Here is a 57,671-nt window from a genome sequence, read left to right as displayed (position 1 = left end):
GGCCTCTTCCAGATCCGAAACCTTATCTATCAACTGGATGTCTTCACCTACACCAAGCAGATATACACATCCACCAATTTCCATAATTTGCAATGACTTGTTTTGCCCCAGTCCAACTCCGCCCAGGGTACGAATTGTGCCGTGCCGGAACATTTGCTGATTCCTTTTGTTTAGAAAACGGATCAGATAAACAATAAGGGCCAGGATGACGGCCAGGACAACAATCACCCATACAAGCTGTAAATAATAATTACTTCCCACGCCAGCTCCTCCTGGAATATCACCCTGAGCCATCATCATGTCTCTTAAACGCCCAGTGTCTTGCTGATCGCTTCGATAACCCGGTCAGATTGGAACGGTTTAACGATAAAGTCTTTAGCACCTGCTTGAATAGCGTCGATTACCATCGCTTGTTGACCCATCGCGGAGCACATAATTACTTTAGCGTTAGCATCAATCTTCTTGATTTCTTTCAAAGCTGCAATGCCGTCCATCTCAGGCATCGTAATATCCATTGTGATTAGATCCGGACGAAGCTCTTTAAATTTCTCAATTGCTTGTGAGCCATCCTGTGCCTCACCAACAACCTCATATCCATTTTTGGACAAAATGTCCCGGATCATCATTCTCATAAATGCAGCGTCGTCTACGACTAAAATTCGGTTTGCCATCTTGATTCAAGTCCTCCCTAAATTGTGCTTATTGTAATTTCTGAATTCGGTCCCATTGGCTAACGATATCTATAACACGAACACCAAAGTTTTCGTCAATAACGACAACTTCTCCCTTGGCGATCAGTTTGTTATTCACCAAAATATCGACAGGTTCCCCGGCTAACTTATCCAGTTCGACAATCGAACCCTGTGACAGTTCCAAAATATCTTTAATTTGCTTCTGGGTCCTTCCTAATTCTACGGTGACCTTAAGGGGAATGTCCATCAATAAATTCAAATTGTTTTCGTCTACCTGACCATACGCCCCATTTTGCAAATTGGCGAATTGAACTGGTTGTACGTTAACATTCCTATTTGGCATTCCACCGTAATGTTGAGGTGCACCATAAGGTTGCTGCGGTGGCATGCCATACGGCTGCTGTGGCGGCATTCCTTGAGGCATACCCATCGGGGCCTGTCCATATCCGTTATAGTCCTGAGCAGGCTGTTGTGGAGCCTGTGGAGCCTGTTGGTGCTGAACGGGCGGCTGCTCCGCAACCGGTGGTGGCGTTGCTGGTACAGCTGCTGGCGCAGGTTCAGGTGTTGATGCCACTGGTGCGCTGGCAGTTGACTCCTGAGCGCCTCCAATCAGCATATCTACCATGCTTTTGGCAAAATGTACTGGAAGCAACTGCATCAGATTGGAATCGATCAGATCCCCGATTAACAAACGAAATGAAACTTGGATAAGTGTCTCATCTGCTGGAAGATTACTTACACCCTCTCCACTCTCCAGATTGAGAATATCGATTCCCGGAGGGGAAATATTCACAAAACGATTAAAAATCGTGGACATTGAGGTTGCAGAGGAACCCATCATCTGGTTCATCGCTTCCTGTACTGCACTAATATGGATTTCATTCAGTTCTTCATCGACCGGATTTCCTTCTCCACCCAACATCAAATCAGCGATGACTTGGGCATCTCTCTTCTTGATAACAAGTGAGTTAATGCCTTCGAATCCATCCACGTAATTCACATGAACGGCAACATGTGGCTTAGGAAAAGCTTCTTCAAACTGCGTTCGACTAATGATAGAAACTTTAGGTGTTGTAATATCTACTTTGAGGCCTAATAGCGTGGATAAGGCTGTTGCCGCGCTACCAAATGTAATGTTACCAATCTCCCCCAAGGCATCCTGCTCCAGCTCGGTCAAAAAATCATCAACCGTCTTTTCAGCGGGTTCCGAGCTGTTTATCGATTCCGATTGCCTGAGCAAAGCATCGATTTCTTCTTGGGATAAATAATCCTTACTCGTCAAATTCTTCAACTCCTTCGGTGACAATCTTGTCTATTTGCACAGCCACACGGTCTTTGATTGTCCCCGGACTGCCCATGTATTTCAGTTTGTCACCCACTTTTATGGAAAGTCCCTCATCAACTGGTTTGTTCAACGTAATGACATCGCCAACGGACAGACCCAGAAATTCTGCAATTGAAATTCTCGATTCTCCCAATTCCGCAACGATTGGTAACTTGGCTTTGTTTACACGCTCTTTTAGAGCATCATACTCCTCCGGAGCTCTCGTTTTCTTCTCCGAAACAAACCACTGATGAGTTGACAACCGTGACATAATAGGTTCAAGAACGACATGCGGTATACATAGATTGATCATGCCTGTCGTGTCACCAATTTTGGTACTGAGCGAGATCAGAGCAATGGTCTCATTGGGAGATACAATCTGCATAAATTGCGGATTGGTCTCGAGCGCTTCCATCCTTGGGGAAATATCCAACACAGTCTTCCATGCTTCCTGCAAACTTTCAAATGCTCGGCTGAATATCCGCTCCATGATGGTCGTCTCAATCTCCGTCATGGATGCGATCTTGGTTGGAGCAATTCCGGTTCCACCAAGCAGGCGATCCAACATCGCATATCCCACGTTTGGATGGACTTCCATCACCATTCGTCCCTGTAGTGGCTCCGCTTCAAAAATGTTCAATATCGTCATCTTAGGAATAGAACGGATAAACTCATCATAAGGCAACTGTTCGACCTGAACGACATTGATTTGAACGAACGTCCGCAGTTGGGCTGAAAAATAAGTGGTGAGAAAGCGTGCAAAGTTTTCGTGAATACGAGTCAAGCTTCTGATATGGTCTTTGGAAAAACGCACTGCCCGCTTAAAATCGTACGATCTAATTTTCTTCTGAGTTTCTTCCTTCTTCAATTCTTCTGCGTCCATTTCACCAGAAGAAAGGGCTGCTAATAGGGCGTCAATCTCATTTTGTGATAATACATCCACCATGTTCTCACCCCCTTACAGGTCTACAGCGTGTTCTGTTCATTTACATTGGCGCCATTACAAAAGCTGAAAAACTGGTGCTGCTCAACTTACCTTCAGGTAAAGCTTCATTAATTAGCCCCGTCAATCTCTCATTAAATTGTACGCGGCCCTTCGCTGTAGCCAGCTCCTCAGACTTTGTATCCGCAAACGTCTGAATGATAATAGGCTTCACTGTAATTTCTTTGATTTTCTCGAAATCTTCTTTGGCTGTTTTGTCTGACAACTTGAATGAAAAGCTGACAACTACAACATGATCCGTATCAGCCAAATTGGTTTTAATTTCTCCAAGCTCAGAGGAAACCTCTACAATCTCATCCGCAGTCATCTTCTTGGCTTCTGAAGCCGCCGCCGTATGTGTGTCGTCCTTATTCCCGTTCTGTCCTTGCATAAATACAAACACAACCACCACAATGAGTGTTATTGCCAGCAACATCGTTGCAAGCCAGGGCATCATTTTTTTCATCAGGATTCCTCCGTTTGCTGCACTTTAATAGTGGCTGCCTGAACCCCGATTTCACGGTTGTAATCTTTAATCTTGGAAATAACGTCAGCGGCTTTTTCAAGCACAATCAGTCTCTTTCCAGTTACCAGAGTAATATACGTATCCGGCGTCTCTTCCACAATTTCAACCATCAGCGCATTTAACCACATGGGAGAACCATTTAACCGCGTAACCGAAATCATGCTAAGCCCCCTTAATCAGAGTGGGAGGAGCAAGCTCCTCCACGTTTTAAAAATTCATTAATCAGTTATTAACGTTTCAGGTTAACAACTTCCTGAAGTATTTCATCCGACGTTGTAATGATCCGGGAGTTTGCCTGGAATCCACGTTGAGCTACAATCATCTCAGTAAACTCTCCTGTCAGATCCACGTTAGACATCTCGAGCTGTCCAGCAATGATTGCTCCTGTTCCGTCCTCAGCACTGTTCGCTGTTAATGGTTCCAGCGCCCCATCCGGATTCGCGTTTGCTGTCATACGGTACAAGTTGCCCCCAATTTTCTCAAGGCCTTCTGGATTGACAACTTTACCTATTCCAAGCTGTGGACCCGCTTCGATGGTTCCGTCTGCCATGGTTTGGTTAATTGTTCCATCCTGACCTATCGTGAAGGAAACAACATCATCCGGTATCGTTATATTTCCACCACCGTTATCCAGAACAAACAATCCATCCGAAGTCAAAAGGTTACGTGCAGCATCCACATGGAAATCCCCTGCACGAGTCAGGTAAGGTATTTCCTGATCTTCACTCAAACGTACCAAGAAGAATCCATCTCCATTAATCCGAAGATCTGTTGGATTATTCGTTGTCATTGGGCTACCTGCCAGATGCAGCGTATCAATTGAACCTACCGTTACACCAAGACCGATTTGTTTCGCATTGACACCACCACTTGCATCGCCAGGAGCAGTTACCCCTGCCGTTGTTTGGCTCATAATATCTTTGAACATAACCCGACTGCCTTTAAAGCCAACCGTGTTTACGTTCGCAATATTGTTACCAATTACGTCGAGTTTTGTTTGGAAACCCCGCATCCCGGAAACGCCTGAGTACATTGATTTTATCATTTTTAAAAATCCTCCCAGTCTTCATTTGGTTACCGCATCAGTCGGTCAGCGGCATTCCGGCTCCCGAGAAGGGCCAGCCGGTCAAGAAATGATTACGGCACTATCAATTTGAGTGAACACATTATCCTTCATGCTCTCACTATCCATAGCTGTAACCACAGTACGATTTTTGACATTGACGATAAAAGCCATATCCTGCATTAAAATCAATGACTCTTTGGCTCCTTTGGCAGCAGCTTTGTCCAAAGCAGAACCAATCTGTTCCATTTGCTCAGTCTTGAGTTCAATACCGCGCTGCTCCAATCGTTTGGCAGCATGATTGCTCAATTTCAGAAGATTATCTTCCAGTACTTTTGCAAAAGGTTTTTCGGGTATAGCCGAAGCTTCTCCCGTTTTGGGTCTTTGAAGCATATTCGGTGTAATCGGGCCTGCGTATAATTGTCCAACCGTTATGCGATCACTCATATCGTTTTCCCGCTATCTTCCGTATCACCCGTTTCAGCGGATGATTCAACTTCCTGGCTCTCGTTCGTTTCAGGGGTTACATCCTGAACGTTCTGTACCGGAGTTTGACTCTCTTCTGCCTGTTTTGGATAATTCACCTGAATGATCTCATCCAGCTTAATCTCGTCGTTGCCTACTTTTGCGTATTGAACGCTATCTCTTACAATGATGGAATCTACAATACCCTGACGAAGAGTTCCGTTATCATCTTTATTAGAAGAAAGCCAACTTACCTCCATGCCAATCATGCCGGATACAGCACCAAGTGACTGGTTCAATGTTTTAAGCTGCGTAGAAATATTGACCAGTTGCTCCACTGAGCTGAATTGTGCCATTTGAGCGATAAATTCCTTATCCTCCATCGGCTGCATCGGGTCTTGATTTTGCAGCTGGGTAATCAGGATTTTTAGAAACTGATCTTTGCCCAATTCTTTTGTTGCAGCACTTGTGGTTGCTTTATTGGCTGCCGAATAGTTCGGCCAGGTATTATTCGTTGAAACAATTTCATTAGCCATATGCTCACCTCATTTCTATTTAAGCCTTAGCACTAAACGTATCTCTCTGTAATTCATTTCCTTCGACTTGCTCGCTACGCCAGTTACGCAATTCTTCTTGAATCCCTGCTGTAGCTATAGCATCATCCGATTGTTCCTCACGCTCACGCGAACGGCGTTGTTGTTGAGAGTTACTTCCCGGCTGACGGCCTCCGTCCTGATACATCTGTGATCCGATTGAACTGTTCTGGGTAACCTCAAGTCGTTCCACTTGAATTCCCTGGGCTTGAAGTGAAGAACGCAGCTGCGTCATTTGTTGTTCAAGCATGTCTTTAGCCATCGTATGTTCAGTCATAAACCGTGCAACCAACTGCCCGTTCTGCAAGGTAATTTGAACATCCAATTTACCTAGATGCTCAGGCCGAAGTGAGATGGTCGCCTCGGAAAATCCTTTTTGCTGGACAATATCCAGCTTGTTAACAACAAACTGTGTCATTTCCTTGGCAAACTGTGATGTTTGCATTACAGGTTCAGCCGGTTTTCCTGCTGTTGTACCTGATGAACGCAAGGACAGCTCTCCTGCAGTAATGATGGTTGAGTGTTCCACTTCTCCACCTGCATTTGAAGCAGATGTGGTAACAGCCTCATCTTTTACCTGGGTTCCAGAATTCGCCACTGCTGCAACAAGAACTTGTGGTATGACCGAATCCTGTTTGGATGTTTGAAGCGTAGTACTTGGAGCGACCTGTGCAGTCTGATCCTTAACTGCAGTCAATGTATCCAGTATGGATTTCAGTTCAGTCCATCCTTTGTTACTAGTGGTATCCACTCCAGCCTCTTGAAGCTGACTCTGCAGAGATTGTAACAAATGTTTGAATTCAGGAGCGTTCTTCGCAACGTTACTCTCAGGATCATTCATTCCAGCTACTAATTGTGTAAGCATATCTTGCAGAACAAAACGTACTGCTGCCGGATGCTGCGACAGTTCAATTGCGGGTACTGTTTTTACGCTTTCCGCTCCGTTCGAAGACTCGTCGGAACCTTCTGTGTTAGTACCTGAAGGATTACTTAATTGTGTATACAGCTGTTGAATCAGAGTTTGCAAACCTGCAAGTAGAGCTGGGTCATTTTCCAAAGCTTCGTCAAGTGAATCCAAGTCAGTGAACAACGAATTCAGTATATCTGTGATTGATGCCGCTTCTCCTTCTTCACTTGTAGCAAAGGAAAACAACAACGGATTGGCAGTTAAACTTCCAGTAGCGCTTGAACTATCACCTTCTGTGTTTCCTCCAGATAGCGATTGTGCAAGAGTTTGGAGAAATTCACCGCTAGCACCTGCAGCTGAACCTTTCGATTGTGCTCCGGTTGTCTGACCTGTCCCCGTTGCTTTTGCAGATGCTGTGGATGCCATTTGATATACAATCGACATTTATTTTCACCTCCTCTCGGTTATACAGAGTAATCAGTTCTACTTGTTACCCATTAATCTGTTCAAAATTTTTGCAGTTTCAACCGAATCCTCTGAAGACATGTTCTCAAGCAATTGAGAGCGTGTTGCATCATCTACTGAATTCAGGATGGTCAATGTTTTGTCAGGACTCAACTTGTATGTTTCCAATAATAACTTGGCACCACTTGAAGCAGACATCGAAGCAAATGTTTGACTAAGCTGGTTTTTATCCAGGTTTTTGCTTGTGGTTGTGGATGCAGTTGAAGTTGCTGTGGTTTCTTTCTTCAATCTGGATTGCAGCGCATCCAGTGCCAGATCCCCGGACGGTTTAGCATCCTTCATCATCATGGTGACATCGGCTGCTGTTTTCGGGTCCATCTTTTCAAGCACCTTGGTCCGAGCAGATGACTGCATGGCATTCAACAACAATACCATTTCCTCATTCGTCATATTTTGCAAAATCGGTGCAGCTTTGCTTGGGCTCATGTCAGCATACATTTTAGCCAAATCTTTGATTTGTTTCTGATAATCAGATTCCGTTTCCGGCGTTGCTGCTGTAGCCGTTTCAGCCGCTTTTTCCGCATCATCCAACTTCTTCTGAAGGTCCGTGGCCTTCTTTGCTTCAGTTTTTGTCGCTTCCTGTGCTGCCTTGAGCTCTGTTTCTTTGGCAGTTACTTGGGATTTCAGCTTTTCGATAGTGGCTTCAGCACTTTCAACCTGCTGCTCACTCTTCTCCAGCTTCTCCTTCTCCGGATCCAGTACAGGATCAGGTACCCATTCCTTGACTACCGGTATCTTGTTGGCGAATTCAAACAAATTATTACGAATATCTACATTAAATAGCGTAAGTAGTACACCTAGCAATACTACGGTGAATACAATCGGGATTGAAATCATGAGAAATTTTTCCCAACCGCCTCCCGACTCTTTTTCCATGTCGCTATCATCTTTAACAGCCATCGTTCATTCCTCCTTCACGAGACAACTTCGCGTCCGGCTCACATCAATTCGCGCGTCCGGCTTTGGCAGCGAAGCGTACAGTAGCCATCTCGTCCAGATCGTTCTGTTCCCGGAGGAGCATCTCCTGCTGAAATTTGATTTTGGCCTTGTCTCTCGCTCCAAGCCATACTTTTTCATCAACCATCTTACCGTTCAGAAACGTCTGATTCCGTTGCACATTGACCTGAGCATGTTTAACATCACTGTTTTTGCGTGAAATGCACTCGTCAAGGTGATGTACATAACGCTGCATCTCCTGCAGACTGTTTACAGACGCTGTATTTTCCGTAGCAGATTGGATAATGCCGATCAGATTACTTCTATCATTAAGAAGTTGTATCAGATGTTCTTCCTCCGTCTGAAGTCTACCGATCGCTGTGGATAACATCCACTCTGCCTGTGTTTTTTCATTACTCTTCAGGTCAACAACTTTCTGGAAATGATATCGAAATTTCATCGTTTACCCATTCATCTCCTTGCAAATTCAAGAATCAAACGTTCCTGTACTTCACTTAAAGTGACTTTCTCGTCGACTTTCTGCTTAGTAAAGTTCCATATACTATCAATCTGGTCTATCGATTCATCTATGGCTGCATTTGATCCCCGTTGGTAAGCTCCAATATTGATCAAATCTTCCGATTCTTTGTACACAGCCATCAAACGTTTCATATTATTAACGGCTTCCAACTGCTCTTCCGGAGCAATATCCTTCATAACACGGCTTATGCTGGCTAACACATCAATCGCTGGAAAATGACCTTTATTTGCAATGGATCGATTTAACACAATGTGTCCATCCAGAATGCCCCTTACCGCATCCGCGATTGGTTCATTCATGTCATCCCCATCGACCAAAACGGTGTAAAAGGCTGTAATCGAACCGGTAGGTCCTGTACCCGCCCGTTCAAGCAGTTTGGGCAAACTTGCAAAAACCGATGGCGTATATCCTCTCATTGCCGGAGGTTCACCTACGGCCAGACCCACTTCCCTTTGTGCCATCGCATATCGAGTTACCGAATCCATCATGAGCATCACGTTCATTCCACGATCTCGGAAATACTCTGCAATAGTGGTCGCAATAACTGCTCCCTTAATCCGAATCAGGGCAGGCTGATCTGAAGTTGCAACAATGACTACGGAGCGTTCCAGTCCTTCCGGACCCAGATCCCGTTCAATAAAGTCGCGCACCTCACGTCCACGCTCACCCACAAGCGCGATGACATTGACATCTGCTGCTGTATTACGAGCAATCATGCCCATCAATGTACTCTTACCAACACCAGAACCGGCAAAAATACCTACACGCTGTCCCTTACCTACGGTCAACAATCCGTCGATAGCTCTTACACCAACACCCATCGTTTCAAGTACACGCGGACGATCCATTGGATTAACCGGTGTATTGGAGGTAGAGTACATCGGCATTCTGGATGGAAGGAGGGAACCGTCCAGCGGTTGTCCAAGTCCGTCCAATACTTTACCGAGCAATTCGGAGCCTACCTGAACGCCGAGTGGTTTACCCGTACCTACTACATCGCAACCAGGACCGATGGATTGAAGTTCACCCAGTGGCATAAGCAGCACTTTGTTATCTCGAAACCCAACAACTTCGGCCTGAAGAGGCTTAGCCGATTTACCAGGATAGATATAACATACGTCACCGATACTTGCATCTGGCCCTTCTGACTCCACCATAAGACCAATGACCTGAGTAACTTTGCCGTTAATACGAACAGGATCGAATTGGCGCAAATGTTCCATATATCGCTGTGAACTAAGAACCTTCATGTTGATTTTTTCGCTCCTCATCCTCAAGTGCTATGCGGACCAGTTCTTTTTTAATCTCTGCAAGCTGTGTATCAATTCTCGCATCTACACTTCCAAACGAAGAACGAATGACACATCCCTTATCTTTGACCGTTGAATCAGGCAAAATCTGCAATTCTGCCTGAGAGTCAATGGACAGAGATAATTCTTCACGAGCTGCCTGTACAAATGTAAACTGATCAGGTGCCACACAGAGTGTGATCAAACCCTGCTCCCGTTTACGTGACAAACTCTGACGAATCAGTTCCAATGTATGATCGGGTTCAATGGTAAGTTGCTTATCAATGACTTTCTCAGCGATCCCGCAAGCGAGCTCCACGAGGAACGGTTCGGCTTCCTGAATGATCTGATCTTTAGCTACATAAGCTTCCTTGAGCACTTCCTGGGCTTCAATCATCATCTTTTCGATCTGCACCTGGAGATCCAGTTCAGCTTGTACTTTGCCTTCTTCAAAACCCTGTTGGAAACCTTGTGAACGAAGTGCTTCGGTCAGATGTTCATCCTGTTGCCGTTGTTCCTGCCACCAGCTGTCGATCTGTTCACGGGCCTCTTGAAGCATGCGCTCTGCCTCTTCTGAAGCTTCACGTACTTGCTTTTCTGCAAACTCCTTGGCATCTTCCAGCATTTCTGCGGTGAGACGTTGTGTTTCTTCGTCCACGCGTGCTTGAAGCGTTTCTGCCTCAGAACCTTCAGCACTATCACCGTATAATTCCGTTTCAGACTCCTCAGCACCACCATAATGATGATGATTTTCAAGTTTTTTACGGTCATCAACGGGTACATACTGGAAAGATTTAATCAAATTAGACAATGATATCATCTCCTCCACCGCGTGCGATAATGATCTCACCGGCTTCTTCCAATCTGCGTATCGTTCCTACGATACGTGTCTGAGCTTCCTCAACATCACGCAATCGCACAGGTCCCATAAATTCCATCTCTTCTTTGAATGTCTCGGACATCCGTTTCGACATATTCCGGAACACGGCATCCCGAACTTCTTCGCTTGCCACTTTGAGTGCCAGCTGCAAATCTGCGTTGTCGATATCCCGAATAATGCGCTGAATCGAACGATCATCCACATTGACGATATCTTCGAATACAAACATGCGTTTTTTGATTTCCTCTGCAAGCTCTGGATCCTGAATCTCGAGCGAGTCCAAAATGGTACGCTCTGTCCCCCGATCGACTCCGTTCAGAATCTGAACGATCGATTCGATACCACCCGCATTCGTGTAATCCTGCGTTACGGTAGAAGATAGTTTCTGTTCCAGAACCCGCTCCACTTGAGAGATAACTTCTGGCGAAGTACTATCCATAACAGCCACCCGGCGAGCGACATCTGCCTGTTTCTCTTGTGGCAAGGATGATAGAATCGCTGCTGCCTGTTCGAATTGCAGGTAAGACAGAACCAGGGCAATCGTTTGCGGGCTTTCATTCTGAATAAAGTTCAAAATTTGATTCGGATCTGCTTTGCGCGCAAAGTCAAATGGTCTGACTTGCAGCGTAGCTGTCAAACGATTAATGACTTCAAGTGCTTTTGATGAACCCAGAGCTTTTTCCAGGATTTCTCTGGCGTAATTGATACCGCCCTGAGAGATATATTCCTGCGCCAGACAGATCTGGTGAAACTCGGCCATGATCATATCCTTTTCAGAAGAATCAACTTTGCGAACGTTGGCAATCTCCAACGTAAGTTGCTCAATCTCCTCATCACGCAGATGTTTGAATATCTGAGCCGATACTTCCGGACCTAATGTAATCAACAATATTGCTGCTTTTTGTTTGCCAGTCAAACCTTGACTGCTTGCCTTTGCCAATGCGCTCACCTCTATTCGTCAGCCAGCCATGTACGCAGCAGATTGACGAATTCGTCTGGCTTTTTCTTGGCCAAACTCTCCAATTGTTTGCGCACCTGACTTTCGTTCGTTACACTGTCCAGCGTAATGGACGGGAACTCTGTTGCTATTGGAAGAGGAATCTCTTCTTCTTCGACTTCGTTTTGTTTGCGGCGACGGCGTACTAACAAAATAACTACCGCTGCGATCAATGCCGCTATGAGTGCGCCCCCACCCCACATCATCGTTGAGGAAAGCTGGAAACCTGTATTGTCTGCAGAGGCAGTCTGGAAGCCTTGTGACATGACTGAAACTTTCTTTGTCAGATCGGCGTCACTTATTACAGTGCCTGAGTCTGCCAGTGAAGCACGAACAATGTTAACCAAAATGTTCTCAATTGCGTCCTGAACCGGTCCCTGTAATTCTGTTTCTCCATTCGGTGGTTCAACTGCAACGTTAATGGTTAAGTCTTTTACAGTATACGGACTGGAAATAATATCCTTAGCGATTCGATTAACATCGTAGTTTATAGTGCTTGATGATTCTTCGGAGGTAGAGTTACCGGTTGCATCAGATGATGGGTAACCCGGAACTTCCTCTTGTCCTGTGCCAGCAACACCACCTGTTGGATTGCTTGCGCCAGTGTAGCTCTTTTGAATCTCCTGCACACTGATCTCGATGCCTTTCATATTATCTACATCAACAGGTGTGACCAGATTTTCCTTACGTGTTTCTTTGTCAAAATTAAGCTTGGACGCTACCAAAACATTAACTTTGTCTTCGCCTACAATCTGGGAAAGGAATTGCTTTACGTTATTACGGACATCGTTTTCAAACTTTTTCTGTAGTGCCATGTTCTCTTGAACTTCGGAAGACAACCCGCCACTGCCACCTCGGGCAGTTGGAATCAATTCTGCTTCATCTGTGTTCGTAATTGTGATGTTCTCAACAGGCAGATTAGGAATTGCAGTTTTAACCAAGTTAAAGTAGCCATCTACCGCTGCCTGATTTGGGTGATAACCCGGTTTGAATTGAAGAGCTACCGATGCTGATGCTTTGTCTTGTTCTTCTAAACCAGCAAAGATGTTATCTTTCGGCATATTAACCAGTACTTTAGCATCCTGTATCCCTTGCATCCGCTGAAGTAACTGTTCAACTTCTCCGTTTATAGCGTTGTTGTACTTTACATCAAACTCTTTATCCGTCATCCCGATGGGGGATGATGACTCCTCGAATGACTTATACCCTAATGAACCATTCTGAATAATCCCTTGAGATCCAACGTTCACCTTTGCAATTGCAACACTTGTACTCGGTACGGATATGGTCTTGCCATCTGAACTTAATTTGTATGGAATGCTAGATGAATCGAGATAACTGATAACGCCCGCTGAATCACTTGCATTCAAATCTGTAAAAGCAACTTCATATTCCGTTTTGGACAATTGCATCGTGAGTACAACTGCAGCCAAAATCAGGAACAGGAAGGTGGATATAAATAATACTTTTTGCTTTTTGCTAAAACTATTCCAATACTGGGATGCCTTATCCCTGTACTGGGCGATTCTCTCATTCACTCTGTCACCCCATCCGAAACTTTGCTTAGTCTGTCCTTACTCAACCCTAGCCGTTTCATAGGTTGACGATCAGGAGCAGCATCGCAGCTGCTTTGTTGTAATGATCAGCGCTATTATCGAAGCGCAAGTAGGTTATTCTATAACTGCGTTCGCATAACTTCTTGGTATGCTTCGACCACTTTGTTTCGGACTTGAGTTGTGAGTTGTAGGCTTAACAAGGCCTGTTCTGAAGCAATCATCACTTGATCCACATTCGCTTTGCCGACCAAAAATTGATTCGACATTTCATGCGATTGAGCCTCCTGTGCTGCAACGGACCCTAATGCATTCTGTAAGTATGTACCGAAGCTCTGAATGGTTTCGGCTGGTGTAGAAGGCTTACTTTCGGTTGCACTCTTCATCTGTAGCGGTTGTATCCCCTGTGTGCTAAACATGTTGTTCTGAATCATTAATGTCCCTCCCCTTCATCCTGGTTTGTATTTTTCTTATTTTCATTTTTAAGCAGATTATCTTCCAATCTCCAAAGCTTTGGAGATCATCGCTTTGGTTGAATTCAGTGCTGTTACGTTTGCTTCATAGGAACGCGAAGCAGAGATCATGTCGACCATTTCTTTCGCAATATCCACATTAGGCATAAATACATATCCTTCTGCGTTTGCATCCGGATGAGAAGGGTCATACACAGGTTTCAGAGGTGACTGATCCTCGCGAATCTCCGTTACTCTTACGCCATCTCCTGAACCGCTACCTCTCATCTGATTTTGCAGCATCGTACCAAATGACGTTTTATTCGGCTCAAGCACAACCATTTTACGTTTGTAAGGGACCGCTTCACCATTGGATACGCTCGCGCGCGTAGTCTCTGCGTTGGCAATGTTGGAAGATATAACGTCCATCCGCAACCGTTGGGCTGTCAGAGCTGAGCTACTGATACTAAAACTATTACTAATGTTCAATTTAGGTTATCTCCCTTCCACGCCAACACGCATGATTTTAATTTGTTCATTCACTTGCTGAATATAAGCGTTATAACGTAACTGATTCTCCGCCAGAAGACTCATTTCTCTGTCTATATCGACATTATTTTCGTTGTTATTCATGGAGGTTGACTGGTCCATATTAACTACTGGCGTGGGTACGGAAGAGGAAGGACCTATGACAAAATGCCTTGCATCAGTTACTTTACCCTTAAGAACAGGCATATCTCCATTCATTTGCCCTTGCAACATTTCTTCAAAAGAAACGTCCGAGCGCTTGAAATACGGGGTATCGGCGTTCGCGATGTTGTCAGCAATTGTTCGTTGTCTGATATTGGACGCATCGAGTGCACCTTGCAATCTTTTAAAGCTGATATCGTTTAAAAGATTCACAATCCCCCTCCTCTCTTTAGAAGTTATGGAAAAAGATTGTATCTTTTCCCTTGAAAATTCTTATGTTTTTTTCGACAAAAACATTCGTCTTTACACGGTTTTCTAGGACTTAAGTAGAATTAACTCTGATGTTGTCGTATAACATAAGTTTCTTCGAGTTTGGGATTTATTACAATAAGAAAAAAGCCCTATCTTTTCTGAAAGACGGGGCTTTTTGTGTATTTTCTGCAAATTATGAATTTTTTCGTAAATGTTGGGGCCCAAAACAAAAGTATGTTAATACTCTCCCTTATTGTTCTTATACATTCTTAAAATAAAAAAAAAATTTCGAGTCTCAACATGAGGTTATAACGCCCGTAATTATGTATAATTCCGAATATTTCATAGTTGATAATGTTAGAATTTTTTGCTGTTATACTAAGGGTTTAAGGACAATATGATAGGTATACATACAAAGCTGTATATTAATCAATTGACAAATTATCTTTCAAGACTAAAGAAAACTCGTCTTGCCCACACAACACTTTCTTAACAATTAAGTGGGGTCTATATATTTTAATTTTAAGAAAACAATTAGTGGCTTCAAACTTTTCAACAATTCATCATTTTGCGCATTTACGCAACATTTACCAATCTGTCGACTAAACCGATGACCAGACTTGGAATAAGGAAAATTCTTTTAATGGGAATCATTGGGTATCGAATGGAAGAATAACTACCACTCCGATAGGTTTTAACTCCGTATACATGCGGCACAAGTCCTAGGTTTTGTCGATCCGTATAACAACCACACATCTTTTATCGGTTGTAACATCAAAATCCTTTAGATAGAAACAAAAATAAACGATATGCGCCAAGTAAGAGGGCCTTTGTGATTCGTTAAAGGATCGCGTCCCTTTGTCGATCACACAAATGTTCTCTACTCTCTTGCATACCGTTCATTTATAACATCATTTTAACAACTACATTACTAGCCGCAGCCGCATGTTACAGGATATACTGACTCAAATCACGATCAAGCGCAATATCATTTAATTTCTCCCGGACATACTCCGGAGTAATCACCATACGTTCCAGTGTAAGCTCAGGTGCCTCAAAGGATAAATCCTCCAAAAGCTTCTCAAGAATCGTATGCAATCGACGTGCACCTATATTTTCTGTATTTTGATTGACGGATTCAGCCAATTTGGCAATCTCGCGAATGGCCTCATCCGAGAACTCAATCTCAATATTCTCTGTGCGCAACAGATCAACATACTGCTTGGTCAGTGCATTTTGGGGTTCAGTCAGAATGGATACAAACTCTTCCAGTGTTAGACTGCTTAGTTCCACACGGATTGGGAAGCGTCCCTGAAGCTCAGGAATCAAATCAGAGGGTTTGGCGACATGGAATGCGCCAGCTGCCATAAACAGAATATAATCCGTTTTGACAGGGCCATATTTCGTCATCACTGTAGAGCCCTCTACGATAGGCAGAATGTCACGTTGCACACCCTCACGGGATACATCGGGTCCACTACCGCGTCCTTGACTGGCAACCTTGTCGATTTCATCTATGAAAATGATACCTGTCTGCTCCGCCCGGCGAATGGACTCTTGGGTAACATCATCCATATCGATCAATTTGCCTGCTTCTTCCTGGATCAACACTTTGCGCGCTTCTTTGATAGCGAGCTTGCGCTTTTTCGTACGACGAGGTAAGAGGCTGCCAAACATCTCCTGCATATTCATGCCCATCTGATCATTACCTTGTCCAGCAAACATGTCCATCATGTTAGGCGCAGTGTCTTCGACATCAATCTCTATGATGTCATCCTCCAACTTACCGGACAACAGATCAAACTTGATCTTACGGCGGCGTTCGGCAACCCCAGTATCCGGTTCTGGCTCATCCTGTTCCTGAACGTTGTTGCCATTATTACCAAAGATCATCTCAAAGGGATTACGCTGACTCTTGGACTTAGACTGTGAAGGAGCCAAAATATGTACAATTCGCTCATTGGCAGCTTCTTCAGCTTTGTCCTTCACTTTTTCAGTCCGCTCCAGCTTCACCATACGCAGTGATGTCTCAATCAGATCACGCACCATCGATTCAACGTCACGGCCAACGTAACCTACTTCAGTGAACTTGGTAGCTTCCACTTTCACAAATGGCGCACCTACCAGTTTAGCGAGGCGACGGGCGATTTCCGTTTTACCCACACCGGTAGGTCCAATCATCAAGATATTTTTAGGCACAATGTCGTCCTGAGTGTGCTCAGGCAAAAGGCTACGCCGATATCGATTACGAAGGGCTACAGCTACCGATTTTTTAGCTTTCTTTTGACCTACAATATACTTGTCAAGCTCTGCAACAATCTGTCTCGGTGTTAACGCTTGAGTATTCATATTGCTTCCCTCCTACCAGTATGTTGAATTATTTTTCCTAGCAAGGACAAAGAATCCCCTAGACGTCCTGGAGCAGATTACAGAATCATGCTCCACTACGGGAGATTTCTTTGGCTTTATAACTCTTCTACAATAATATTATTGTTGGTATATACACATAGCTCCGAGGCAATCTGAAGTGATTCACGCGCAATATCTTTCGCTTCCAGGTTTACTGCATGACGTTTCAACGCACGCGCAGCAGATAAGGCAAAATTTCCACCTGATCCGATAGCAATAACGTCATCATCCGGTTCAATTATCTCCCCGCCGCCTGAAATGAGCAGCATACCTGATTTGTCCATCACAATCAAGAGTGCCTCAAGCTTACGCAAGATCCGATCCTGACGCCAATCCTTGGCAAGCTCTACAGCAGCACGTTGCAAGTTACCATGGTGCTCCTCGAGCTTACCTTCGAATTTCTCAAACAGGGTGATCGCATCCGCCACAGAACCAGCAAAGCCAGCAACAACCTGTCCGCGGTACAAACGTCTTACCTTCTTGGCTGTATTCTTCATCACAACACTTTGGCCCATGGTCACCTGACCATCTCCTGCGATTGCAGCCTTACCATTATGACGAACAGCACAGATCGTTGTAGCATGAAATGACATATCCATGATATCAGCATCCTCCCACGAATAATTTATACGCGTTCCGGAACAGTTAGACCTTCTGCCGCAGCAAAACTGGTGATGCCATCCAGGGCACGCTGTGCAAGAGCTTCATTTTTTTCCTTTTTGTTACGAATCTTTGTTTCAAGCTTCGGCAACAAACCAAAGTTTGCGTTCATTGGTTGGAAGTGCTTGAAGTCAGCAGTTGTAATATACTGAGCCATACTGCCAAGTGTTGTTTCTACCGGCAATACCACCAGTTCCTGCCCAAGTGCTGCTTTGGCTGCGTTCATGCCGGCAATCAGCCCTGATGCAGCAGATTCCACATATCCTTCTACACCCGTCATCTGACCTGCAAAGAACAGGTTTGGACGCTCTTTAAACTGATACGTCGGAAGAAGCAGTTTAGGAGAGTTAATAAATGTATTACGGTGCATTACGCCATAACGAACGAACTCTGCATTTTCAAGTCCAGGAATAAGGGAAAAGACACGTTTCTGTTCTCCCCATTTTAGATGCGTCTGGAAGCCCACCAAGTTATACAGGGTTCCAGCTGCATTGTCCTGTCTAAGCTGAACAACCGCATGTGGCAACTCTCCTGTATGAGGGTTAACCAGACCTACCGGTTTCATTGGACCAAACAGAGCCGTCTGTTTTCCGCGTTTCATCATCACTTCGATTGGCATACAACCTTCAAAGTAGATTTCTTTCTCGAACTCTTTCAATTGAGCGACTTCAGCAGTAATGAGAGCTTCATAGAAGACATCAAACTCTTCTTCTGTCATCGGACAGTTCAGATATGCCGCTTCACCCTTATCATAACGGGAAGCCAGATACACTTTATTCATATCAATTGAATCTTTTTCGATGATCGGTGCAGCTGCATCATAGAAGTAGAAATACTCTTCCCCCATTAGTGCCTTGATTTGCTCAGACAAGGCAGGTGAGGTCAGCGGCCCCGTTGCAACAACAACGATGCCATCTTCCGGCAGAGAAGTTAATTCCTCATTCACCACTTCGATGAGCGGATGCTGGTGCAACGTGGATGTAATCTCACCTGAAAATCCATCCCGGTCCACAGCAAGCGCCCCACCTGCGGGAACTGCATGTTTGTCTGCTGCTGACAATACGAGAGAATTGAGCATTCTCATTTCTTCTTTTAACACACCAACTGCATTGGTCAATCCATTCGCACGAAGCGAGTTGCTACATACCAGTTCTGCAAATTTATCCGTATGATGGGCTGGCGTTTTCACAACAGGTCTCATCTCGTATAATTTCACGCGTACGCCGCGACTTGCAATCTGCCAGGCCGCTTCTGTTCCTGCCAGCCCGGCACCAATAACGGTTACTTGTTGTTCATTCGTCAAAATCATTTACCCCCATAAAGCAATTTCATATTTCACTATAATTGTATTAATTCACATATATACTAATCTGCTGATTCGTCATCCGGTTCATCCACCGGCTCCTGATGATCACATGAAGTACACTGCAATCGTGCTCCCTTTTTGTTCCGCTTTTCAATCATTAACGATCCGCAACTTGGACATGGTTTGGCTGAAGGTCTGTCCCATGAGACAAAATCACATTCAGGATATTTGTCACAACCGTAGAAAATACGTCCTTTTTTGCTACGACGCTCAACAACATGACCTTCCTTACACTTCGGACAAGTCACGCCGATATCCTTGATAATCGGTTTGGTATTCCGGCAATCAGGGAAGCCCGAGCACGCAAGAAACTTGCCAAAACGTCCGAGTTTATAAACCAGCGGTTTGCCGCACTTCTCACAGATCTCATCCGATACTTCGTCTTCAATCTCGATTTCTTTCATTTCTTCTTCCGCAAACTCAAGGCGTTTCTCAAAAGATTCATAGAATTCTGCGAGTACTTTGACCCAATCCTCGGAACCTTCCTCCACATGGTCAAGGTCACCTTCCATGTTGGCGGTAAACTCTACATTCAGGATTTCAGGGAAAAACTCTTCCATCTGTTCGATGACCAGTTCACCCAGCTCAGTCGGCATGAATTTCTTTTCCTCTATCGCAACATATCCGCGCTTCTGAATGGTCTCCAGTGTTGGCGCATATGTACTCGGACGCCCTATACCCAATTCCTCAAGCGTCTTAACCAACCTTGCCTCCGTATATCGGGGTGGCGGTTGTGTAAAATGCTGTTTTGGCTCAATCTCCTGCTTCTCAAGCACATCTCCACTTTTCAACGGAGGCAGCAGACGATCTTCATCAGTTGTACCATCGTCGTTTCCTTCAACATATACCTTCATGAAACCTTGGAATCGTACCTTCGAACCTGCTGCACGGAAAATGGTGTCCCCCGCAGCAATATCTACAGAGAGTGTATCCAGAATAGCCGAAGACATTTGGCTCGCTACAAAACGTTCCCATACCAGTTTATACAACCGGAACTGATCGCGACTCATGAATGACTTGATTGAGTCAGGGTCACGCAGAATTGAAGTTGGACGAATCGCTTCATGCGCATCCTGAGCATTAGCTGCTTTTTTGGAATAGTTTCGTGGAGTCTCAGGTGCAAATGGCTCACCATACTTACCAACGATATATTCTTTGGCTTCTTCTTGTGCAGATGCCGCAATTCGTGTGGAGTCCGTACGCATATACGTGATGAGACCTACTGTGCCTTCTTTTCCAAGGTCTACACCTTCATATAGTTGTTGGGCGACCGACATCGTCTTGGAAGCTCTGAAATTCAATTTACGCGCCGCTTCCTGTTGCAGAGAACTCGTAGTAAACGGGGCGGAGGGGTTACGGCTCCGTTCTTTCTCTTTAACTTCCTTGATCGTAAAGTCTGCACCTTCGATCTGTTTCAGGATCGCTTGCACTTCCGCTTCACTGCCCAGCTCTGTTTTGGCCCCGTTCAGTTTATGAAACTTGGCTTCAAACGGATTGCCGTCTGCTGTCAGTTTGGCGGTTATGCTCCAGTATTCTTCCGGCTCAAAATCATCAATTTCATTTTCACGATCTAAAATGATTTTAACAGCCACGGACTGAACCCGGCCTGCAGACAAACCTTTTTTCACTTTCTTCCATAATAACGGACTAATTTTATATCCAACGAGCCGATCCAGAATACGTCTTGCCTGCTGCGCGTTAACCAAATCCATATTGATTTTCCGCGGCGTTTTGAACGCATCTTTGACCGCCTGTTTTGTAATTTCATTAAATACTACCCGGCAATCTGCCGTATCGTCCAGTTCAAGGGCATGGGCCAAATGCCATGCGATAGCCTCACCTTCGCGATCCGGGTCAGCTGCGAGATACACTTTTTTCACTTTCTTCCGTGCATCCTTCAGTTCTTTCAAAATTGAACCTTTGCCGCGGATCGTAATATATTTCGGATTAAAATCATTCTCTACCTCAACGCCGATCTGACTCTTTGGCAAATCGCGAATATGCCCCATCGAAGCTTTTACGATGAACTTGCTGCCTAAATATTTGCCTATCGTCTTCGCCTTTGAGGGCGACTCCACGATTACGAGTGCATCCGCCATAGGTTCATCCTCCTCTCAGTCATGAAACTGTCATGAAACTGTTTCTGTAAGCTTATGCATAGTTAATAACTTCTGCTAATTATATATTTCCACGCACTACGTAGGTTGTAGCTTCGTCATACCCTCGCGTATTTAGTGCCTGGTAATTGGCTAATCTGCTTTTTTATGATTAAAGATAACAGAACTGAATGCAAATGTCCAAAATCCCAACCAAGCAGCTCAACCAGTTGATCCAATGATTGTTCTCCCTGTTCCAACAGATAAATCACGCGTTGTTCATCTGGAGAGAGCTTAACCTCAGCGAATATCCCTCGCCCGGAAGGCTCGGTTGTTACGGTCGAACGTCCTCTATTGTAAGGAAGTTGTTCTGCATTTGGCAAGCCCAATCGATACTCTTCCAATACATCTGCTGCACAAGTGACCAATTTGGCCCCTTGACGAATAAGATTGTGTGCTCCCCGACTTTTCGGCGATGTAATAGGTCCAGGGACTGCAAATACATCCCTGCCTGCTTCAAGTGCAGCATCTGCTGTAATGAGTGAACCACTGCGAATGTCAGCCTCAACAACCAATGTTCCCAGTGTCAGACCGGCAATGATTCGATTCCGTTCCGGAAATAATCCCTGGCGTGCTCTCGTACCTGGTGGATATTCCGACAAAAGCAGCCCCGTCTCGGCGATTCGTTCAGCGAGGCTTGTATTTTCGGGTGGGTATATATTATCAATCCCTGTTCCGAATACCGCAATCGTTTTTCCTTTAGCACGTAGTACTGCCTCATGACATACGCTATCAATACCGCGGGCAAGCCCGCTTACAATCGTCAGTCCTGCATTGCATAATTGCTCTGCCAGCTTTTCTCCAACTTTGCGCCCATACACGGTTGGCATACGAGTTCCCACCATGGCAATAGACGAATTGTGTAACAAACTAACATCCCCTCGAGCATACATTACCCAGGGAGGCTGAACGGTTTCCTTCATTAATATGGGATAATTCTGATCCAGATAAGTAATAACCTCTATCCCCTGATTGTAAACGTGTTCTCTTTTACTCTCAATCCAGTCGATAGTAAATTGGCTAGTCAAACGTGCAGCCTGATCTTTGCGTAAACCTGCTGCGACCCAGTCGCTTTCCCCATAATTCAATAGATCGGTTAATTCATGTTGTCCCAGAATCAGTTTCGAGATTGTTTTCTTGCCAATACCCTCCATCTCATGTAACCCAAACAAGATCCATCTTTCTTCCATACCATAAACCTCCCAAAGCGGGAAGAGATCTTCCCTCATATTGTGTGTTAAGTGACCACGGAATGCAAGCGTTTACGCAGATGAGGGACATTTCCTCCCCCTTTTCCCGTAAAAAAAACGCAAAAAAGCAACCCTTCGCCCTGTTCAAGGACAAAAGGTTGCTTACCTTTTCCGTAACCATAATAGTCGGTCTACCAGAAATAAATAATTTCCGAGCCGTTTCTTCTATTATAACGAAAAAGAATTAATGTGTCGTGCACAAATTCAAAATACCGCGTTCCTCAAGTACACTCACCAAAGTCGAACCCATCTCAGCAGGAGTTGGTGCTACTTTGATTCCACATGATTCCAGCTTCGCAATCTTCTCTTTGGCTGTACCTTTACCGCCAGAGATAATAGCGCCAGCATGGCCCATCCGTTTGCCTGGAGGCGCTGTTACGCCACCGATAAAGCCAACAACCGGTTTGGTCATATTTTCACGTACCCAATCTGCAGCATCCTCTTCAGCTGTACCACCAATCTCACCAATCATGATGACCGCATGAGTCTGTGGATCTTCATTAAACCGTTTGAGGATATCAATGAACTCGGAGCCTTTTACAGGGTCTCCCCCGATTCCTACAGCAGAAGATTGTCCAATGCCACGTGTCGTCAGTTGATGAACGGCTTCATAGGTAAGTGTTCCACTACGGGAAACAACGCCTACGTGCCCTGCCATATGGATATAACCAGGCATGATACCGATTTTACATTCGCCTGGTGTAATGACACCTGGACAGTTTGGTCCGATCAGGACGGTATTTTTACCTTCCATGAAGCGGTCAACCTTGATCATGTCAAGAACCGGAATACCTTCTGTAATACAGATCACGAGGTCCAGCTCAGCATCAACAGCTTCCATAATGGAATCTGCTGCAAATGCAGGAGGAACGTAAATGACGCTCGCTGTTGCGCCTGTAGCTTCCTTCGCTTCCTGCACAGTGTTGAACACCGGCAGACTAGCTACTGTACCGTCTTCCAACGTGATATCCACATTAGTTCCGCCTTTACCCGGTGTAACTCCGCCTACCATCTGGGTTCCGTAGTCCAATGCGCCCTTCGTGTGGAACATTCCCGTTGAACCCGTAATGCCTTGCGTAATGACTTTTGTATTTTTATCGATCAAAATACTCACGTTGCTTCACATCCTTACGGTTATTTTTCAATTCCCGGACAGCTCCGGTACTAAGGAATGAACTTATTTTACGAGGGCAACAATTTTCTGTGCACCATCGGCCATGGAATCAGCAGGAACGATATTCAGGCCAGATTCACCCAGAATACGTTTGCCAAGCTCCACGTTAGTTCCTTCAAGACGAACAACCAGCGGTTTGGTCAGGCCAAGCTGCTTCGCGGCTTCAACAACACCATTGGCGATAACATCACAGCGCATGATGCCACCGAAGATGTTAACAAAGATCCCAGCTACTTTGGCATCGGATAAGATGATCTTAAATGCTTCAGTCACCTTCTCCGTTGTTGCACCGCCCCCAACGTCAAGGAAGTTGGCCGGGTCTCCACCGTAGTATTTGATAATGTCCATCGTTGCCATCGCAAGTCCCGCACCATTGACCATACAGCCGATGTTGCCATCAAGTGCTATGTAGCTGAGGTCGTATTTGGAAGCTTCGATTTCTTTTTCATCCTCTTCATCCAGGTCACGCAGTTCCAAAATGTCTTTGTGTCGGAACAGGGCGTTGGAGTCAAAGTTCAATTTCGCATCTAGCGCGATAACGTTTCCATCTCCGGTAACAACGAGAGGATTGATCTCGGCAATAGAGCAATCTTTTTCGACAAATGCAGTGTACAGCGCGAGCATGAACTTAACAGCTTTGTTCACCAGTTCATTCGGAATCTTAATGCTGTAAGCCAGTTTACGGGCCTGGAACACTTGCAATCCAATGGCAGGGTCAATGATTTCTTTGAAAATTTTCTCAGGTGTAGCTTCAGCTACTTCTTCAATCTCAGTACCGCCTTCTTCGGAAGCCATCATAACTACACGGCCTGTGGCACGGTCCACAACAACACCCACATAATACTCTTTGCGGATATCGCATCCTTCTTCAATCAGAAGACGTTTCACTTCTTTACCTTCTGGTCCAGTCTGGTGTGTTACCAATACTTTGCCCAGAATTTCGGAAGCATAGGCACGAACTTCATCCGTACTCTTTGCCACTTTTACGCCGCCGGCTTTACCCCGGCCACCTGCGTGAATTTGTGCTTTGACAACAGTCACTGGACTGCCCAATGCCTCAGCGGCCGCGACCGCTTCATCGACTGTATAAGCAACCTTTCCGTTTGGAACGGTAACTCCATACTGTTTCAGTACTTCTTTTCCTTGATATTCATGGATATTCATTCTCGAATCCTCCTATCAACATGACTGCAACAAGGCGGGTTGGTAGACTAACAAAAGACAAATGTTGACTATTTTCACTCAAGCCCAATTCATTGTAACACGTTTTTAAAACGCTTTCCTTAAAAAACTAATGGTTAATAGACAGTATTTTGATATGAGTATGATCCCATATTGTGAATGCTTGGGTATATATGGAAAAAACCTCAGCTAAAAACTGAGGTTTCCTTGATGTAAAACTACATTTTATTTTTTGGCTGCGTTGGTGTTGGTTTCGTGAACTTTCTCCAGCAATCCTTTGAACTGACCCAGCAATGTTTCAAACTCTGTACTGTTCAAACACGCATCTCCCTGAATGGATTCAGGTATGGATAATGCCTTGTTCCGCAACTCACGGCCTGAGTCGGTTAGTGTAATTAATACTTTTCGTTCGTCCTGAGCCGAGCGTTCGCGATTAATAAGTCCTGCTGACTGCAAACGTTTGAGAAGTGGTGTCAACGTTCCCGAATCGAGATAGAGAGCCTCCCCGATCTCCTTAACCGTACATTCTTCACGTTCCCATAAAACCATCAACACCAAATACTGGGAATACGTTACGCCAAGTACCTCCAGATAAGGCTGGTACATCTTCGTAATCTCACGTGAACAAGCATATATGGCAAAGCATAATTGGTTATCCAGCTTCAAACTGTCAGTCTGCATATGTCTTTCTCACCTGCCTATTGTGCAATCTATTCCTAATAATACGGGAACTATAGATCTATACTATCACAAAATAGAAGAAAAACAGAATAATTGAGCACAAATGATTTTACTATTCAATTTAATTATGATAAATTAGATTGTGTAAAATATAAATATAATTAGATAATCAGCAGTTCATCCCCATGATTTAACAACAATAATAGATAAGTCCGACGAACAGATTCACGCTTTCTCAGGTCAAATTTAATTACCATAATGAAAGTTTATACGACCATTTTCGCCAAAGCAATTTAATGATTTCCTTCCAGAAATAAAATTCAGGGATCAGGAAAGATGACTACAGCAATGATAATGACAGGTTGACTCCATGATTCCTTTTATATAAAATGCTTAATAGAAGCTGAGGAAGCACCTTAATTCGTAGACTGGCCCGTATTATGCGGAGTCAAGAATCGAGTGAGGTGTTTCTTTGTTATGTACGGAAAATTACACAGTGCGTGTTTGTACGGAATCGATGGTGTTCTGATCGAAGTGGAAACCGATTTATCCAATGGTCTGCCACAGACATCCATCATCGGTTTACCGGATTCAGCCATTCGTGAGGCCGTTGAACGTGTTCGTGCAGCGATTAAAAACTGCGGATATCAGTATCCTTTACAGCGGATCACAATCAATCTGGCCCCCGCTGATCTGCGCAAGGAAGGATCTTCCTTTGATCTAGCCATTGCTATTGGTTTACTTATGACAAGCGGCCAGCTTGTACTTCCTCCCCAGGAACGGACACTAGTGGTTGGCGAACTGGCGTTGGACGGTTCGATCAGGTCCGTGCCGGGCATTTTATCCATGGTGGATCTGGCCAAACGACAAGGCTTTACTTCCGTGCTCCTGCCTTTGGATAACGTAGAGGAAGCGTCACTGATTCGAGGTATCCAGGTGTTTGGCATTCGTCATTTACAGGATATTGCTCCGGAAAATTTAGATCAACCCGCTAGTTCAGTGGGAATACCAAATAATTCGAATGCAGGACCAGTCGTGTTGAAAAATTATGCACACCTCGCTGCTCCTTTAACTGACAAGACTCATAAGATGGCGGATAGGAAGCCGAGACAAACACCATTATTTGCAGACGACTATAGCGATGTTCTGGGGCAGCATCATGTAAAACGCGCGCTTATGATTGCAGCAGCAGGCATGCATAACATATTGCTCGTTGGACCGCCAGGCACGGGCAAAACGATGTTAATCAAACGTCTGCCCTCCATCCTTCCTCCTTTGTCAGAAGATGAAGCGTTGGAAGTCACCAAAGTATTAAGTGCCGCAGGCAAATTGAAAGAAGCGCCTCAAGGCCTGATTGCAGACAGACCTTTTCGCTCCCCTCACCACACGATATCCACCTCTGGTCTGATTGGAGGCGGTGGTATCCCAAAACCGGGTGAAGTGAGCCTTGCCCATCGTGGCATATTGTTTCTGGATGAATTACCTGAATTCCAGCGTCAAGTGCTGGAGGTATTAAGGCAGCCGTTAGAGGATCGCACAGTGACAATTAGTCGGGCACGGGCTGCTTTCACCTTTCCGGCCCAGTTTATGCTTGCATGTTCCATGAATCCCTGTCCCTGCGGATATTTGTCCGCTCATTCGGAGGAGCAACGCTGCATATGTAGTCCAGCCCGTGTTGCCGCGTACCGAGCCAAAATTTCGGGACCACTGCTGGACCGCATTGATCTTCAGGTTGAGGTTCCTCCACCCGGCGAGTGGCGTAAGTCTGCTGCTTCCCCTTCCTCTGAAGAAATGCAGGCAAAAGTGATCCACGCTCATCAAATTCAGGCTACACGTTATGCCAAAAGTTCGGTTCGTTGGAATAGCCAGCTTTCGGGCACGCTTTTGCGACGAACGATCCAGCTCCCCCAAGCGGCAGAGCAACTGTTAGAGCAAACGCTGCAAACGTTAAACCTGAGCATGCGTGCACATGATCGAATTATCAAGATGGCACAGACCATTGCCGATCTGGACCATGAAGGTGAAATTGTCACAGCTCATGTGGCTGAAGCCATCCAGTATCGTCAACTGGATCTTAATTTATTTTGAGAAGCGTATGGAGGAAGAACAGGCCGATTTACCCAAAGGCAGTGAAATGGGCATGAAACTGCAGACAGCAGAGGAAGATCGAGAAGGATTTCTTATTCAGATTCTACAATGCGGATACGCCAACATGACAAAAAACGTACAAGCCCTTCTCTTCTGTGAAGAAAGGTACTTGTACGTAGATTTCCCTGTAAACGTAAGGGGATCTTATATAGCTAAGGTCTACAATAATTTATTATTCAAAAAGAGTGAGTTTGTCCTTGGCTGGTGTGCGTTCTTTGGCAGAAGGAATAACATCAGGGTATCCCATATAAATCATACCTACAATCTTCTCTCCCGCCTCTATTCCAAGCGGTTTGCGGAATTTGGGAGCGTACAAAAATGGCTTGGTCACCCAGAACGTTCCAATGTCTTCACTCCAGGCTGCAAGCATAAAGTTCTGAACCAATGCACTGACCGCAGCGAAGTCTTCGTCCCAGATATTCTGTCTTGGATCTTCTTCCAGCACAACAAGCATAACGGATGGAACTTGCATAATATTGGCTGAGAATTTGTTGTCTTCTCCCATTTCTGCATCAATAGCCTCCGCCAGTTTCTTCCGTCCATTCCCTGTAAACAACAAAAATCTCCAAGGTTCACGCAGTTTATGGTTAGGAGCCCAGACTGCCGTATCCAGCAATTCTATAATCTGCTGTGTAGGAACAGCTTCTTTTTTGAATTTTTTCACCGTACGACGGTTTTGAATCGCATTTCTGACTTCATTTGTTGTTTTCGTAGCTTTACTCATCGGCCGTACCTCCTGTTATTATATGATTTGTAACCCTAACGACGGGTTACGGTCTGAAACAATTCGTTTATGACAAATCAAAAGATTAAACCTGCAGATTACATCCTTGATTATACACCCTTCTGTTCACGAGATTCAAAGGGAAGTCGTCGACTACTAGGACTACAGGCATTAAAACGGTAAGACGGCTCCGAATGCTGATCTACCGTGGGCGATCATCATGTCGGAGCCGTCTAATTAAATTAGCATCTTATACAAATCACACTATCATATAAATGATGAATCAATATGAACCTGCGCCTTCAAATGTGCCATTAACAAAATCCATTTTGTTGTACTTCTCCTGGTTACCTGCAACATCTGTACTGTAGTACTCTACCACCTTGACATCGGGAGCATAAAACTTGACGGGTCCTTCATACGTATTCCATGCTCCCCCATTGATTCGATATTGCGTTGTTTTTACGCCCGAACCTTTGACTTCGTCCGTTGCCTGAAGTCTGAATGTAAATCCTTTGATGTATACCTTCCCGTTCACAGTATCTGTAATAGGAACTAATCTGTACTTGGTTACTGGAGGTGTAATATCTGCATCTTTCTTAAGTACGATATTAAACGTATTATGATCTCCTTGTACGAGGGTAACGTTCTGAGTCGATTTTAAATATCCTGCTGCTTCCCCCGTTATTGTTCTGGTGCCTGTTGGCACGCGCTTTATGAAATAATTTCCTTGAGCATCCGTTGTTGCTGTTGCCGAGCCTCCGGCATTAACTTTAGCTCCACTTACTGGATTGCCCGCCTCATCTACTACTTTCCCCCGCACATGTGCGGCTTCTGTCAAAACAACATCTACGATTAAGGTTTTTCCAGCCTGAACATTCAAACGATCCTGTTCATAAAGCATATAATCCGCAGAATCTACCCAGATCGCAATGTTCGGATTGTAGTCAAAATCAAGCCCAGTAACGGTATACCGGCCTTGCTGATCTGTTTTAACAGGGCGATCCAAGGCTCCGGTTACTTTGACGAGGGCATCTGGAATCGGTTTGCCTGTTTGATCGGTTACAGACCCTACAATCGTAGAAGGTTCATATAGCTCGAAATTAACCAGAATCTGTTCCCCTTCTGACAAATAGTAGGTATTACGGTGTCTGTCTGTCACATAGCCCTCTGCTTCAATTATAAAACTAATTTCCGTATAATCCTGGACAGACTCAAGTATAGAATAACTCCCAGTGCCATCTGTCTTTACGCTATTTTCAGTTTCTTCCCCTTGATATCTAAGGGAATACTTGATGGTTGCATCCTGAATAGGAAAGCCTTCAAGATCAGTAACTTTACCTGATATTTTCGCCTGTGTAGACGGATCGGCTGCATAAGAAACTCCGGAATATATGATTCCAAACAAAATGAAACATAAAGATAGTGTACTTAGTCGAATGATCCATTTGATACTTGTCTGCATCTTCTCACTACACCTCACCATTTATTTTATTGATCAAACATTCCTCTTTAACCTCTTAAATTAACTGACCATAAGCTCAAGCTTCCAGAATTCTCCGTCCCAAACATATTGCCAAATCCCCTGTCCACCGTTCATGGTCTCGCTGATATCCAGCACTTCCATCCGAGGGCACTCCCATACTTGTTTTACTGTGTTGTTTGAAGTATTCTGAAACTCTTTCATACATCCCACCAACCTCTCTTTAAATTTCAACTTTCTTATTTTATTACAAATGATACATTTTGTATCTATAAATTTCTGAAATACAATGATTATATTATCAAAGCTCTATCCTCTGTTTTCTGATTTCATAGTTAAATCAAAAAAAGCCGCAGCTCCTGTATAAATAGGAACTACGGCTTTAATATATTAACTAATTTCATAACTAAACAATGCAAAGATACGACATAATTAAACTTGTACTTCGAAACAACTGACCGACTCACATCAAAAGATACAATTCGTATCAAATAATATAACAATCATTTCGAGTGTAATTCTTAAAAAGCATTAACAATATGATTCACAGAGACAATCTCTCCTGCTTGATCAAGCATTACGGCAATTACATCAAAACGGATCTGAAGTTCCGTCTCTCCCGTCATTTGCAAATACACGGATGCGGTTGAACGCACCTGCTGCATTTTACGCATATCAACCGATTCCTGAGGTGTACCGTACTGAGCGGCTCCACTTCTGCTTCTTACTTCTACAAAGACAATCAGGCCTTCGCAGGAAGCAATGATGTCAATCTCACCGCTACGGCAACGCCAGTTCTGTCTAATGATCCGATAATCGTGCTCTCGCAACCATTGACAGGCAGCCTCTTCACCTAATCGGCCTTTCTGCTGTCGTGTGAGCTTTAATCCTGGCTCCTGACCCAATCTACGTTCTACCATGACTCATTTTCCTCACGTCCTGAGGCCATGCGATCTGCACGGTAGACGTACGTTAGCACCTCTGCGACCAGTTGATACAGCTCTGCCGGAATCTGTTCATCCAGATCCAACTTGGAGAGCACCTCCACAAGTGCTGCATCCTCCTGAACAGCCACGCCGTTTTCTCTGGCTTTATCCAGAATGGCTTCTGCCACTTTGCCGCGTCCCTTGGCTACAACAACAGGTGCTTCACTCTCTCCAGGGACATACTTTAGGGCAACCGCCTTTTTGGAGAGCAGGTCCGGTTGTGACGACTCGTCTTTCATACCTTCAAGTCCACCCCTTTGTATCGTTCAGGACTATAGTCCGAGGCCCGCGTTTTTCGTTCCGCGCCCGGCTCCTGGCCCGCAGGCCACGGTTCCGCCTTGAAGGTCAGCAGTTGATAGCCCAGCTTGTCCAATGCCTGATGGATCACCTCTCGTCCGCTCTCCAGAAGCGGTCCCATTCCTTCGCGATCATTTAATACACGCAGACTGACAATGTTATTAACCACATGGACATCTACCAGAGTAGGCCCAAGACTTTTCATGTCCAGATCAAACCATAGACGGCAGTTGGACGCATCCAGCTCTCCACGAGATCCACGACGTGATTGAATCTGAACAGACGCCGTTTCTTCCCCGTCCGGTCCAGTGATCGGAATAAACCAGTGCATCTGTGCAAATGTAGCACTGCGATCTGTTGTTAGCAATAACTGCTGACCTGTCAGATATTGCACGGCCTGTCCGGCGGCATCCTTGAGTGCCGCTGGTGCACCTTCGCTGCTGGCAAGCTGCAGCAGCAAGCCCTTCAGCGTGTCCGCATTCGCCGGACTCGCCGCATCCCCCACGCGCGGCTGCACTGCCGCGCCGTGAACGGCCTGCTGCTCGTGCTCCGCACCGAGCAGCTTCAGCACGCGCCCCACCCACGGGTCCCCCTCGTGGGTGACAGGCGCGTGCACTGCCGCAGCTCCCGCAGGTGCTGCGGCATTACCGCCAGCCGGCGGCGCATCAGCGCCGGCTGGCAACGGCTGCGGCACGCCTCCGGCAGCCGCAGCCGCCTGGCCGCCCTGCGATGCAGGGGCGGCCTGTGCTGCCGCACCAGGCTGTGCCGGTGCGGCAGTGGACGCGCTGCGCAGGGCGTCCAGCAGCGCCAGCAGCTTGGGCGCCAGCTGCGCTGCCGTAGGCGCTGCTGGCGCCGCCTGGACCGCTGCGGACGGAGTCCCCGCAGCAGCAGGCGTTTCAGCGCGGCCGTCAGTCCGACCGGCCGCGCCTGCTTCAGGCTGGCCCGCAATTACACGGCCAGCCACAGATTCAGTAGCCGTCCCCGATGTACCCGGGCGGCTCCCAGCCTGCCCCGCGTCAGCCCCGCGCGGGCTCTCGCCAGGTATTCCGGTTCCAGACGGAATACCTGCACCCCCTTTGCCAGCCATTTCAACGTTGCTGGCAACTGCCTTTGCCCCGGCTTCAGCATTTCCCGTGCCTCCGCCGGTCTGCACGTTTCCTTTCACCGCAGTACCTGCATCCTCTGTCCCGCCATCCGTCATGGATATAGATCCCGCCAAAGCTGCTTGTCCTTGTTGCGTTGACAAAGCAGGTGTTCCGGTTCCAGTCACCTGACGACCATTGCCTGACGCAGCCAATCCTTCTTCCATCTGTGCTCCATTCAGCACGACGGGTACACCAGCCACAACAGTTGGTTTCATCGCAGCAGATTGTTCTCCAGGCAATAGCGGTTTACCTGTTGTTTGAGTCAGCATCGTTTCCAACTGATCAGCCAACCCGCTTAATAACTGGTGCAGAGGAGGGCCAAACACCGTCTGGTGTAATCCTTTTACTGTTTCCGCCGTAACCGGAAGACCACGCTGAAAAGCAATTCCTGTCGCCTGCACCCATTCTTCCACAGGGACCTGTGCGGGTTTGGCAGTCATCATATTTTGGACCATAGCCACATTATCCTTCGTTAGCGGCACTCCGCTACGCTGCATGGCAAGTAACAGTTCCCGGTTCCCTTTTGTATCCGGCAGTCCTACATCCTTAAGCAGGTTGTTCAGCGAAGCTTGTGGCAGCTCAGCAAGTGTACCCGTCATAGGTTTCATTACCGTTATGCCATTTTCACCTGGAGGTTGCACTTGAAGCAACGTGGTCTCACCCGGACGGAGTGGAGTCTCCAACTTGGCGCGCACTTGCACCCCTTGAATCTGCAGAACTGCTTCTCCCCCATCATCGGATACACTAACGACGGAGCCACGAACCACCTGACCTTCCTTTAATTCAAGCGGTTTGGCATTGCCGGGCTTACTGTCTCCCATTAACCCCTTTATCATGGAACCGATATTCAAATCTCTCCCCCTCCTTTCTTCAAACCTGTGTTAAAACAAAGATTGCTGCTCTCCAAGCAGGTTGCCCAGAAAACTGCGCCGATGCATCGGGGTTGCCCCCAATGCCATAATTTGCTCCCGATGAACTTTTGTTGCATATCCTTTATGTATCGACAAACCATATTCCGGATATAACGTATCCCATTCTTCCTTACACAGCCGATCTCGCGTAACCTTGGCAATAATAGATGCCGCTGCGATCGATTGACTATTAGCATCACCTTTAATAATGGACAGTTGAGGTATATTCACATCCACCTTCTCAGCATCCACCAGCATATAATCAGGAGTTTCTACCAATGCTTCAACCGCACGTTTCATCGCAAGTCTCGCAGCCTGCTTGATGTTAAGCCGATCAATTGTCTCTGCATCCGCGTACCCGATACCTACCGCCAGCGCTTTTTCCATAATGATGTCATATAATGCATCCCGTTTTTTCTCCGTTAATTTCTTGGAGTCATTCACGCCTTCCAGGATGAGATCCTTCGGTAAAATAACCGCCGCTGCGACAACATCCCCAAACAAACATCCCCGTCCCACCTCATCAATACCAGCAATACGTTCAAATCCACTGTCCCAATACTCCTGCTCATAGAGCAACAGATCTCGAGGTTCACTGACTTCTTTTTTCTTCTTTGGTCCAATCGGAGTATCCAGTAGATTCAACCCGATCTCTTCATTATTTTCAACCATAACGCTCATCTCCTCTACCCACGCTTTTTCAGCATGCGTATAACTTACAACTTTTTATAATATAGACGTAGATCCTCTGTCTTTTGTTCTGTACAACCTGTCTCTCTCAGTAAAACTTTTCCTTGAGATTTACAATATAAAGATAGTGATGTCTTCATTTATCGGTATTTGATGGTTTAAATTGAATATATCAGACCTCGTCTAATTTAAATTGCACCACCATTTATCATAGCACGATTTAGATGCACCTGATATATAGGTCAGCCAATTCCATAAAGCGTACTGTTCTTCAATCCTCTTCCATTTTATCGTTTTCGACGTATGTTCCAGCTCTACTTCCGCGTTTGTATACACAAAAAAACGACCGCTCCCGGTAATCCGGTAACGGCCGCTTCTTTCGGCACTTGTATATATGAAATGAACAGATAAAGATAATGATCTTCATCGTGTAAAGTCCATTTTTTAATAGGGAGCTTCCATAGAGAATCGTCCCATTTTACCCGCTCGCAGTTCACGCAGAAATGCTCGTGATGCCTTTTCCAGATCAATACGTCCACCGCTTACAATGCAACCACGTATACGACCGACTTGTTCCATAATCGCAATAACACTGTCTGAATCATCTGCATCCTTGGAGAACTCCTGAAGTCCGTATCTCTCTTCAAGGGCGTCCCAGTAATAACGCATCAGGTAACTGATTCCAAAAAAGGCGATATCCTCTGCATTCAAAATTTCCTCTTTGATCGCACCAGTTACGGCAAGACGATAACCTACATTTTGATCTTCGAACTTAGGCCAAAGAATACCTGGAGTATCCAATAACTCCATTTCTTTGCCTACCTTGATCCACTGTTGCCCCTTCGTCACACCAGGACGATCTCCTGTTAACGCAATACTCCGTCCAGCCAGTCGGTTAATCAGTGTTGATTTACCTACATTGGGAATCCCAACGATCAACCCGCGAACCGCACGAGGATTAATCCCTTTAGCAATTTGACGGTCAATTTTTTCTTTAAGAAGAAGCTTGGCCTGCACGGGAATATCTTTAACATTGGTTCCCGTCGAAGCATCTACAGGAAAAGCGGTAATTCCTTCTTTTTTGAAATATTCAATCCATTCTTGCGTCACTTTTGCATCTGCCAAATCCGATTTGTTCAACAAAATCATCCGGGGTTTATCCAGCAATATTTCGTCAATCATTGGATTACGGCTGGAGACAGGCAGACGGGCATCCAATAGTTCGATGACCACGTCGATGAGCTTTAACTTATCCTGAATCTGGCGTCTGGCTCGAGTCATATGACCTGGAAACCATTGTATCGTCAACTTGTCTTCACCTCATTATTTACTTCAATTTCAGTGGTTGATCCACTTAATCTCACCGATCGGCCAGAAAATCACATCTGCACGACCAATAATATCTTTTAACGAAACATAACCGATCATACGACTGTCTGTACTATTTGGACGGTTATCTCCCATGACAAACACATGACCTGCCGGCACTTTGCCATCAGGGAACTGTTCATTCGGGAAATCCTTCACGTTATAGGTTCCACCATTGGCTTCAGCTGCATCAATGGCTCCTTGAATATACGTTTCATCAACCTTTTTACCGTTAACCATCACGGTATCGTCTTGAACCTCAACGGTATCACCTTCTACAGCAATAACACGTTTAATGAAATCTCGACCTTCGGATGGTACGTGGAAGACGATAACTTCACCGCGCTTCGGTTCTCTGATATCATATAAGATCTCGTTGACGATCACACGTTCACCCGTTTCAAAGTTCGGCTGCATGGACGGACCGTCCACAACAAACGGTTTGAAGAGCAACCACCGAATCAGAATGACGAGAACTAATGCGATAACAATGGCTTTAAGCCATTCAACAATTTCATTTTTGGCTTTTTTGGATCGACTGTTTTTCTCTTCGGCAGGATTGCCCTGGTCATGTTGAACTTCTTGTTCCATTCAAGATCTTCCTCTCTTCACAGTACATGTTTATAGCAGTACACACATCCAGCATTCTGTATCGTTCCAATAACTCAATGGATGGATACAAAACATTCACATCAGTTATGTAATCTTACACCAAGCATTACAGTACATTTAATCCACAATTCAAATGCCTTCAAGAGGTTGTTCAAAAAGTCGGTACTGAAACCGGTCTTTTGAACACGCACTTCAATAACTGATTTTACAAGCCTCCCGGACTATTCCCCGCATGTGTTGCCATACCATTCTACTCGGAAGTGTACCTCCGGTTCAACTTTTCCCGGACAAAAACGAAAAGGGCTTGTCTCCAAGCCCTCCCCGGTATCCGTTATATTAACGAATTTCTTTAATTCTCGCTGCTTTACCGCGTAGTTCACGAAGATAATAAAGCTTCGCACGACGAACTTTACCACGGCGAGCCACTTCGATTCTATCGATTTTAGGGGAATGAAGCGGGAAAGCTCTTTCCACACCTACACCGTAAGAAATTTTACGAACTGTAAAAGTCTCACTGATTCCACCACCACGGCGTTTAATCACAACACCTTCGAACAATTGGATACGCTCGCGAGTTCCCTCGATTACCTTAACGTGCACTTTCAAAGTGTCACCAGGACGAAAACTCGGAAGATCCTTGCGAAGTTGTTCTTGTGTAATCGCTTGAACGATATTCATCTATGACTCCCTCCTTCCATACAGGCGTTCATACTTCTTCCAGAGATCACCTTGTCTCCTTCATCATCCATAGAGGACCGCCGTATTCCACATAACAGACTTATTGTATCACGCAGCATATCAAAACACAAGAGAAATTAAACAAATGCCTATTGTTCAATCTGCCACTCTGAAACTCATCCATCACATGTTAACTTCATTCTAAAATACATTCTCCCGTATGGAAAGTGAATCAACGCTCTCATCTGCAAGTCAACCTGATACAGGAAAAAATACTGTAACTTCCGATGTAGTAATATCGTCTATGATATAACTTATTGACCACTTTAAAAGGAGAATCCCAAGACTCATGAAATATTGGAAAAAGATCACACTTGCCCTACTCGCCATGCTCACATGCTCCATTACACTATATTCATATGCCGTAACTCACCCAACGAATGCACTGTCACACAAAGCCTGCACATCCTGGGACATAGTCAAACGCAAAGCATTCGAGCTGTCACACACTGACTTTTATAACCAATCTGCGCTGGATCGTTCTACCTTTAGAATTGAACAAGGTACCGCTACAGAAGTTCCTGTGCTGATGTATCATTACATAGAGCCCAAATTGAATAATCAAGAGACAGATAATAAATCCATCATTAATCTGGAGGATTTTGAGCAAAATATGAAATACCTGCATGATGAAGGCTACCAAACGATTACACTGGATCAGCTTGAGCAATATGTTAGCGGGAAGATTTCCCTGCCACAGAAGTCCATTGTGATTACCTTTGATGATGGATACCAGAACAATTATACATTAGCTTACCCTGTGCTTCAGAAATATAATTTTCATGCCTCGCTGTTTGTCATAGGCAGTAAAATTCAAGATCAACCTTCGGAATTTGAGCCCGCCATTAACAGTTTCATCTCCAAACCAGAGATGCAGGCAGCAACTGACGTATTTGAATTCAATAGCCATACCTATAACCTGCATCACAAGGGATTTATGCGCTGTGGTAACAGTGTTCCTGTCGGTCTGGACACCAGTCTTCTGGATGATGATATCCAGCATATGAAGCAAACCGGAATAGACACACCTTATTTGGCCTATCCTTTTGGTTATACCAGCACACAGATGATCTACAAGTTACAGCAACATGGATATCGCATGGCTTTTACCGTAAAGTCTGGATTTGTGCATCCAGGAGATCATCCCATGAAGCTGCCTCGCTTGACGGTAACGACAGGTACTGATTTGGCGACCTTGCTTCAACCCGAATCCAGTCCGCAGAACGAATCATCTGCATCGGAGAATGACCAGTAAAACCTAGATTTTAACTTCACCGCCCGGATACAGAGTCGAGTTATACAGCCTTTTTAGCTGTGGCTTGGCTCTTTTTGCATCGGTAAGTGATAATGTCATCGAAGAGCTGGAATAAATCACTGCTTCGTCTGCGTCCATCTCCCCCTCGGCGATACGCCAAAATATAATCGAGTCCACCTTCATCCCAGTTACATACAGGCTCTATAATGGTTAACCAGCCAGGAGTCGTGCGGTTTTCTTTCCATATTTCTTGCCCTGCGCTATCCAACATGAACATTCCATCCTTACCATTCTCATCCCCACGGACAATCCGGTCCAGACCTGCAATCTGTAAACCTATCATTCCAGTACAAAAATGGCCTAATGCAATATGCTGTGATTCAATCGAATCTTCATAACGCCACTTCTCATTACCATAGCGGTCCATCATGACCGTAACACTGCCACCGATAACAATCTCGACTTCCCCATCACCATCAACGTCGCCAAACCATATACAGTCAGCATGATCATCGAGATTATGACAAGACCATAACAACGTCCCATCATGATCCAGCATGTCATATCCGGCCATCACTTCATCTTTCCCATCTCCATCGATGTCATATACCCATGGAAAATGTCCCGGATTCCCTTCATGCTTCCATAACAAATTAAAATCATGGTCGAGTGCCCATAACGTCTTATAGCGGTCTTTCAGTATAATGTCCATTTTCTGCTGGTTACCCGTCAGGTTGGTGAGAATAATGCAGTCATGTGCTTCATCACCTGGCAGATCACGTGTTTCTTTAATCTCTCCGGTCCGGCCATCCAACACGAGAAATTGTTTGTCCATGACACACAATACTTCATTATTTCCATCTCCATCCCAATCTGCGACCTGAGCGGGATAGTCTGAACCCGGACCCCCTGCATCGGGATCAGGAGTTCCGACCTGCCATAGTAATGTTCCTTCCAGATCAAATGCAGTCAAACAACATACCTGATGTGGAACATACCGATCGTCTATACCCCCATCTGCCTGTACCAGCAACATTTCAAGTCTGCCATCCCCGTTTAGATCTCCCAAAAGCATTTTGCAGCGTTCTCCGGCTTGGCTAATATTTAGTCTGGCGATTTCATAAGGCTGAATGCTCATCATCTTCCTCCTCAGCTTATCGTTGTTATTCAAATCCAGCTGAGTTCACCATAAAGAAAACCCCTGTTTTTTACAACCCTATTATGTGGTCATGCAAAAATGTTCAAAGCTGCAAAAAAGTGCCTACATAATTAAACGATTTAAACGAATGATTTTAAGCCCACTCTAAAAACTCAAGACGATTGCCAAAAGGATCATTTATATAAAAACGTCTTACACCTTCATCTGCCCTTGCTTCGTCATCGACAATATGAATTTGGTTATGAATGAGATGATCACGCAACTGATCCAAATGTTGTACATGAAATGCCGGATGAGCTTTTGTAGCGGGAATAAAATCTTTTTGTACGCCAATATGCACTTGGTGTCTGCCACACTCGAACCATACACCACCCCGTTTTCTCAGAATTTCAGGTTTGGGAATCTCCGTCCAGCCCAGTACTTTATGGAAAAAATGACGTGCCTCCGCTTCACAAGATTCAGGTGCTGCGAGCTGAATATGATCAAGACCAATAATATTGTAAGTCATTCATACACCGCCTTTGGTTTCATTTAGTGAAACTGAGTTTTAAAATATACCTCCATTTTATAGAATAACCCATTGAATATCCAGCTTTCTTTACAAAACACATAAGAAAAGCCAACCTTTGGTATCAAGGTTGGCTTTTTCAAACTCTATAAAAAGATATATTTACGTGTTTATACGATACATATACTTATTCTGTGCTATGTTTACGGTTTGAGCGTATCTTTTTCAACCAAATGCGTTCTTTGTCCGTCAAGTCCGCCGTTTCCAACATCTCCGGTCTACGTTCTAACGTACGAAGCAAAGACTGCTCTCTGCGCCATGCCTCAATGTTCAGGTGATGTCCTGACAACAGCATATCCGGTACTTTCATGCCCCTAAACTCGGGTGGACGTGTGTAGTGTGGATATTCGAGGAGTCCAGTACTGAATGAATCCGTCACAGCACTTGTCTCATTGCCAAGCACACCGGGTATAAGACGTACGATGCTGTCGATCGCAACCATAGCAGGTAACTCCCCACCCGTGAGTACGTAATCACCAATGGATAGTTCATCCGTCACGAGAAATTCGCGAATGCGCTCATCGTAACCTTCATAATGTCCACATATAAAAATCAGATGATCTTCCTGTACAAGTTCTTCTGCTTTTTTCTGTGTAAACGTCTCACCTTGCGGACACATTAAAATGATACGTGGAGCTTTCATGGTTGCCGCGGCTTCTCCGCGTTGCTCCAGTACATCTTCAACAGCAGCAAAGATCGGATCTGGTTTTAGCACCATGCCTCCACCCCCACCGTAAGGAGCATCATCGACCGTATTATGTTTATTTGTGGCATAATTACGGAAGTTGGTTGCACCGAGGGACACCAGCCCCTTCGTTTGGGCTTTACCCAGAATGCTTGCTCCGAATACGCCATCAAACATCTCCGGGAATAGTGTTAATACATCCACTTTCATGTTACAGCAGCCCTTCCATCAGGTGAATCTTCACTTGCTGCTGTTCGATGTCCACATCAAGTACTACATCATCAATAACGGGAATCAGCACTTCTTTACCTGCTGGCGTTTTGACAACCCATACATCATTGGCACCCGGAGTCAAAATTTCAGAGATAGTTCCAAGCGTTTCACCCTCTTCGGTGATAACCGAACACCCAACGATTTGATGGAAGTAGTATTCACCTTCCTCCAGCTCAGCGAGGTTCTCTTTTAACACTTTGGCCATACCGCCTTTAAACTTCTCTACTTCATTAATATTGCCATACTCTTTCAGACGAAGAATATACATATTTTTATGCAAACGTGCAGATTCCACGTTAACCATGACTGGATGATTATCTGGTGTAAAGAAAAACAACTCTGCATTTTTCGCGAAACGCACTTCTGGGAAATCGGTTATAGGCATGATTCTCACCTCACCGCGAATTCCATGCGTATTAACGATTTTACCTACATTCATAAACTCTGCCATACGTTCCTCCTACGAAATTAAATCAAACTAAACAGCTACTTCGACTCTCGTACGGTCGTTCCGGCGACGGTTCGTTCTTTCGATCGCTGTTACCCCCTCATTTTTCGAACTTAATTTAAAAGGTGAAAATGAGGTGATAAAGGCGAACGCTAACGCTTCTCCAGAATCAATCCCGTCCCCTGCACTGCTCCGAAGTCACTCATACCCAAAAATATTTTAATTCAATATCTAATTCAACATATTAAGTTCAGCATGCACGAAAAGGGGCTAGGACATGCATCCTAACCCCCTTTCGTATATCTTTAAGATATGATATCAACGGTAACCCGTTTATCCATCTTAACTGCTGCTGATGTGACGACCGTACGAAGTGATTTCGCGATTCGTCCTTGTTTACCAATTACCTTCCCGACATCGTCAGGATGAACGGTTAACTCATAAACGACAAGCCGGTCTTTCTCAACCGTCCGAACCGTCACATCTTCCGGATGATCGACTAAAGCCTTAGCAATTATGCTTACTAATTCTTCCATAGATGACCCTCCGAATCAGCACTTTATTTAGATAATTTAGACTCGTGGAACTTCTTCATCACGCCCGCTTTGCTAAGCAAGTTGCGGACAGTGTCAGATGCTTGTGCACCGTTTTGAAGCCATGCCAATGCTTTATCTTCATCGATCTTAACAACAGCCGGTTGTTCAACCGGGTTGTAGTAACCGATCTCCTCGATAAAACGACCGTCACGTGGGGAACGGGAATCCGATACCACTACGCGGTAGAAAGGAGCTTTGTGAGCACCCATACGTTTCAGACGAATACGAACTGCCATTTGAAAATTCACCTCCTTCAATGAAATCTGTATATGATCCAGCTTCGCTTAAATCAACGGAAAGGAAACTTCATTCCTTTACCCATACCTTTAAGCTGCTTCATAGCTTTATTTTTACCGCCGCCTTTAGGTCCCATCATATCCGAGAACTGTTTCATCATGCGGCGCATCTCATCAAATTGCTTGATCAGACGATTTACTTCAGCCAGAGATGTTCCGCTTCCGGTAGCAATACGCTTCCGGCGGCTATGGTTGATCATGTCCGGGTTACGTTTCTCTTCGGTCGTCATTGAGTAAACGATCGCTTCGATCCGGCCCATCTGTTTATCATCAACCTTCAGATCCTTGGCTTGTTTCATCTTGCCCATGCCGGGGATCATATCCATGATCTGATCGATTGGTCCCAGCTTTTTCACTTGATCCATCTGCTCCAGGAAATCTTCAAACGTGAATTCTGCATTACGCATCTTCCGTTCCATTTCCTTGGCTTTATCGGTATCAATGTTTAATTGTGCTTTCTCAATCAGAGATAACATATCACCCATACCGAGGATCCGTGAAGCCATACGTTCCGGGTGGAACGGCTCCAAAGCGTCAAGTTTCTCTCCAAGGGAAGCAAACTTGATTGGACAACCCGTAACTGCTTTGACGGAAAGCGCAGCACCACCACGAGTATCTCCATCCAGCTTGGTCAGGACAACCCCGGTCAGATTAAGCTGCTGGTTAAAGTGTTCTGCTACGTTAACCGCATCCTGACCTGTCATGCTGTCTACGACAAGCAGTACTTCATCCGGATTCACTACGCTGTGAATCTGGCGAAGTTCTTCCATCAGTTCTTCATCAACATGCAGACGTCCAGCTGTATCGATAATAACATAGTCATTACCGTTATCTTTGGCATGTTGTAGACCTTGACGTGCGATCTCAACAGGGCTTGTCTGATCTCCCAGTGTGAATACCGGCGCTTTGATCTGCTCGCCAAGTACTTGCAACTGTTTGATCGCTGCCGGACGATAAATATCTCCTGCAACAAGCAATGGTCTGCTGTTTTGCTTTTGCAGCATTTTAGCTAGTTTACCCGATGTGGTTGTTTTACCAGCACCCTGCAAACCAACCATCATCAGCACCGTAGGCGGTTTGTTCGCTTTAACCAGTTTCGCTTGGCTTCCACCCATCAAATCCGTTAGTTCCTTGTTAACGATGTCGATGATGACCATTCCTGGCGTGAAGCTCTCCATCACTTCTTTGCCAACAGCCTTCTCTTTCACCTTGGCGATGAATTCCTTGACCACTTTGAAGTTTACATCCGCTTCGAGCAATGCCAGACGTACCTCGCGCATAGCCTCGGCTACATCTTCATCAGACACCTTGCCTTTGCCGCGCAGCTTGCTGAACACATTCTGTAATCGGGTCGTTAATCCTTCAAATGCCATGATCCCACCTCCTTAAGCTTTAATACTGTTTTCAAGACCGATACGTTCCGCTCAGCCAATTATCATTCACTAAGCTGAGCAACGATATCGTGTATTTGTTTGTTGTTATCAATGGAGACGCCTGCGCGTTCCAATGCATTTTGCAAATCTTCAAGATTGCGATTACGCCGTTCATGCTTTTCTAGCAAGCCCAGCTTGCTTTCGTAATTTTCCAGCACTTGTTCGGCACGCTTGATATGCTCGTATACCGCCTGGCGGCTGATCTCAAACTCGGCTGCAATTTCACCAAGTGAGAAATCGTCATGAAAGTAATACTTTAGAAAAGTCTGCTGTTTCTCGGTAAGTAACAATTCATAAAAAGCAAACAGCAAGTTAATCCGGTTTGTCTTCTCAAGCCGATTTTCTTGACTCACATCGGGGCACTCCCTTCGTCAAGGAAAAACACTTTACACTCTTGCAACGTTCCTAATAATACCTAAAACAAATCAGGTTGTCAAGCAAAAATACTTGTCACAATAAAAACAGCTCTGATGATACGTTATTTCGATGTTTAACGGATGATTTATACCCTTTTTCACTACAAGCAAATTCTATCCGTGTCCCTGCGAGCCGCCTCTATGTAGAAGAAAAAACGAATGCGTCTCAGTCCGTGGAGATGCATCCGTCTATGGTGTTCTAACGAAGTGGTGTCAGGTACAGCAGTACCATAAAGAAATGAAGAATACTGCCTGCTAACACAAAGAGATGCCAAATCGCATGGTGGTACGGAAATCCACGCCATACATAAAAGAGCGTACCCAGTGTATACATCAGGCCTCCAGCAACCAGCAGCACAATGCCGCCTGTAGGAATGGCAGCCATAAGCGGTTGCCAGGCAATAACAATGAGCCAGCCCATCGCAATATAGAAAATCGTGGACATGAATAGAAATTTTTTCGTAAAAAATGCCTTAAAGATCACGCCGAATAATGCGATACCCCAGATTATACCAAACAGGGTCCATCCAAGTGTACCGCGAACAGCAATAAACAAAAGCGGAGTGTACGATCCCGCAATAAACAAATAAATGGAAGAATGGTCGAAAATCTCAAATAAATCTTTCACTTTTCCATCTTTCCATGCATGCACGAGTGTAGAGCTTGTATAGAGCAGCAGCATGGTGATCCCGTAGATCGTGAAACTGACCACATGCCAAGCCGTGCCTTTCATACTTGAAAATACAATCAATATCACCAGTGCAGCTACACTGAGTGCAGCGCCGATTCCATGTGTCACCGCATTGGCGACTTCTTCACGGCGAGAATAGGTATACGTATTGGCCATTTTCAACCGTCCTTTCTAACCCTTTAACATTGCCTGCTTTATTCCTCCATTATACACGTATTGCCAGTGACATTACACGTGACACTTATCACGTATATCACTGGCAATACGGTTAACATTATTAATTCATTCTATTATTAATGATTCTAGGAATTAGCTTCCTCTTCTTCAGCACTTTCCGCTGGCTGTTCCTGGATCAATCCGGCGAACAAGGCATGCACAAATTGCTCCGAATCAAACGGCTGCAGATCATCAATTTTCTCACCCAGTCCTACGAGCTTCACAGGCAAGTCCAGCTCCTGACGGATCGCAACAACGATCCCCCCTTTGGCTGTTCCATCCAGTTTCGTCAGTACGAGGCCAGTTACACCGCTTTTCTCACCGAAAAGTTTAGCCTGGTTTAAAGCATTTTGACCTGTTGTTGCATCCAGTACCATCAGTACTTCATGCGGAGCATCCGGAATTTCACGCTGAATGACACGATAGATCTTGTTAAGCTCGTCCATCAGGTTAGATTTATTTTGCAGACGACCTGCTGTATCACAGAGCAGAACATCCGCACCCCGTTGTTTCGCTGCCTGTACCGCATCATACATAACCGCTGCTGGATCAGAACCAGATTGCTGTTTGATCACATCGACACCGGCACGTTGCCCCCATACTTCCAGCTGTTCAATGGCTCCGGCACGGAACGTATCTCCAGCTGCCATGATGACTTTTTTACCTTGTTGTTTAAATCGATGTGCCAGCTTGCCAATCGTTGTTGTTTTACCAACACCGTTAACACCAACAAACAAAATGACGGTAATGCCATCCGGGTTCATTTTCAATTCGTTATTCTGTTCACCGCGAAGAAGACCCGTCAGTTTCTCGGACAATACAGGCTGCAGCTCAGCCGCATCCTCAATTTTGCGTTTTTTCACCTCAACGCGCAGGTCTTCGATCAGATTCATGACTGTATTCACACCAACGTCTGCTCCGATCAAAATCTCTTCCAGTTCTTCATAGAACTCTTCATCGATTTTTTTGCGACGGATTACGAGATCCGACACTTTTTCCACTAACCCTTTACGTGTCTTTTCCAATCCATCCTTAAACTGTTTGGTGACCGACTCCGTTTTGCTTGCAATGCTGTCTCTAAGCTTTTTAAAAAAACTCATAAAGCCCCTCCATCGTGTACATAATCTAAGCGGTTTTGCAAAAATGCTCAATCTGAATGATTTTCAATGATTACAATGAGTTCGTTTGTCTCGCAGGTTTGGATCAGATCAGGCAATTACTGCTTCCTCATCTTCCAGTTTAACCGAAACGAGCTTGGATACACCGCCCTCTTCCATTGTAACACCGTACAGCACATCTGCCTCTTCCATCGTACCTTTACGATGGGTAACAACGATAAACTGTGTCTGTTCGGAGAATTCACGCAAGTACTGGGCAAAACGTACCACGTTAGCTTCGTCCAGCGCTGCCTCAACTTCATCCAGCACGCAGAATGGTACCGGTTTGACATGCAGAATAGCAAATAATAAAGCCATCGCCGTCAAAGCCCGTTCCCCACCGGATAACAGTTGCAGGTTTTGCAGTTTCTTGCCTGGTGGCTGAGCCACGATATCTATTCCCGTTTCAAGCAAGCGCTCCGGGTCCATCAGAACAAGGTCAGCACGTCCCCCGCCAAACAGCTTGCTAAACACGGTACCGAACTCACGGCGGATGGCATCAAACGTAATCTTGAATCGCTTCGCCATCTCGTCTTCCATTTCCCGAATAACCTGATACAACGTTGTTTTAGCTTCCACCAGGTCATTCTTCTGTTCACTCAGGAATTCGTATCGCTCATTGACTCGCTGGAACTCCTCAATCGCTCCCAGGTTCACATCACCCAGGGCGGATATACTGCGCTTCAGCTTCTGTACCTCTGCCTGTGTATGCTCCACGTCTTCCGGTACAGGATAACGCTCTTTGGCCAGTTCATAGCCCAGTTCGTATTCATCCGTCAGTTTTCGCAGTATATTTTCCAGCTCAACATCCAGCCGGTTCACGGAAATTTCCGTCTGTCGCATCTGCTCTTCCACAGCTTTTAACTGCGTGCGCTGTTCCTTCGTTTCGCTCTCTGCAAGCTCAAGCTTTTTCGACAACTCACTTCGGGCAGCACGTTTGAAGTCCAGCTCCTGGGAAGCTTCCGCTTTTTTCAGTTTGTACTGGTTCAGATCTTCAATCTGCTTAACACTCTCGGTCTGTGTTTTCTTGAGATCTGCTTCCATCGAAGCCAGCAACGTGCGATTCTGACGAAGATCTTTCACCAGCGACTCTACTTCCCGCTCCAGACGTCGCAATTGTTCTCCATTAGAGAATCGCTCCTGATCAAGCTTGCCTTCGCGCACTTTCAATTCGGTGAGTTGGCTCTGCAATTCTTCCTTCGCCGATTCATTGGCTTTCCGAGCAAACTCAGCTGCATGAATGGCACGATGAGTCGCTTTTTCTTCCTCTTCAAGCTGCTCCAGCTTCTTCACAGCGACGATGCGAGCTGTATCCAGCTCTTTGATCTCTTCGGTAAAGCCGCTCTTCTCCTGCCCGGCAACGGCAACCTGTTCAAGCACATGGCGAAGCTCATGCTCTACCTGTTTCATTTCCATCGAAGCCTGCTGTTCTGCATTTCGGGTATCATCACCGGACTGACGAAGTTCATCCAGTTTGTCCTGACACTGCTCCAGTTGGACTTTTACATCATCCACACTGCGATGCAGTTTCACGATTTGATTTTCCGTATCCAAAATATCCTGGTCGAGCTGGTCCAGCTGCCGTTTCCGGCTGAGCAGACTCACATTTTTCTTGTGCTGGCTACCACCTGTCATGGAACCACCCGCATTGACCACGTCACCTTCAAGTGTCACAACCCGGAAACGATACTGGCAGCGAGCCGCAATTTTATTGGCGACCTCCAACGTTTCGGCAATAATAACATTACCTAACAGACTGCCAATGATTGAAGCGTACTTGGATTCGAATTGTACAAGATCAGCACCGATCCCCACAAAACCCTCCATACCTTCGATCATGGAACGTTCAGCTGCTCCAATGGCACGAGGACGAATGACATCCAGAGGCAGGAACGTTGCACGCCCCAACTGGCGTTGCTTCAGGAAAGCGATTGCCTGTCTGGAAACTGATTCATTTTCCATGACTACATGCTGCAAGGATGCTCCCATTGCTGTTTCTACCGCAAGTTCAATCTTCTCGGGAACTTTGACGAGTTCAGCCACAGCTCCATGAATACCGCTCAGCGTACCTTTGCGTGAAGCCTTGAGGACCTCCTTGACACCCAGCATGAATCCGTCAAAATCATCCTGCATCTCTTTCATCGTATCGCGGCGGGAAACTTGAGCTTCACGCTTCTGTTCCCATTTACGGACCGTACCCCGACTTTCTTCGAGCAGCTTCTGCAGCGACTGGAGTCGTTCACTTTCCGTAATGTATCCACCACGTAGATCACTGATTTCTTTGCCCAAACGAACAACTTTTTTCTCAATGTCCGCTTTACGACTTTCCAGTGTCTCTTTTTGATCTTCCCATTTGCCTGATTCTTCAGCCGCGCGATTCATTCTGCGCTCCAGCGTTTCTTTCTGCTGATCCACATAACGAATTTCATTGCGTGTCTGAGCCATCTGATTCATCAGTTCCAGCAAATTTCCTTTGAGGCTTTCCTCTTGCTGTTGACTAATGCCACCTGTAACACCGATGAGTTTGGCTTCTTCCTGGGACAACTGATTTCTCACATCATTCAGTTCATGCTCAAGTTTGCCAAACTTCTCACGCAGTGCAAGCAGCTCGGTTTCCCGTTCGCGATGTCTCTCTTCACTGGCGGCAAGCGTTACTTTGAGCTGCTCCTGATTTGTTTGCAGATGGTGGGAGCGCTCCTTGAGCAATTCTCCAAGCCCTTCACTTTTCTCTGTCGCTTCACTGAATTGCAATAAAGCGGCTTGCAGTTGCTCTGTCTCTGTTTCCAGGATACGCAGCGCATTCCGATCATTTTCCAGCTTGGCATCATGCGTAGAGACAATCGCCGCCAGTCCAACCTCTTCCTGTTTTAGCGATTGCAGGCGCTCGTTCGCCTTACTCCAGGACGCATGAATCTGTTCGATCTGGTACACATACATGGAAATTTCCTGCGATTTGAGCTGAGAACGAAGTTCCTTATAGTGGATCGCTTTCTCCGATTGTTCCTTTAGCGGTCCAATCTGATCTTCCAGTTCAGTCACCAGATCATGAATACGCAGCAAATTTTGCTCTGTCTCATCCAGTTTGCGCGTCGCATCCCGCTTGCGGGATTTATATTTAACGATACCTGAAGCTTCTTCAAAGATACCTCTGCGATCCTCTGAACGGGTACTCAGAATCTCTTCGATTCGCCCCTGTCCAATAATCGAGTAGGCTTCCTTACCGATGCCGGTATCCATAAACAACTCCGTGATATCCTTCAAACGACAAGATTGTTTGTTGATAAAATATTCACTATCTCCGCTGCGATGTACACGACGAGTCACCGTCACCTCACCGAAATCCAATGCAAGTGCGTGATCCTCGTTATCAAGCGTTAGCGACACCTCACCGAAATTAACGGCCTTCCGTGCGTCACTGCCTGCAAAGATGATATCTTCCATCTTACCACCACGCAGCGACTTGGCACTTTGTTCACCCAGAACCCAGCGAATTCCGTCCGATATATTACTCTTTCCACTTCCGTTCGGACCTACAACAGCCGTAATGCCACGAACGAACTCCATCTCCGTTTTGTCGGCGAATGACTTGAATCCACCCAATTCAATCCGTTTTAAAAACATAGGGTTTCTCGTCACCTCCTCTTGCAAATTTCAAGTATTGCATTCAAGCGCCTAAATAAATTGAACTAAAATAAAGTTCACTTATTTAGTTAACGATCAGGTAACCTTCTCCTGAACCTCTTTACAAAAAAAAGAGCAAAAAGCAGTCCGGCCGATTACTTCCGCCGGGGCGGACCCGCGGGCTGCTCTTTGCTCTTCGTTTGTCTATGCGCTATCGGTTAAGCTCCGGCTTCCGGAAGCTTCAGTCGATCAAGTGCTGCAGATGCAGCCTGTTGTTCCGCTTCCTTTTTGGAACGTCCTGTACCTCTGCCAAGCCTTTCTTGACCCATATGGACCTCCGAGACAAACTCACGTTCATGGGCAGGTCCCCGTTCCTCAACGATACGGTATTCCAAAGCTCCCATATTGTGATGCTGAGTAAGTTCCTGCAGTTCCGTTTTGTAATCACTCATTTGCAGCTTGCTGCCCAATACGATTAATGGGAAGACATGCTGATCAAGAAATGTCCGAACAGGCGCAAGCCCCTGATCCAGATACAATGCACCAATGAAAGATTCAAACACATCTGCCAGCAGAGCCGGCCGTGTCCGTCCTCCAGTTAGTTCCTCACCTTTACCAAGAAGTACATACTGCCCAAAACCCAACACTTCAGCAAATTTGACGAGGGAAGGCTCACAGACAATGGATGCCCGCAGCTTAGTTAATTCACCTTCCGGACGGTTAGGATACAAATGATACAAGTACTCCGATACAGTCAGTTCCAGCACGGCATCGCCCAGAAATTCCAGACGCTCGTTGTCCTGATGCTGACTGAACCGGTGTTCGTTTACATAAGAAGCATGGGTAAACGCTTGTTTTAAAAGCTGCCTGTTGTCAAATTTGATTTGAAGTTTATGTTGTAACTGCTTCAGATCTTCACTCAAACGAACTAGCCCCTTATGCTTCAAATTTTTTGAGAATAATGGTGGCATTGTGACCGCCGAATCCAAATGAATTGGACATGGCAATATTAACTTTGGTTTGACGTGGAACATTTGGTACATAATCCAGATCACATTCCGGGTCCTGATTTTCCAGATTGATCGTTGGAGCCAGTGTCTGATGTGTCAGTGACAATCCGCAGATAACCGCTTCTACACCACCAGCAGCACCAAGCATGTGGCCCGTCATGGATTTAGTGGAACTCACAGCGAGCTTGTACGCATGATCACCAAACGCCTTTTTGATCGCAAGCGTTTCGGATCTGTCGCCTACAGGCGTCGAAGTTCCGTGTGCATTAATGTAGTCCACTTCTTCAGGCTCAATGCCCGCATTACGAAGTGCCATCTTCATGCAACGTGCTGCTCCGTCCGGATCTGGTTCTGTCATGTGATGTGCATCACCTGTCAGACCGTAACCGATCACTTCACCATAAATGCGTGCACCACGTTTTTGAGCATGCTCCAGGGATTCCAGAATCATAACACCAGCGCCTTCGCCCATAACAAAACCATCACGTTCTGTATCAAAAGGACGGCTTGACTTCGCAGGATCATCATTACGTGTAGACATTGCGCGCATCGCACAGAACCCTGCAAGACCCGTTGGTCTGATTGTTGCTTCCGCACCACCACAGATCATGGCATCTGCATCACCATTGGCAATCAGCTTGAAGGAATCTCCGATGGAGTGTGTACCTGTTGCACAAGCGGTAACAACGTTAATGTTAGGACCTTTGGCACCAAGAGAAATGGACATTTGGCCTGAAGCCATGTTGGAGATCATCATGGGAATAAAGAATGGGCTTACCCGTTTTGGACCTTTTTGCAACAATGCATTATGTTGGTCCTCCCACGTACCCAATCCACCAATACCTGATCCGATGGATACACCGAAACGCTCTGCATCAATATTCTCGTTAATTTTCAGACCACTGTCTTCAACGGCTTTGAAGCCGGCTGCCACAGCGAACTGTACAAAACGGTCCATTTTGCGAGCATCCTTGCGATCCATATATTCTTCCGGGTTGAAATCCTTGATCTCGGCTGCAATCTGTGTCGTGTATTCACTAACATCAAACGCCTCAATCTGAGAAATTCCGGACTTTCCTGCCATTAAACTGCCCCAGAACGTTTCCAAATCTTTTCCGAGCGATGTCATTACGCCCATTCCGGTAATTACTACTCTTTGTTTCAAACCGAGTCACCTCTATATCGACTGCATTACGCAAGTATTTTGTGGGAATATCCGCAAACAGACATCTACTCAACCAAGATAGGCCTGTTTGAGTAGAGCTGCTTGCGGAATGAGAAAAACCAATGAATGATGAGAAGTCCCGCCTGTTCGAAAACATGTGCGGGACTAAAAATGACTTTAGGTATGAGATTGTATGTAGTTTACAACTTCACCTACGGTCGTGATTTTTTCTGCATCTTCATCAGAGATTTCCAAATCAAATTCATCTTCCAATTCCATGACCAATTCCACTACATCCAAAGAATCAGCACCCAAATCTTCTTTGAAAGATGCTTCAAGTGTAACTTCAGCTTCGTCTGCGCCCAAGCGGTCGACGACGATGCGTTTTACACGCTCCAATACATCGGACATCCGGTTCACCTCCTTCTTTGGTATTATACGAGAATCGCAGGCAAAATGCCATAGAAGACATATGCGGCTCCCGGCCGGGGAACCCGGCCTTTTTCCGGCATTTCGGATCGTCCAGCGCCTGTTCCCCGACTATTGTTCAAGTCCGGGAAGAATTACATGTACATGCCACCATCGACATGTAGCGTCTGCCCTGTCATATAAGATGAAGCCTGTGAAGCCAGGAAAGTGACTACACCGGCGATTTCATCCGGCTGACCCAAACGGGACAACGGAATACCACTTAGCATACCGTCCACCAGCTCCTGGGACAACTCTTTTGTCATATCTGTCTCAATGAATCCTGGTGCAACACAGTTAACTGTGATTCCACGAGAAGCCAGTTCACGAGCAGATGCCTTTGTCAGGCCAATGACACCTGCCTTGGCAGCAACATAGTTCGCTTGTCCAGCATTACCGAGCACACCTACAACCGAGGAGATATTGATAATTCTTCCCGACCGTTGTTTCATCATTGGACGTGTAACCGCCTTAAGGCAGTTAAACACACCTTTGAGATTGGTTTCAATAACCTGATCGAATTCTTCCTCTTTCATACGCATGATCAGATTATCACGGGTAATTCCAGCATTGTTCACCAGAATATCAACGTTGCCCCATGCTTCGAGTGTAGCTTTGACCATTTGTTCAGCTTCATCCATCAGGCCAACATTGGCTTGAAGTGTAATCGCCTTGACTCCTTTGGCACGAATCGCTTCCGCTACTTCCTCAGCTGCCGCTTGGCTACCCGCATAATTCACGGCTACGTTCGCTCCAGCTTCTGCAAGTGCCAGTGCAATACTGCGCCCAATGCCCCGGGATGCCCCGGTAACGAGTGCATTTTTACCTTCTAATGGTTTAGACATAATCATTCCTCCTTTCCCCAAATCTATATCAGTTCAACCAAAGAATGTTTACACTTGCCACTCCGATGACAGAATAAACTTCCGATCGCTGTTATCCCCAGATTTTTTTGATTCCCTTTTATAAAGGGAAAATCCGGTGATAAAGGCGAACGCTCCGCTTCTTCAGTTTTTTTCTGTCCTCTCCGTTCTCGTGTAAAAAGTTTAGTTTAACTCATATAATTCCTTCTAATTCACTTGCCGTTGCTTCGAGCGTTTCAAGACTGTTCACATTGTACAGTTTTACGGTTTTATCTGTTTTTTTAATCAAACCAGTCAACACACTGCCAGATCCAATCTCGATGAACGTATCCACGCCTTGCTCAATAAGCCATGTCACACTGTCTTCCCATAATACAGGAGAATAGACCTGAGCTGTCAACAAATCCTGAACCTGTCCATCCTCTGCAGGTCTTGCAGTCACATTAGCGACTACAGGGACCGCTGCCGGTGAGAACGTAACGGTTTTCAGTTTCTCTGCCAGCTTATCAGCTGCACCCTTCATCAATGAAGAGTGAAACGGACCACTTACTTCCAATGCAATGGCGCGTTTACCGCCTGCTTCTTTAACACGCTCCGCGACTGCAGCTACGCCTTCCTTCACACCAGAAATGACGATTTGTCCCGGACAATTAATGTTGGCAAGTTCAACCGCATGACCATTTTCAGATACGTCACGGCAAAGCACCCCCAGCGCTTCCCGATCCGCACCCAACACAGCAGCCATCGCTCCTTGTCCACCCGGTACTGCCTGTTCCATATACTGACCACGTGCCCGCACAGTGCTCACTGCGTCAGCAAACGAAAGAACGCCCGCTGCCACCAGGGCACTGTATTCTCCCAGACTGTGTCCAGCCGTATAGTCAGGCTGAATTCCTTTTTCTTTGAAAGCTTCAAGCAAGGCAATACTTGCTGTCAACAGAGCCGGTTGTGTATTTGATGTCTGTTTCAACTCGGTCTCCGGTCCTTCAAAGACAAGGTTACTCAGCGAGAAACCCAATGTTTCATCTGCTGTGCGAAAAATTTCAGTTGCCGCAGGCACGGACTCATACGCGTCCTTGGCCATGCCTACAGCCTGTGATCCCTGTCCGGGAAATACAAATGCTATTTTACCCATCTCATTCATCTCCCAGATGTCTATTTTACCAAACGAGTACCGATGCACCCCATGTCAAACCGCCACCGAATCCAACCATCAGAACGGTATCTCCGGCTTTCATGCGACCTTCCTCCGCTGCTTCTACCAGAGCAAGCGGTATGGAAGCAGCAGATGTGTTTGCATACTTATCCACGTTGACTACAACCTTTTCTTCAGGAAGTTCAAGTCGTTGCATCGCAGATTGGATAATCCGAATATTCGCTTGGTGAGGAACAAACAGATCCACATCCGTACGCTCCATACCAGCCTTGCGTAATACCTCAATGGTAGCCGTCCCCATGACACGTACCGCAAACTTAAACACTTCACGACCGTTCATGTTGATGTAATGTTTTTTATTTTCAACAGTCTCTGCAGTAGCAGGCAGACGGGAGCCGCCGCCTTCCATCTGAAGAAGACTACCGCCAGCACCTTCTGCGCCGAGATCAAATGCTTTGAATCCGCGACCTTCCGGAACTTCACCAACAACTACCGCCCCTGCTCCATCACCAAAGAGGACACAAGTGTTACGGTCTGTATAATCCGTAATACGAGACAAGCAGTCCGCACCAATCACAAGTGCATTGTTGTACATACCGCTTTGGATGAAGCTCGTAGCACTAGCCAAACCGTATACAAATCCGGAACAAGCAGCCGACAGATCAAATGCCGCGGCACCTTTTGCACCCAATTTGTCCTGCAAGATGCAGGCTGTCGATGGGAACGAAGAATCCGGAGTGATGGTTGCAACAATAATCAGATCAAGATCACTGCCTGTCATGCCTGCAGATTCAAGGGCTTTAATAGCCGCTTCATATGCCAGATCAGAAGTTGCCTGATCGGGTGCAGCGATGTGACGCTCTTTGATTCCTGTACGACTGACGATCCACTCGTCATTGGTATCGACCATTTTCTCCAGATCGCTATTTGTCAAAATTTTCTCAGGCACATATTTCCCTGTACCAATAATCCCTACTGGGCGCAAATTATTCATATCCTCACTCACTTCCCGCTAATTTCCTTAGATATGCTCTCTACCAGCTGATTCTGCACTGCAATCCGAGCTTGGCGCACAGCATTTTTGATGGCATTGCCATCAGCAGATCCATGACTTTTCACAACCAGTCTGCTCAAACCGAGGAGTGGCGCTCCGCCATGCTCCGTATAATCCAGCTTTCGTTTCAACCCACGCAGCTCAGGCATTAGTACAGCTGCAGCCAGTTTACTTTTGAGAGAAGATGAAAATTGTTCCTTAAGCAAGGCGAAAATGGCACCTGCTGTGCCTTCCAGCGACTTCAGCAGGATATTCCCTGCAAAACCGTCACATACAAGCACATCACAAGCACCAGTCAGCACATCACGTGCCTCAACATTACCGACAAAACGAATTGGGAGTTGTTCCAGTAAAGGGTATGCATGTTTGGTCAACTCATTTCCTTTGCCTGGCTCTGTTCCTACATTGAGCAAGCCCACTCGTGGGGACTCAATGCCCTGTACTTTTTGCCGATACAAACTGCCCATCAAGCCATATTGTGCAAGGTGCTCCGGTTTGGCATCCATATTCGCTCCTAGATCCAGCGCAAGCACACCTACATCATCAATCGTTGGAATCATAGGCGCAAGCGCCGGACGTTCAATACCTTCCATGCGACCTACAACAAGCAAACCCGCTGTCATGAGCGCTCCAGTATTGCCCGCCGAGATCATCGCGTCCGCTTCGCCCTCTTTCAGCATGCGGCCTGCGACCACCATGGAGGCATCCTTTTTGCGACGCACTGCTTTGACGGGTTCATCATCCGAACCAATAACTTCGGAAGCATGCCGGACCGTAAGATTGGCAGGTCTCACACCTGACTGACTCAAAAGAGGCTCCAGCTTGGCTTCATCGCCGATCAGTACGATCTGTGTATCCGCCCATTCCGTGGCTGCGGCAATCGCACCTTCTACCGTTGATGCAGGTGCATTGTCGCCTCCCATGGCATCAATGACGATTTTCATTCCAAATGACCTCCTTCTCCGCTGTCTTCTCCACCTGAATGGTAGATTACAAAGTTGCCTTGAAACACCATTTCTTCACCTACATAAGTGAATACTTCCACTTTGGCTTTGCCCTTTTGACCCGGGATCGATCTCACATAAGCCTTTGCAATACATTTCTCTCCCAAATGAACCGAACGGACAAAGCGAATGTCTGCTGATGCAGTCAACGCGATCTCGTCATTAATAATCGCTACAGCCAAGGAGTTGGCCTGTGCAAAGACATAGTGTCCGCGTGCAATCCCTGTTCTGGAAAACACGTGTTCTTCCTTAATCTCAAACAGGGAAATCCCGCTCTTATCCAGTTGCAGATCCACAATATCACCGATAATCTCATGCAAGGGCAACGAGCGTACCTGATCATACGAGAGCTCTGCCATCAGTTTCATCCGCTCCCGAAGTTCGGGTATTCCAAGTTCCAGCCTGTCAAGACGAATCGTCTGAATACTCACCTTCAATTGGCGTGTAAGTTCCTGATCCGTCACAAACGGGTTCTCTTCTATCATTCTGGTTAACTGCTGTTGCCTCTGTCTCTTCGGTACACGTTCGATGCCTGACACCCCCCGCTGTATCGTTTACGGAACCGTCCCGTCCGGCCAGTTCAACCATTCTTTCGTGTTGCTTCTATAGTTGCATCCCTGGTCACCAGGGTCGTTCTCAAACGGATTACGGTTCATCTATATGTAACGTCAAATCTTAGAACCTGGTACTAAACTATAGTATATCTCATCCCGTGTCAAAAAGAAAGACTGGCCTAACAAAAACAATTCACCCTTCTGGTACAAGGATTTCATGCTAGTTAGCTCACTCTACTTACACTCTCTAATCCAAAAAAAGTAGCACCTCATCGAAATGAAGTGCTACTTAATGTCCAACTATTATTGAGAGATGATCTCTCTTGCTTTGTACGTTCCGCACACTTTGCACACGTGGTGACTAAGTTTAAGTTCGCCACATTGTTCACATTTCACCATGCCCGGTACAGCCAATTTAAAGTGAGTGCGACGTTTGTCGCGACGCGTCTTGGACGTTCTCCGTTGAGGTACTGCCATTATTCCCACCTCCTTATCAAAATCAACCTTTGCAGGTAGTCTTAAAATGTTCGATTTTCAATCATGCTCATTTAAAAAAATCCTTGAGCCCTGCAAGCCGCGGATCAATAACCTCGTTATCACAACCGCAGTCACCTTCGTTCAGCTCATGGCCACACTTGGGGCATAACCCTTTGCATGTATCGCTACATAGCGGTATAAACGGAAGATCCAGCAGAAAAGCTTCCTCGGCATAACCCTTCAGATCAACGCTATCTCCATCCACATAGAGCGTATCATCGTCTTCGTGTAATCCCTCTGGCTGTTTTCCCTGCTTGAATTGCTCATGAAAATCAATATGAAAATGTTCATTGATCGGCTTAAGACAACGGGAGCACAACATGTCCACTCCTACAGTCAGCTTGCCATGAACATCCACAACGTCACCTTCTCTGAATTCTGCAGATAAGTCCGCAGTCA

At 45.7% G+C, this 57,671-nt stretch carries 59 protein-coding genes and 1 pseudogene (2 of these 60 only partly in view); 2 read left to right on the top strand and 58 right to left on the bottom strand.

Going from position 1 to position 57,671, the window contains the following annotated elements; all coding sequences use genetic code 11:
• From PAEAM_RS25520 to PAEAM_RS25385, 27 genes are all read right to left on the bottom strand, one after another.
• A protein-coding gene (locus PAEAM_RS25520) for a flagellar biosynthetic protein FliO (protein ID WP_100529395.1) crosses the window boundary here: on the bottom strand, positions 1 to 294 show its 5' portion. The gene continues 243 nt to the left of window position 1, outside the view; 294 of the gene's 537 nt are visible here — the first part of the coding sequence; it begins with the start codon at positions 292 to 294; its stop codon lies off the left edge, out of view.
• A gap of 11 nt (positions 295 to 305) precedes the next feature.
• Positions 306 to 671, bottom strand: coding sequence for a response regulator (locus tag PAEAM_RS25515; protein ID WP_017689175.1), 366 nt, complete (start codon positions 669 to 671; stop codon positions 306 to 308).
• A gap of 28 nt (positions 672 to 699) precedes the next feature.
• A complete protein-coding gene (gene fliY, locus PAEAM_RS25510; protein ID WP_036609358.1) occupies positions 700 to 1,974 on the bottom strand; it encodes a flagellar motor switch phosphatase FliY in 1,275 nt (424 codons plus the stop codon).
• Complete coding sequence (gene fliM / locus PAEAM_RS25505) at positions 1,964 to 2,962, bottom strand: flagellar motor switch protein FliM (RefSeq protein ID WP_036609359.1); 999 nt, start codon at positions 2,960 to 2,962, stop codon at positions 1,964 to 1,966. Before fliM ends, fliY begins: the two co-directional genes overlap by 11 nt.
• Positions 2,963 to 3,002: 40 nt before the next feature.
• Positions 3,003 to 3,464 (bottom strand): flagellar basal body-associated FliL family protein, encoded by a 462-nt coding sequence (locus PAEAM_RS25500; protein ID WP_036609360.1) that lies wholly within the window; start codon positions 3,462 to 3,464, stop codon positions 3,003 to 3,005.
• Positions 3,464 to 3,685 (bottom strand): flagellar FlbD family protein, encoded by a 222-nt coding sequence (locus PAEAM_RS25495; RefSeq protein ID WP_017689179.1) that lies wholly within the window; start codon positions 3,683 to 3,685, stop codon positions 3,464 to 3,466. The genes PAEAM_RS25500 and PAEAM_RS25495 overlap by 1 nt, the downstream gene beginning before the upstream one ends.
• Before the next feature lie 68 nt (positions 3,686 to 3,753).
• Complete coding sequence (flgG, locus tag PAEAM_RS25490) at positions 3,754 to 4,569, bottom strand: flagellar basal body rod protein FlgG (RefSeq protein ID WP_047842482.1); 816 nt, start codon at positions 4,567 to 4,569, stop codon at positions 3,754 to 3,756.
• Positions 4,570 to 4,650: 81 nt separating this feature from the next.
• The gene (locus tag PAEAM_RS25485) at positions 4,651 to 5,034 is read right to left on the bottom strand and encodes a TIGR02530 family flagellar biosynthesis protein (RefSeq protein WP_047842481.1); all 384 of its coding nucleotides are present in this window, start codon (positions 5,032 to 5,034) and stop codon (positions 4,651 to 4,653) included.
• On the bottom strand, positions 5,031 to 5,588 hold the full coding sequence (locus PAEAM_RS25480) for a flagellar hook capping FlgD N-terminal domain-containing protein (protein WP_047842480.1): 558 nt from the start codon (positions 5,586 to 5,588) through the stop codon (positions 5,031 to 5,033). The genes PAEAM_RS25485 and PAEAM_RS25480 overlap by 4 nt, the downstream gene beginning before the upstream one ends.
• 19 nt (positions 5,589 to 5,607) lie before the next feature.
• Positions 5,608 to 6,996: a flagellar hook-length control protein FliK gene (locus PAEAM_RS25475; RefSeq protein WP_100529394.1), complete on the bottom strand. Its 1,389-nt coding sequence runs from the start codon at positions 6,994 to 6,996 to the stop codon at positions 5,608 to 5,610.
• A 39-nt stretch (positions 6,997 to 7,035) separates the two neighbouring features.
• A complete protein-coding gene (locus PAEAM_RS25470) occupies positions 7,036 to 7,977 on the bottom strand; it encodes a MotE family protein (RefSeq protein ID WP_100529393.1) in 942 nt (313 codons plus the stop codon).
• 43 nt (positions 7,978 to 8,020) lie between these two features.
• Positions 8,021 to 8,473 carry a flagellar export protein FliJ gene (fliJ, locus tag PAEAM_RS25465; protein WP_100529392.1) on the bottom strand — a complete coding sequence of 151 codons (453 nt, stop codon included), beginning with the start codon at positions 8,471 to 8,473 and terminating at the stop codon, positions 8,021 to 8,023.
• A gap of 11 nt (positions 8,474 to 8,484) precedes the next feature.
• Positions 8,485 to 9,804, bottom strand: a complete 1,320-nt coding sequence (gene fliI, locus PAEAM_RS25460; protein ID WP_036609365.1) for a flagellar protein export ATPase FliI — start codon at positions 9,802 to 9,804, stop codon at positions 8,485 to 8,487.
• Entirely contained in the window at positions 9,791 to 10,654 is an 864-nt protein-coding gene (locus PAEAM_RS25455; RefSeq protein WP_036609366.1) for a FliH/SctL family protein, read from the bottom strand. The genes fliI and PAEAM_RS25455 overlap by 14 nt, the downstream gene beginning before the upstream one ends.
• Positions 10,647 to 11,663 carry a flagellar motor switch protein FliG gene (gene fliG, locus PAEAM_RS25450; protein WP_036609368.1) on the bottom strand — a complete coding sequence of 339 codons (1,017 nt, stop codon included), beginning with the start codon at positions 11,661 to 11,663 and terminating at the stop codon, positions 10,647 to 10,649. Before fliG ends, PAEAM_RS25455 begins: the two co-directional genes overlap by 8 nt.
• An 11-nt stretch (positions 11,664 to 11,674) precedes the next feature.
• A complete protein-coding gene (fliF, locus tag PAEAM_RS25445) occupies positions 11,675 to 13,258 on the bottom strand; it encodes a flagellar basal-body MS-ring/collar protein FliF (RefSeq protein WP_036609370.1) in 1,584 nt (527 codons plus the stop codon).
• A 137-nt stretch (positions 13,259 to 13,395) separates the two neighbouring features.
• Positions 13,396 to 13,707 carry a flagellar hook-basal body complex protein FliE gene (gene fliE, locus PAEAM_RS25440; RefSeq protein WP_017689190.1) on the bottom strand — a complete coding sequence of 104 codons (312 nt, stop codon included), beginning with the start codon at positions 13,705 to 13,707 and terminating at the stop codon, positions 13,396 to 13,398.
• 57 nt (positions 13,708 to 13,764) lie between these two features.
• Positions 13,765 to 14,214 carry a flagellar basal body rod protein FlgC gene (gene flgC / locus PAEAM_RS25435; protein WP_017689191.1) on the bottom strand — a complete coding sequence of 150 codons (450 nt, stop codon included), beginning with the start codon at positions 14,212 to 14,214 and terminating at the stop codon, positions 13,765 to 13,767.
• A 6-nt stretch (positions 14,215 to 14,220) separates the two neighbouring features.
• A complete protein-coding gene (gene flgB / locus PAEAM_RS25430) occupies positions 14,221 to 14,628 on the bottom strand; it encodes a flagellar basal body rod protein FlgB (RefSeq protein WP_036670359.1) in 408 nt (135 codons plus the stop codon).
• 987 nt (positions 14,629 to 15,615) lie between these two features.
• Positions 15,616 to 17,016, bottom strand: a complete 1,401-nt coding sequence (gene hslU, locus PAEAM_RS25425; protein WP_047842474.1) for an ATP-dependent protease ATPase subunit HslU — start codon at positions 17,014 to 17,016, stop codon at positions 15,616 to 15,618.
• A gap of 116 nt (positions 17,017 to 17,132) precedes the next feature.
• Positions 17,133 to 17,675 carry an ATP-dependent protease subunit HslV gene (gene hslV, locus PAEAM_RS25420; protein ID WP_017689194.1) on the bottom strand — a complete coding sequence of 181 codons (543 nt, stop codon included), beginning with the start codon at positions 17,673 to 17,675 and terminating at the stop codon, positions 17,133 to 17,135.
• A 26-nt stretch (positions 17,676 to 17,701) separates the two neighbouring features.
• Entirely contained in the window at positions 17,702 to 19,045 is a 1,344-nt protein-coding gene (trmFO, locus tag PAEAM_RS25415; protein WP_370511405.1) for an FADH(2)-oxidizing methylenetetrahydrofolate--tRNA-(uracil(54)-C(5))-methyltransferase TrmFO, read from the bottom strand.
• A 56-nt stretch (positions 19,046 to 19,101) separates the two neighbouring features.
• Positions 19,102 to 21,201, bottom strand: coding sequence for a type I DNA topoisomerase (gene topA, locus PAEAM_RS25410; protein WP_047842473.1), 2,100 nt, complete (start codon positions 21,199 to 21,201; stop codon positions 19,102 to 19,104).
• Between the two features lie 116 nt (positions 21,202 to 21,317).
• A complete protein-coding gene (dprA, locus tag PAEAM_RS25405) occupies positions 21,318 to 22,448 on the bottom strand; it encodes a DNA-processing protein DprA (RefSeq protein WP_100529391.1) in 1,131 nt (376 codons plus the stop codon).
• A gap of 244 nt (positions 22,449 to 22,692) precedes the next feature.
• On the bottom strand, positions 22,693 to 23,622 hold the full coding sequence (gene sucD, locus PAEAM_RS25395) for a succinate--CoA ligase subunit alpha (protein ID WP_036609382.1): 930 nt from the start codon (positions 23,620 to 23,622) through the stop codon (positions 22,693 to 22,695).
• A gap of 63 nt (positions 23,623 to 23,685) precedes the next feature.
• Entirely contained in the window at positions 23,686 to 24,846 is a 1,161-nt protein-coding gene (gene sucC, locus PAEAM_RS25390; RefSeq protein ID WP_036609384.1) for an ADP-forming succinate--CoA ligase subunit beta, read from the bottom strand.
• Positions 24,847 to 25,089: 243 nt separating this feature from the next.
• Positions 25,090 to 25,545: a MarR family winged helix-turn-helix transcriptional regulator gene (locus tag PAEAM_RS25385; protein ID WP_036609387.1), complete on the bottom strand. Its 456-nt coding sequence runs from the start codon at positions 25,543 to 25,545 to the stop codon at positions 25,090 to 25,092.
• A gap of 477 nt (positions 25,546 to 26,022) precedes the next feature.
• On the opposite strand from PAEAM_RS25385, the gene PAEAM_RS25380 reads away from it, so the two are divergent.
• A complete protein-coding gene (locus tag PAEAM_RS25380) occupies positions 26,023 to 27,633 on the top strand; it encodes a YifB family Mg chelatase-like AAA ATPase (RefSeq protein WP_100529389.1) in 1,611 nt (536 codons plus the stop codon).
• 232 nt (positions 27,634 to 27,865) lie between these two features.
• Here PAEAM_RS25380 and PAEAM_RS25375 read toward each other — a convergent pair whose 3' ends face one another.
• The 10 genes from PAEAM_RS25375 to rplS form a co-directional block, all read right to left on the bottom strand.
• Positions 27,866 to 28,417 carry a nitroreductase family protein gene (locus tag PAEAM_RS25375; RefSeq protein ID WP_074094554.1) on the bottom strand — a complete coding sequence of 184 codons (552 nt, stop codon included), beginning with the start codon at positions 28,415 to 28,417 and terminating at the stop codon, positions 27,866 to 27,868.
• Between the two features lie 283 nt (positions 28,418 to 28,700).
• A complete protein-coding gene (locus PAEAM_RS25370; protein ID WP_165790055.1) occupies positions 28,701 to 29,882 on the bottom strand; it encodes a carboxypeptidase-like regulatory domain-containing protein in 1,182 nt (393 codons plus the stop codon).
• Between the two features lie 60 nt (positions 29,883 to 29,942).
• Positions 29,943 to 30,104 (bottom strand): paeninodin family lasso peptide, encoded by a 162-nt coding sequence (locus PAEAM_RS32565; protein ID WP_133120486.1) that lies wholly within the window; start codon positions 30,102 to 30,104, stop codon positions 29,943 to 29,945.
• Between the two features lie 317 nt (positions 30,105 to 30,421).
• A complete protein-coding gene (locus tag PAEAM_RS25365) occupies positions 30,422 to 30,820 on the bottom strand; it encodes a YraN family protein (RefSeq protein ID WP_100529387.1) in 399 nt (132 codons plus the stop codon).
• A complete protein-coding gene (locus PAEAM_RS25360; protein WP_036609395.1) occupies positions 30,814 to 31,125 on the bottom strand; it encodes an EscU/YscU/HrcU family type III secretion system export apparatus switch protein in 312 nt (103 codons plus the stop codon). The genes PAEAM_RS25365 and PAEAM_RS25360 overlap by 7 nt, the downstream gene beginning before the upstream one ends.
• A complete protein-coding gene (locus PAEAM_RS25355; RefSeq protein WP_100529386.1) occupies positions 31,122 to 33,179 on the bottom strand; it encodes a TrbL/VirB6 family protein in 2,058 nt (685 codons plus the stop codon). The genes PAEAM_RS25360 and PAEAM_RS25355 overlap by 4 nt, the downstream gene beginning before the upstream one ends.
• A 30-nt stretch (positions 33,180 to 33,209) precedes the next feature.
• Positions 33,210 to 33,911 carry a ribonuclease HII gene (locus PAEAM_RS25350; RefSeq protein WP_100529385.1) on the bottom strand — a complete coding sequence of 234 codons (702 nt, stop codon included), beginning with the start codon at positions 33,909 to 33,911 and terminating at the stop codon, positions 33,210 to 33,212.
• A 462-nt stretch (positions 33,912 to 34,373) separates the two neighbouring features.
• A complete protein-coding gene (ylqF, locus tag PAEAM_RS25345; RefSeq protein WP_017689210.1) occupies positions 34,374 to 35,237 on the bottom strand; it encodes a ribosome biogenesis GTPase YlqF in 864 nt (287 codons plus the stop codon).
• 30 nt (positions 35,238 to 35,267) lie between these two features.
• Positions 35,268 to 35,888 carry a signal peptidase I gene (gene lepB, locus PAEAM_RS25340; protein WP_047842465.1) on the bottom strand — a complete coding sequence of 207 codons (621 nt, stop codon included), beginning with the start codon at positions 35,886 to 35,888 and terminating at the stop codon, positions 35,268 to 35,270.
• Positions 35,889 to 36,245: 357 nt separating this feature from the next.
• Entirely contained in the window at positions 36,246 to 36,587 is a 342-nt protein-coding gene (gene rplS, locus PAEAM_RS25335; RefSeq protein ID WP_017689212.1) for a 50S ribosomal protein L19, read from the bottom strand.
• Positions 36,588 to 36,936: 349 nt separating this feature from the next.
• Here rplS and PAEAM_RS25330 point away from each other — a divergent pair, with 349 nt between their 5' ends.
• Positions 36,937 to 37,902, top strand: a complete 966-nt coding sequence (locus PAEAM_RS25330; RefSeq protein WP_100529384.1) for a polysaccharide deacetylase family protein — start codon at positions 36,937 to 36,939, stop codon at positions 37,900 to 37,902.
• Between the two features lie 3 nt (positions 37,903 to 37,905).
• On the opposite strand, the pseudogene PAEAM_RS25325 reads toward PAEAM_RS25330, so the two are convergent.
• The 21 genes and pseudogenes from PAEAM_RS25325 to PAEAM_RS25225 all read right to left on the bottom strand — a co-directional run.
• A pseudogene (locus tag PAEAM_RS25325) lies at positions 37,906 to 39,040 on the bottom strand (hypothetical protein).
• A 154-nt stretch (positions 39,041 to 39,194) separates the two neighbouring features.
• Positions 39,195 to 39,569, bottom strand: a complete 375-nt coding sequence (locus PAEAM_RS25320) for a VOC family protein (protein ID WP_036609452.1) — start codon at positions 39,567 to 39,569, stop codon at positions 39,195 to 39,197.
• 187 nt (positions 39,570 to 39,756) lie between these two features.
• A complete protein-coding gene (gene trmD / locus PAEAM_RS25315) occupies positions 39,757 to 40,524 on the bottom strand; it encodes a tRNA (guanosine(37)-N1)-methyltransferase TrmD (protein WP_036670343.1) in 768 nt (255 codons plus the stop codon).
• Between the two features lies 1 nt (position 40,525).
• A complete protein-coding gene (rimM, locus tag PAEAM_RS25310; protein ID WP_036609454.1) occupies positions 40,526 to 41,038 on the bottom strand; it encodes a ribosome maturation factor RimM in 513 nt (170 codons plus the stop codon).
• A gap of 302 nt (positions 41,039 to 41,340) precedes the next feature.
• Positions 41,341 to 41,571: a KH domain-containing protein gene (locus PAEAM_RS25305; protein ID WP_017689218.1), complete on the bottom strand. Its 231-nt coding sequence runs from the start codon at positions 41,569 to 41,571 to the stop codon at positions 41,341 to 41,343.
• A gap of 23 nt (positions 41,572 to 41,594) precedes the next feature.
• Positions 41,595 to 41,867 carry a 30S ribosomal protein S16 gene (rpsP, locus tag PAEAM_RS25300; RefSeq protein ID WP_017689219.1) on the bottom strand — a complete coding sequence of 91 codons (273 nt, stop codon included), beginning with the start codon at positions 41,865 to 41,867 and terminating at the stop codon, positions 41,595 to 41,597.
• 53 nt (positions 41,868 to 41,920) lie between these two features.
• Complete coding sequence (gene ffh, locus PAEAM_RS25295) at positions 41,921 to 43,300, bottom strand: signal recognition particle protein (RefSeq protein ID WP_100529383.1); 1,380 nt, start codon at positions 43,298 to 43,300, stop codon at positions 41,921 to 41,923.
• A 62-nt stretch (positions 43,301 to 43,362) separates the two neighbouring features.
• Positions 43,363 to 43,713: a YlxM family DNA-binding protein gene (gene ylxM / locus PAEAM_RS25290; RefSeq protein WP_017689221.1), complete on the bottom strand. Its 351-nt coding sequence runs from the start codon at positions 43,711 to 43,713 to the stop codon at positions 43,363 to 43,365.
• Between the two features lie 262 nt (positions 43,714 to 43,975).
• Positions 43,976 to 44,623, bottom strand: a complete 648-nt coding sequence (trhA, locus tag PAEAM_RS25285; RefSeq protein ID WP_017689222.1) for a PAQR family membrane homeostasis protein TrhA — start codon at positions 44,621 to 44,623, stop codon at positions 43,976 to 43,978.
• Positions 44,624 to 44,769: 146 nt separating this feature from the next.
• A complete protein-coding gene (ftsY, locus tag PAEAM_RS25280; RefSeq protein WP_036609455.1) occupies positions 44,770 to 45,783 on the bottom strand; it encodes a signal recognition particle-docking protein FtsY in 1,014 nt (337 codons plus the stop codon).
• Between the two features lie 108 nt (positions 45,784 to 45,891).
• Positions 45,892 to 49,461, bottom strand: coding sequence for a chromosome segregation protein SMC (gene smc / locus PAEAM_RS25275; protein ID WP_100529382.1), 3,570 nt, complete (start codon positions 49,459 to 49,461; stop codon positions 45,892 to 45,894).
• Between the two features lie 218 nt (positions 49,462 to 49,679).
• Positions 49,680 to 50,384 carry a ribonuclease III gene (gene rnc / locus PAEAM_RS25270; RefSeq protein WP_036609458.1) on the bottom strand — a complete coding sequence of 235 codons (705 nt, stop codon included), beginning with the start codon at positions 50,382 to 50,384 and terminating at the stop codon, positions 49,680 to 49,682.
• Between the two features lie 13 nt (positions 50,385 to 50,397).
• A complete protein-coding gene (gene fabF / locus PAEAM_RS25265; protein ID WP_036609459.1) occupies positions 50,398 to 51,636 on the bottom strand; it encodes a beta-ketoacyl-ACP synthase II in 1,239 nt (412 codons plus the stop codon).
• 177 nt (positions 51,637 to 51,813) lie between these two features.
• Positions 51,814 to 52,047: an acyl carrier protein gene (acpP, locus tag PAEAM_RS25260; protein WP_024630176.1), complete on the bottom strand. Its 234-nt coding sequence runs from the start codon at positions 52,045 to 52,047 to the stop codon at positions 51,814 to 51,816.
• A gap of 152 nt (positions 52,048 to 52,199) precedes the next feature.
• Positions 52,200 to 52,949, bottom strand: a complete 750-nt coding sequence (gene fabG, locus PAEAM_RS25255; RefSeq protein ID WP_017689228.1) for a 3-oxoacyl-[acyl-carrier-protein] reductase — start codon at positions 52,947 to 52,949, stop codon at positions 52,200 to 52,202.
• Positions 52,950 to 53,160: 211 nt separating this feature from the next.
• Positions 53,161 to 54,102 (bottom strand): ACP S-malonyltransferase, encoded by a 942-nt coding sequence (gene fabD / locus PAEAM_RS25250; protein ID WP_100529381.1) that lies wholly within the window; start codon positions 54,100 to 54,102, stop codon positions 53,161 to 53,163.
• 25 nt (positions 54,103 to 54,127) lie between these two features.
• Positions 54,128 to 55,117 carry a beta-ketoacyl-ACP synthase III gene (locus PAEAM_RS25245; RefSeq protein ID WP_036610885.1) on the bottom strand — a complete coding sequence of 330 codons (990 nt, stop codon included), beginning with the start codon at positions 55,115 to 55,117 and terminating at the stop codon, positions 54,128 to 54,130.
• Between the two features lie 8 nt (positions 55,118 to 55,125).
• On the bottom strand, positions 55,126 to 56,121 hold the full coding sequence (gene plsX / locus PAEAM_RS25240; protein WP_017689231.1) for a phosphate acyltransferase PlsX: 996 nt from the start codon (positions 56,119 to 56,121) through the stop codon (positions 55,126 to 55,128).
• Complete coding sequence (fapR, locus tag PAEAM_RS25235; protein ID WP_047842457.1) at positions 56,118 to 56,666, bottom strand: transcription factor FapR; 549 nt, start codon at positions 56,664 to 56,666, stop codon at positions 56,118 to 56,120. The genes plsX and fapR overlap by 4 nt, the downstream gene beginning before the upstream one ends.
• 372 nt (positions 56,667 to 57,038) lie before the next feature.
• The gene (gene rpmF / locus PAEAM_RS25230; protein ID WP_017689233.1) at positions 57,039 to 57,212 is read right to left on the bottom strand and encodes a 50S ribosomal protein L32; all 174 of its coding nucleotides are present in this window, start codon (positions 57,210 to 57,212) and stop codon (positions 57,039 to 57,041) included.
• 67 nt (positions 57,213 to 57,279) lie between these two features.
• Positions 57,280 to 57,671, bottom strand: the 3' portion of a protein-coding gene (locus tag PAEAM_RS25225; RefSeq protein ID WP_036609465.1) for a YceD family protein. 115 nt of this gene lie beyond the right edge of the window; only the last 392 of its 507 coding nucleotides appear in the window; its start codon lies beyond the right edge, outside the window; its stop codon occupies positions 57,280 to 57,282.

This window comes from Paenibacillus sp. GM1FR (assembly GCF_002803315.1).
Taxonomy (GTDB): Bacteria; Bacillota; Bacilli; order Paenibacillales; family Paenibacillaceae; genus Paenibacillus; species Paenibacillus amylolyticus.
This window is presented reverse-complemented; position numbering and strand designations above follow the sequence as displayed.

Coding starts and splice junctions, on each gene's coding strand:
- PAEAM_RS25515 (WP_017689175.1), bottom strand. CDS start 671: ATGGCAAACCGAATTTTAGTCGTAGACGACGCTGCATTTATGAGAATG.
- fliM (WP_036609359.1), bottom strand. CDS start 2,962: ATGGTGGATGTATTATCACAAAATGAGATTGACGCCCTATTAGCAGCC.
- PAEAM_RS25500 (WP_036609360.1), bottom strand. CDS start 3,464: ATGAAAAAAATGATGCCCTGGCTTGCAACGATGTTGCTGGCAATAACA.
- PAEAM_RS25495 (WP_017689179.1), bottom strand. CDS start 3,685: ATGATTTCGGTTACGCGGTTAAATGGTTCTCCCATGTGGTTAAATGCG.
- flgG (WP_047842482.1), bottom strand. CDS start 4,569: ATGATAAAATCAATGTACTCAGGCGTTTCCGGGATGCGGGGTTTCCAA.
- PAEAM_RS25485 (WP_047842481.1), bottom strand. CDS start 5,034: ATGAGTGATCGCATAACGGTTGGACAATTATACGCAGGCCCGATTACA.
- PAEAM_RS25480 (WP_047842480.1), bottom strand. CDS start 5,588: ATGGCTAATGAAATTGTTTCAACGAATAATACCTGGCCGAACTATTCG.
- PAEAM_RS25475 (WP_100529394.1), bottom strand. CDS start 6,996: ATGTCGATTGTATATCAAATGGCATCCACAGCATCTGCAAAAGCAACG.
- PAEAM_RS25470 (WP_100529393.1), bottom strand. CDS start 7,977: ATGGCTGTTAAAGATGATAGCGACATGGAAAAAGAGTCGGGAGGCGGT.
- fliJ (WP_100529392.1), bottom strand. CDS start 8,473: ATGAAATTTCGATATCATTTCCAGAAAGTTGTTGACCTGAAGAGTAAT.
- fliI (WP_036609365.1), bottom strand. CDS start 9,804: ATGAAGGTTCTTAGTTCACAGCGATATATGGAACATTTGCGCCAATTC.
- fliE (WP_017689190.1), bottom strand. CDS start 13,707: ATGATTCAGAACAACATGTTTAGCACACAGGGGATACAACCGCTACAG.
- hslU (WP_047842474.1), bottom strand. CDS start 17,016: ATGAATACTCAAGCGTTAACACCGAGACAGATTGTTGCAGAGCTTGAC.
- hslV (WP_017689194.1), bottom strand. CDS start 17,675: ATGGATATGTCATTTCATGCTACAACGATCTGTGCTGTTCGTCATAAT.
- trmFO (WP_370511405.1), bottom strand. CDS start 19,045: ATGATTTTGACGAATGAACAACAAGTAACCGTTATTGGTGCCGGGCTG.
- topA (WP_047842473.1), bottom strand. CDS start 21,201: ATGGCGGATGCACTCGTAATCGTGGAGTCGCCCTCAAAGGCGAAGACG.
- dprA (WP_100529391.1), bottom strand. CDS start 22,448: ATGGAAGAAAGATGGATCTTGTTTGGGTTACATGAGATGGAGGGTATT.
- sucC (WP_036609384.1), bottom strand. CDS start 24,846: ATGAATATCCATGAATATCAAGGAAAAGAAGTACTGAAACAGTATGGA.
- PAEAM_RS25385 (WP_036609387.1), bottom strand. CDS start 25,545: ATGCAGACTGACAGTTTGAAGCTGGATAACCAATTATGCTTTGCCATA.
- PAEAM_RS25380 (WP_100529389.1), top strand. CDS start 26,023: ATGTACGGAAAATTACACAGTGCGTGTTTGTACGGAATCGATGGTGTT.
- PAEAM_RS25375 (WP_074094554.1), bottom strand. CDS start 28,417: ATGAGTAAAGCTACGAAAACAACAAATGAAGTCAGAAATGCGATTCAA.
- PAEAM_RS25370 (WP_165790055.1), bottom strand. CDS start 29,882: ATGCAGACAAGTATCAAATGGATCATTCGACTAAGTACACTATCTTTA.
- PAEAM_RS32565 (WP_133120486.1), bottom strand. CDS start 30,104: ATGAAAGAGTTTCAGAATACTTCAAACAACACAGTAAAACAAGTATGG.
- PAEAM_RS25365 (WP_100529387.1), bottom strand. CDS start 30,820: ATGGTAGAACGTAGATTGGGTCAGGAGCCAGGATTAAAGCTCACACGA.
- PAEAM_RS25360 (WP_036609395.1), bottom strand. CDS start 31,125: ATGAAAGACGAGTCGTCACAACCGGACCTGCTCTCCAAAAAGGCGGTT.
- PAEAM_RS25350 (WP_100529385.1), bottom strand. CDS start 33,911: ATGGTTGAAAATAATGAAGAGATCGGGTTGAATCTACTGGATACTCCG.
- lepB (WP_047842465.1), bottom strand. CDS start 35,888: ATGGAACAAGAAGTTCAACATGACCAGGGCAATCCTGCCGAAGAGAAA.
- rplS (WP_017689212.1), bottom strand. CDS start 36,587: ATGAATATCGTTCAAGCGATTACACAAGAACAACTTCGCAAGGATCTT.
- PAEAM_RS25330 (WP_100529384.1), top strand. CDS start 36,937: ATGAAATATTGGAAAAAGATCACACTTGCCCTACTCGCCATGCTCACA.
- PAEAM_RS25320 (WP_036609452.1), bottom strand. CDS start 39,569: ATGACTTACAATATTATTGGTCTTGATCATATTCAGCTCGCAGCACCT.
- trmD (WP_036670343.1), bottom strand. CDS start 40,524: ATGAAAGTGGATGTATTAACACTATTCCCGGAGATGTTTGATGGCGTA.
- rimM (WP_036609454.1), bottom strand. CDS start 41,038: ATGGCAGAGTTTATGAATGTAGGTAAAATCGTTAATACGCATGGAATT.
- PAEAM_RS25305 (WP_017689218.1), bottom strand. CDS start 41,571: ATGGAAGAATTAGTAAGCATAATTGCTAAGGCTTTAGTCGATCATCCG.
- rpsP (WP_017689219.1), bottom strand. CDS start 41,867: ATGGCAGTTCGTATTCGTCTGAAACGTATGGGTGCTCACAAAGCTCCT.
- ffh (WP_100529383.1), bottom strand. CDS start 43,300: ATGGCATTTGAAGGATTAACGACCCGATTACAGAATGTGTTCAGCAAG.
- trhA (WP_017689222.1), bottom strand. CDS start 44,623: ATGGCCAATACGTATACCTATTCTCGCCGTGAAGAAGTCGCCAATGCG.
- ftsY (WP_036609455.1), bottom strand. CDS start 45,783: ATGAGTTTTTTTAAAAAGCTTAGAGACAGCATTGCAAGCAAAACGGAG.
- smc (WP_100529382.1), bottom strand. CDS start 49,461: ATGTTTTTAAAACGGATTGAATTGGGTGGATTCAAGTCATTCGCCGAC.
- acpP (WP_024630176.1), bottom strand. CDS start 52,047: ATGTCCGATGTATTGGAGCGTGTAAAACGCATCGTCGTCGACCGCTTG.
- fabG (WP_017689228.1), bottom strand. CDS start 52,949: ATGTCTAAACCATTAGAAGGTAAAAATGCACTCGTTACCGGGGCATCC.
- fabD (WP_100529381.1), bottom strand. CDS start 54,102: ATGGGTAAAATAGCATTTGTATTTCCCGGACAGGGATCACAGGCTGTA.
- PAEAM_RS25245 (WP_036610885.1), bottom strand. CDS start 55,117: ATGAATAATTTGCGCCCAGTAGGGATTATTGGTACAGGGAAATATGTG.
- plsX (WP_017689231.1), bottom strand. CDS start 56,121: ATGAAAATCGTCATTGATGCCATGGGAGGCGACAATGCACCTGCATCA.
- fapR (WP_047842457.1), bottom strand. CDS start 56,666: ATGATAGAAGAGAACCCGTTTGTGACGGATCAGGAACTTACACGCCAA.
- rpmF (WP_017689233.1), bottom strand. CDS start 57,212: ATGGCAGTACCTCAACGGAGAACGTCCAAGACGCGTCGCGACAAACGT.